Genomic DNA, 57,671 nt, shown 5'->3' with positions numbered 1-57,671 from the left:
CTTTCTCCCAGCCGCGCTGGAAAGAGAAAGTCAGAGAAAACTCAGGGAGAAATTGCTTACAGGTATCGGCCATATCAGCCGCGATACCGGCGCTATACTGGGCGCGCCAGGTGCTGATTTGCTCCGCCAGCGGGATCAGTTCTTTATCCCACGGACGTAGCTGTTCGTAACGTGTCACCTGGCGCAGCGCCGCATTACGCTGCTTGAGCAACCGCTTGAGATTGCTCCAGGCGGTGAAAAATCCAGGTTCGTTGTGAAAGCATCCCCAGTCGAGGAATGCTCTTCTGTATTTGGGGCCACCGTTGAGTAAAGTAAACCCTTCTGGCGTTATCAGCTGCATCGGCATCAGGTGCGCCAGCTCCGCGACTTTATGCCCGTCAGTACCATCAATGCGGACTTTGCTGTCGCCCTGTTTGTCTTTGGTTAAACCAATCGCCGTCTCGCGCTCTTCGCCCTGTAACCGCCCGTGGAGAACAAACGCCTCCTGCTCGTGGCGAATGACGCGACCAATCTGCAAACTGCGAAACGCCCGACCGTGGCCGAGCGTATAGATGGCTTCCAGTACGCTGGTTTTGCCACTGCCGTTGGCCCCCACCAGAAAGTTAAAGCCGGGAGATAAAGCGAGATCCGCGTTTTCAATGTTGCGGAAATCTTTAATAAGTAATCGGGAGAGCGACATCAGTGACTCAACGATTTCGCAAGAGGCAGCGCATTGTTACTGATACCGCAAAAATGGGCTTCTTTACCGACACGCCGGTCCTGCAAAAAAAGCGCCACGTCAGGATTAAGGCGGGAAGATTCATGCAAGCGTGTTGCCAGAGTCGCAAAGTCAAAATCAACGACATGGGTAAAGATCTCCCTGGCGGGCCAGAAACGTATCATGGTGCCTGTTTTCTCGCCACAGGCTGAAAGCATCAACGGCGTTTTTGGTTCACCGTTTTCATAACTCTGCCGATAAACCCTGCCTGCATAATGGATTTCGATATCCAGTTTTTGTGATAACACATTCACCACGAAAAGCGGCTGTTTCACACCGGCACAAAACTGGGTCAGGGTAGCTTCCACTGCGAGCGTACCCTCTTCCTGAAGGAACGAGTTGACAACAATATGTCCGTAATGACGTACTGCAACCGAGTTATCTTCATGAATGGTGATAAAAATATTTCTCTCACCGCCCGTGCGTGCTTCTTCTATAGCGCGATCAATGATCCAGAACGCCATATTATGTAAGCCAGCGCCGTTATTTGTCTCACCGATATACCGTGAGGCGCAGGCTCGCACCTCGCGTTGCGGTTTGACAACCTGGATATCGAACGAGTGCATTAACGCCCCTCGTGCCTTGTATTACGGGTGCTGCGCGACATTACAGTCTCATTGGCATGACAACGTAAGCCGCACTCTGGCTGGCCGCATCTTCAATCTGCACGCTGGAAACTGAATCGGTCAGCATCATGCGGACGTTTTCGCATTTCAACGCGTTCAGGACATCCAGCACATAGCTGACGTTGAAGCCGATTTCCATCTCCGCACCGCTGTAGGTGACGTCGAGGATCTCTTCCGCTTCTTCCTGTTCCGGGTTATTGGCAGTGATCTTCAGCTGATTCTCGCTGACATACAGACGCACGCCGCGGAATTTCTCGTTAGAGAGAATCGCTGCACGGGCAAACGCCTGCTTGAGCAGATCGCAGCCAGCTTCCAGATGTTTGTCCGGGTTCTTCGGCAGAACGCGACGGTAATCCGGGAAGCGACCGTCCACCAGTTTGGAAGTGAAGATAAAGTCACCGACGTGGGCGCGAATGTTGTTGCTGCCAATCTGCACGCGCAGCGGATTATCGCCGCCGTCGAGCATACGCATCAGTTCAATCACGCCTTTACGCGGAACGATCACCGAATGGCTTGGCAAAGACTGACCAATTGGCATGGAACAGACCGCCAGGCGGTGGCCGTCAGTCGCCACGGTGCGCAGCTCTTCACCTTCGGTTTCGAACAGCATACCGTTTAAATAATAGCGAACGTCCTGATGCGCCATTGAAAACTGGGTTGCTTCAATCAGACGCTTCATCGTCGCCTGCGGCAGGGTAAATTCAACTTCGCTCTGCCAGTCATCAAGGTTCGGGAAATCCGCCGCTGGCAGGGTAGAAAGCGAAAAACGGCTACGCCCGGAGCGCACCAGCATTCGCTCACCTTCCAGTTGCACGGCAATTTCCGCGCCTTCAGGCAGACCACGGCAGATATCAAAGAATTTGCGCGCCGGAACGGTCGTCGCCCCTGGTTCATGCGGCTGAATCAGCGCAACACGTGCCACCATTTCCATCTCGAGATCAGTACCGGTCAGCGACAACGTACCGTCAGCAACCTGTAACAGCAGATTACCGAGAATCGGTAGCGTAGGACGACCACCTAACGGACCGCTCACCTGTTGTAGCGGTTTTAATAAATGCTCACGTTCTACGGTAAATTTCATAGGTTTACGATGACAATGTTCTGATTAAATTAGAGAAATCTTCTTTGATATCGTGGCTCTCTTCACGCAACTGCTCGATCTTACGGCAGGCATGAAGTACCGTCGTGTGGTCACGACCACCAAACGCATCGCCAATCTCCGGCAGACTGTGGTTAGTCAGCTCTTTCGCCAGCGCCATCGCCATCTGGCGTGGACGCGCTACCGAGCGAGAACGACGCTTGGAAAGGAGATCCGCAACTTTGATCTTGTAGTACTCCGCCACCGTCTTTTGAATATTGTCGATGGTGACCAGTTTTTCCTGCAAAGCCAGTAAGTCGCGCAGCGCCTCACGTACGAAGTCGATGGTGATCGCCCGTCCGGTAAAGTTGGCGTTAGCAATGACGCGGTTCAGCGCCCCTTCCAGCTCACGTACGTTAGATCGTAGACGCTTGGCGATAAAGAACGCCACTTCGCCTGGCAAACGAATGTCGTTTTCGTCTGCCTTTTTCATCAGGATCGCCACGCGGGTTTCCAGCTCTGGCGGTTCGATCGCCACAGTCAGCCCCCAACCGAAGCGAGATTTCAAACGATCTTCAACACCGTTGATCTCTTTCGGATAACGATCCGATGTGAGGATGATCTGCTGATTACCTTCCAGCAGGGCGTTAAAGGTATGGAAAAACTCTTCCTGGGATCGTTCTTTATTGGCGAAAAACTGAATATCGTCGATCAGCAGCGCATCAACGGAACGGTAGTAGCGTTTAAACTCTTCGATCGCATTGTTTTGCAGGGCTTTTACCATGTCCTGAACAAAGCGTTCGGAGTGCATATAAACCACTTTGGCATTTGGCTTGCGCGCCATGATGCCATTACCCACCGCATGCAGCAGGTGAGTTTTACCCAGCCCCGTGCCGCCATAAAGGAACAGCGGGTTATAGGCGCCGCCCGGGTTGTCTGCCACCTGGCGAGCCGCCGCGCGCGCCAGTTGGTTAGATTTACCTTCGACGAAGTTATCAAACGTATGTTTGACGTTAACGTTGGAACGATAGGTCGGTTCTGCCGGAGCCGGAACGTTATCCCAACCTGAGCGCGTAGAAGGCGCAGCACGTTGCGGTTGCACCTGAGCAGCCTGAGCCGGTGCAACTGTGTTGCTGGCAGGGACTTTCAGCGTTTGTGTCACGGGCTTTGTACCCACTTCAAAACGCAGCTGTGGGGCATCCGCTCCGCAGAAACTGGTTAGCAGTCCATTGATATTATTGAGGTACTTGTCCCGTACCCAATCGAGGACAAAACGGTTTGGCGCGTACAAGGCCAGCGTGTTATCGCTCAGTTCCGCCTGCAACGGGCGTATCCACATACTGAATTCTGTGGCTGGTAACTCATCCTGCAATCGGGCAAGACATTGCTGCCAAAGCGAAAGTGACACGGCGGACTCCACTCGAACAAAAGTCGATTATGACTAAGGCTGAAACATTCATGATTGTTGACGCACGTCGAAAAGACCCTGCATGAGGGTGACGCACGAACCGCTGTCTGCGGTTATATGCCCGATCAAGATCCTGCAAAACGATCGGGACCGCGGATCATAGCCTAAACTGCGTAAGAGATCTTCTGTTTCTCACAGATTTTCCCGATTTATCCACAGGGCTTTCCAGAACTCGCTAAGTGTAAACGATCCTGCCGCAAGGCGGGCACGATTTACGCCGCATATTGGAAAATTTAATGACCTTAGACAAAATTAGGCTTAATCGATCTAATAAAGATCCTGGACGATCCTTGCGCTTTACCCGGTAGCCCGTATAATCCTCCCCCCGGCGCGCCATGCTGGTTTTAACTGGTGTGAGGCCGTACATTTTCCCAGCGAAAAGGTGCGGAAAAGCGCGGTAAATAAGGAAAGAGAATTGACTCCGGAGTGTACAATTATTACAATCCGGCCTCTTTAATCACCCATGGCTTCGGTGTCCATCGTTTCATTTTTCGGCGGATATCCAATAAAGCCATTGAATTTATTCAAGTTTAGGTAGAAATCGCCATGAAACGCACTTTTCAACCGTCTGTACTGAAGCGCAACCGTTCTCACGGCTTCCGTGCTCGTATGGCTACTAAAAATGGTCGTCAGGTTCTGGCACGTCGTCGTGCTAAAGGCCGCGCTCGTCTGACCGTTTCTAAGTAATATAGCTAACCCCTGCGTGGTTAAGCTCGCATTTCCCAGGGAGTTACGTTTGTTAACTCCCAGTCAATTCACATTCGTCTTCCAGCAGCCACAACGGGCTGGCACGCCGCAAATTACTATTCTCGGCCGCCTGAATTCGCTGGGGCATCCCCGTATCGGTCTTACAGTCGCCAAGAAAAACGTTCGACGCGCCCATGAACGCAATCGGATTAAACGTCTGACGCGTGAAAGCTTCCGTCTGCGCCAACATGAACTCCCGGCTATGGATTTCGTGGTGGTGGCGAAAAAAGGGGTTGCCGACCTCGATAACCGTGCTCTCTCGGAAGCGTTGGAAAAATTATGGCGCCGCCACTGTCGCCTGGCTCGCGGGTCCTGATAGCCCTCATTCGGGTCTATCAACGCCTGATTAGTCCGCTACTCGGGCCGCATTGTCGTTTCACTCCAACCTGTTCAAGCTACGGAATTGAGGCATTGCGCAGGTTTGGAGTGATAAAAGGCAGTTGGTTGACGGTGAAACGCGTATTAAAATGCCACCCTTTACACCCTGGTGGTGACGATCCCGTCCCGCCCGGACCATTTGATACCAGAGAACACTAACGATGGATTCGCAACGCAATCTTTTAGTCATCGCTTTGCTGTTCGTGTCTTTCATGATCTGGCAAGCCTGGGAGCAGGATAAAAATCCGCAACCTCAAGCTCAACAGACCACGCAGACAACGACCACCGCAGCGGGTAGCGCCGCCGACCAGGGCGTACCGGCCAGTGGCCAGGGGAAACTGATTTCTGTTAAGACCGACGTGCTTGATCTGACCATCAACACCCGTGGTGGTGATGTTGAACAGGCTCTGCTGCCGGCTTACCCGAAAGAGCTGAACTCTACCCAGCCGTTCCAGCTGCTGGAAACTTCACCGCAGTTTATTTATCAGGCACAGAGCGGTCTGACCGGTCGTGATGGCCCGGATAACCCGGCTAACGGCCCGCGTCCGCTGTATAACGTTGAAAAAGATGCTTATGTGCTGGCTGAAGGCCAAAACGAACTGCAGGTGCCGATGACGTATACCGACGCGGCAGGCAACACGTTTACCAAAACGTTTGTCCTGAAACGTGGTGATTACGCTGTCAACGTCAACTACAACGTGCAGAACGCTGGCGAAAAACCGCTGGAAATCTCCACCTTTGGTCAGTTGAAGCAATCCATCAATTTGCCACCGCATCTCGACACCGGAAGCAGCAACTTTGCGCTGCATACTTTCCGTGGCGCGGCATATTCCACGCCTGACGAGAAGTACGAGAAATACAAGTTCGATACCATTGCCGATAACGAAAACCTGAACATCTCTTCGAAAGGTGGTTGGGTAGCGATGCTGCAACAGTATTTCGCGACTGCGTGGATCCCGCATAACGACGGTACCAACAACTTCTACACCGCTAATCTGGGTAACGGCATCGCCGCTATCGGCTATAAATCTCAGCCGGTACTGGTTCAGCCTGGTCAGACTGGCGCGATGAACAGCACCCTGTGGGTTGGCCCGGAAATCCAGGACAAAATGGCGGCCGTTGCTCCGCACCTGGATCTGACCGTTGATTACGGTTGGTTGTGGTTCATCTCTCAGCCGCTGTTCAAACTGCTGAAATGGATCCATAGCTTCGTGGGTAACTGGGGCTTCTCCATTATCATCATCACCTTTATCGTTCGTGGCATCATGTACCCGCTGACCAAAGCGCAGTACACCTCCATGGCGAAGATGCGTATGCTGCAGCCGAAGATTCAGGCCATGCGTGAGCGTCTGGGCGATGACAAACAGCGTATCAGCCAGGAAATGATGGCGCTGTACAAAGCTGAGAAGGTTAACCCGCTGGGCGGCTGCTTCCCGCTGATTATCCAGATGCCAATCTTCCTGGCGTTGTACTACATGCTGATGGGTTCCGTTGAACTGCGTCAGGCGCCGTTTGCACTGTGGATCCACGACCTGTCTGCACAGGACCCGTACTACATCCTGCCGATCCTGATGGGCGTAACGATGTTCTTCATTCAGAAGATGTCGCCGACCACTGTGACCGACCCGATGCAGCAGAAGATCATGACCTTTATGCCGGTCATCTTCACCGTGTTCTTCCTGTGGTTCCCGTCAGGTCTGGTGCTGTACTATATCGTCAGCAACCTGGTAACCATTATTCAGCAGCAGCTGATTTACCGTGGTCTGGAAAAACGTGGCCTGCATAGCCGCGAGAAGAAAAAATCCTGATTCGGTGAGTTTTCGCTAAAATAAGGGCGGTCAGTTGACCGCCTTTTTTCTTTTCGTAGGGCGGATAAGCACAGTGCATCCGCCAAACAAAGCAACAGGAACATCATGAGCGATAATGACACTATCGTAGCCCAGGCCACGCCTCCAGGACGTGGCGGCGTTGGCATCCTGCGCATCTCCGGCCTCAAAGCACGCGAAGTTGCCGAAATCGTGCTGGGTAAACTGCCTAAGCCACGCTACGCCGACTATTTGCCATTTAAAGACGCAGACGGCAGCGTGCTCGATCAGGGGATTGCGCTATGGTTCCCTGGCCCGAACTCGTTCACTGGCGAAGATGTGCTGGAACTGCAAGGTCATGGCGGTCCGGTGATCCTCGACCTGCTGTTAAAACGTATTCTGACCATTCCCGGCCTGCGGATTGCCCGCCCTGGTGAGTTTTCAGAACGCGCGTTTCTTAACGATAAACTCGATTTAGCCCAGGCCGAAGCGATTGCCGATCTGATCGATGCCAGCTCGGAACAGGCGGCCCGTTCGGCGCTTAATTCGCTGCAAGGCGCGTTCTCCGCACGGGTTAATCATCTGGTAGAAGCCCTCACCCACTTGCGTATTTACGTCGAAGCGGCGATTGATTTCCCCGATGAAGAGATCGATTTCCTCTCTGACGGCAAAATTGAAGCCCAGCTCAATGACGTGATTGCCGATCTCGATGCGGTACGCGCCGAAGCTCGTCAGGGCAGCCTGTTGCGCGAAGGGATGAAAGTGGTGATTGCCGGGCGTCCAAACGCCGGTAAATCGAGCCTGTTAAACGCGCTGGCGGGGCGTGAAGCGGCAATCGTGACGGATATCGCCGGAACCACGCGTGACGTGCTGCGTGAGCATATCCACATTGACGGGATGCCTCTGCATATCATCGACACCGCCGGGCTACGTGAAGCCAGCGACGAAGTTGAACGTATTGGTATCGAACGCGCGTGGCAGGAAATTGAGCAGGCCGATCGCGTGCTGTTTATGGTCGATGGCACCACGACAGATGCCGTTGATCCGGCAGAGATCTGGCCGGAATTTATCGCCCGTCTGCCTGCAAAACTGCCAATCACCGTGGTGCGCAATAAAGCCGATATCACCGGCGAAACGTTGGGGATGAGCGAAGTGAACGGTCACGCGTTAATTCGTCTCTCGGCAAGGACTGGCGAAGGCGTGGATGTGCTGCGTAACCATCTCAAACAGAGCATGGGCTTTGACACCAATATGGAAGGCGGCTTCCTGGCGCGCCGTCGTCACCTACAGGCGCTGGAACAGGCGGCGGAGCACCTGCAACAGGGTAAAGCACAACTGTTAGGCGCATGGGCGGGCGAATTGCTGGCGGAAGAGCTGCGCCTGGCGCAGCAGAACTTAAGCGAGATCACCGGGGAGTTTACCTCTGACGACCTACTGGGGCGGATTTTCTCCAGCTTCTGTATCGGTAAGTAACCGCACTTACGAAGCCGCATCTGGTAATCAGGATGCGGCTTTGTTTTCCTGTTTGCATACTTTTTATTAATCAATTCATCTTATAAACATTAAAATTTTAATGCGGCGTATTTTTCTGAAAAAAGCATTAAATAATGCCTCTCGAACGATTGTGATTCGATTCACATTTAATAAACTTAGGAATAGATATAAAAATCTTAATGTAATAGTGTAGCAACATGTCTTTCGAGGATAAGTGCATTATGAATATCTTACATATATGTGTGACCTCAAAGTGGTTCAATATTGACAATAAGATTGTCGATCACCGCCCTTAATTTGCCCTTCTGTAGTCATCACCAGAGCCAAACCAATTAGATTCAATGTGCTCTATTAGTTTGCCATGCCTTAATTTTGCCTTTTAGACAAGCCATTATTGCTTTATCTATTTGCTCGTCTAAATAAATGTACTCGCATACATAAACATGGTGAATTAATGGTTATTGCAGACGCAATATTCACAGGGATCACTGTAATTAAAATAAATGAAGGATTATGCAATGGAAAACTTTAAACATCTCCCTGAACCGTTCCGCATTCGTGTTATTGAGCCAGTAAAACGTACGACCCGCGCTTACCGTGAAGAAGCGATTATTAAATCTGGTATGAACCCGTTCCTGCTGGATAGCGAAGATGTGTTTATCGATTTACTGACTGACAGCGGCACCGGGGCGGTAACTCAAAGTATGCAGGCAGCGATGATGCGCGGCGACGAAGCCTACAGTGGCAGCCGCAGCTACTACGCGTTAGCCGAGTCAGTAAAAAATATCTTTGGTTATCAATACACCATTCCAACTCACCAGGGCCGTGGCGCAGAGCAAATCTATATTCCGGTACTGATTAAAAAACGCGAGCAGGAAAAAGGTCTGGATCGCAGCAAAATGGTGGCGTTCTCTAACTATTTCTTCGATACCACTCAGGGCCATAGCCAGATTAACGGCTGTACCGTGCGTAACGTCTATATTAAAGAAGCCTTCGATACTGGCGTACGTTACGACTTTAAAGGCAACTTTGACCTCGAGGGATTAGAACGCGGTATTGAAGAAGTTGGCCCGAATAACGTGCCGTATATCGTTGCGACCATTACCAGCAACTCCGCAGGCGGTCAGCCGGTTTCACTGGCAAATATGAAAGCGATGTACAGCATTGCGAAGAAATACGATATTCCGGTAGTGATGGACTCCGCGCGCTTTGCCGAAAACGCCTATTTCATCAAACAGCGTGAAGCGGAATATAAAGACTGGACTATCGAGCAAATCACTCGCGAAACCTATAAATATGCCGATATGCTGGCAATGTCCGCCAAGAAAGATGCGATGGTACCAATGGGCGGCTTGCTGTGTGTAAAAGACGACAGCTTCTTCGATGTGTACACCGAATGCAGAACGCTGTGCGTAGTGCAGGAAGGCTTCCCGACTTATGGTGGTCTGGAAGGCGGTGCGATGGAACGTCTGGCGGTGGGTCTGTATGACGGCATGAACCATGATTGGCTGGCTTATCGTATTGCGCAGGTGCAGTATCTGGTCGATGGTCTGGAGGAAATTGGCGTAGTATGCCAGCAGGCGGGCGGCCACGCGGCGTTCGTTGATGCAGGTAAACTGTTGCCGCATATCCCGGCAGATCAATTCCCGGCACAGGCGCTGGCGTGCGAATTGTATAAAGTTGCCGGTATCCGTGCGGTAGAAATTGGTTCCTTCCTGTTAGGTCGCGATCCGAAAACCGGTAAACAACTGCCTTGTCCGGCAGAACTGCTGCGTTTAACCATTCCACGCGCAACTTACACGCAAACGCATATGGACTTCATTATTGAAGCCTTCAAGCATGTAAAAGAGAACGCGGCGAATATTAAAGGATTAACCTTTACCTACGAACCAAAAGTATTGCGTCATTTCACCGCAAAACTGAAAGAAGTTTAATTAATACTACAGAGTGGCTAGAGGGAAAATAGCCACTCTATTTCCCCTACATCCTCAATAACAAAAATAGCCTTCCTCTAAAGGTGGCATCATGACTGATCAATCAGAAAAAAAGCACTCTGCATTTTGGGGTGTTATGGTTATAGCGGGTACAGTAATTGGCGGTGGGATGTTTGCTTTACCTGTTGACCTTGCCGGTGCCTGGTTTTTTTGGGGCGCTTTTATTCTTATTATCGCCTGGTTTTCAATGTTGCATTCAGGGCTATTATTATTAGAAGCAAACTTAAATTATCCCGTCGGCTCCAGTTTTAACACCATCACCAAAGATTTAATTGGTAACACCTGGAACATTATTAGCGGCATTACCGTTGCCTTCGTTCTCTATATTCTCACTTATGCCTATATCTCTGCTAACGGCGCAATCATTAGCGAAACGATATCGATGAATTTGGGCTATCACGCTAATCCACGCATTGTCGGGATCTGTACGGCCATTTTCGTTGCCAGCGTATTGTGGATAAGCTCTTTAGCCGCCAGTCGTATTACCTCTTTGTTCCTCGGGCTGAAGATTATCTCCTTTGTGATCGTATTTGGTTCTTTCTTCTTCCAGGTCGATTATTCCATTCTACGCGATTCCACCAGCACGACTGCGGGAACGTCTTACTTCCCGTATATCTTTATGGCTTTGCCGGTGTGTCTGGCGTCATTTGGTTTCCACGGCAATATTCCCAGTCTGATTATTTGCTATGGAAAAAAGAAAGATAAACTAATCAAAAGCGTGGTCTTCGGTTCGCTGCTGGCACTGGTGATTTATCTCTTCTGGCTCTATTGCACGATGGGGAATATCTCGCGAGAAAGTTTCAAAGCGATAATCTCCTCGGGCGGCAACGTTGATTCACTGGTAAAAACGTTCCTCGGCACCAAACAGCATGGCATTATCGAGTTTTGCCTACTGGTATTCTCCAACTTAGCTGTCGCCAGTTCGTTCTTTGGCGTCACGCTTGGGCTGTTCGATTACCTGGCGGATCTGTTTAAGATTGATAACTCCCACGGCGGGCGCTTCAAAACCGTGCTGTTAACCTTCCTGCCACCCGCGTTGTTGTATCTCGTCTTCCCTAATGGCTTTATTTACGGGATTGGCGGTGCAGGACTGTGCGCCACCATCTGGGCGGTCATTATCCCCGCGGTGCTGGCAATCAAAGCCCGTAATAAGTTTCCCAATCAGATGTTCACGGTTTGGGGCGGTAATATTATTCCGGCGATTGTTATTCTCTTTGGCATAACCGTAATTTTGTGCTGGTTCGGCAACGTCTTTAACGTGTTACCTAAATTTGGCTAAGTCCTTAAAGAAGCCAGCGGTCATTCGCTGGCTTCTTTCCTGACAGGAAATCTCTTTTGTCCAAATGGCAACTCGCCTGATTCTCCTTCACCACGTATGCTTTGCGTCACCTTCCCGTCAGGACGCTTTATCCCATGTCCCGCTTTTTAATTTGTAGTTTTGCCCTGGTTTTACTTTATCCCGCAGGTATTGATATGTACCTGGTTGGCTTACCGCGCATCGCCGCTGATCTCAATGCCAGCGAGGCGCAATTGCATATTGCGTTCTCCGTTTACCTTGCGGGGATGGCGGCAGCAATGTTATTTGCCGGTAAAGTGGCCGATCATTCAGGAAGAAAACCGGTCGCCATACCCGGCGCGGCGCTATTTATTATCGCCTCTGTGCTCTGCTTACTGGCTGAAACCAGCACGTTATTTCTTGCAGGACGCTTTCTGCAGGGACTCGGCGCGGGCTGTTGTTACGTGGTGGCGTTCGCGATTTTACGCGACACGCTGGACGATCGACGTCGGGCAAAAGTGCTGTCGTTACTCAACGGCATTACCTGCATCATTCCGGTGTTAGCGCCAGTGCTCGGCCACCTGATTATGCTTAAGTTCCCGTGGCAGAGCCTGTTCTGGGTAATGGCGCTGATGGGTGTCGCAGTACTCATGTTGTCATTGTTTATTTTAAAAGAAACCCGCCCTGTGACACCTGCTGCTTCGGGCAACCCACGAGAGAATACCGAGTCGCTGCTTAACCGCTTTTTCCTCAGCCGAGTGCTTATCACCACTCTCAGCGTCTCCGTCATCCTTACCTTCGTGAATACGTCGCCAGTATTGCTGATGGAAATCATGGGCTTTGCGCGCGGAGAATACGCCACCATTATGGCGTTGACCGCGGGTGTCAGCATGACCGTATCGTTCTCCACGCCATTTGCGTTGGGGATTTTTAAGCCACGTACATTGATGATAGCCTCGCAAGTGTTATTTCTGGCGGCGGGAATCATCCTTGCGGTTTCACCTTCCCATGCTGTCTCGCTGTTTGGCATCACATTGATTTGCGCTGGTTTTTCGGTGGGATTCGGCGTGGCAATGAGTCAGGCATTAGGGCCGTTTTCATTGCGCGCTGGCGTGGCCAGTTCGACCCTGGGCATTGCACAGGTTTGCGGTTCATCACTGTGGATTTGGCTGGCGGCGGTAGTCGGCGTAGGCGCATGGAATATGCTGATCGGGATTCTGATTGCCTGTAGCATAGTGAGCCTGTTGCTGATTATGCTCGTCGCGCCTGGACGCCCCGTTGCCGCTCATGAAGAAATCCATCACCACACTTGATCTGAATTTGCTGCTCTGCCTGCAACTGCTGATGCAGGAGCGCAGCGTGACCAAAGCGGCGAAGCGGATGAACGTGACACCTTCGGCGGTGAGTAAATCTCTGGCAAAGCTTCGGATATGGTTTGATGACCAGCTCTTTGTGAACTCACCGCTGGGCCTGATGCCAACGCCGCTAATGGTCAGCATGGAGCAAAATCTGGCGGAGTGGATGCAAATGAGCAATCTGCTGCTGGATAAACCGCACCACCAAACGCCGCGCGGCCTGAAGTTTGAGCTGGCAGCAGAATCGCCGCTGATGATGATCATGTTTAATGCGCTGTCGACACATATTTACCAGCGTTACCCACAGGCGACGATTAAACTGCGCAACTGGGATTACGACTCGTTGGATGCAATTATTCGTGGCGAAGTGGATATCGGTTTTACCGGACGAGAAAGCCACCCACGCTCGCGAGAACAGCTTAGTCTTCTGCCGTTGTCTATTGATTATGAAGTCTTATTTACAGACTTACCGTGCGTCTGGTTGCGCAAAGATCATCCGGCGCTGCGTGAAGCATGGGATCTGGAGACTTTTTTACGTTATCCGCATATCAGCATTTGCTGGGAACAGAGCGATACCTGGGCGCTGGACAATGTGTTGCAGGAATCAGGACGCGAACGCACGATTGCCATGAGTCTGCCGGAATTCGAGCAGTCGCTGTTTATGGCGGCACAACCTGACAATCTGCTACTGGCGACCGCACCGCGCTACTGTCAGTACTACAACCAACTCCACCAGCTTCCGCTGGTTGCACTCCCTCTCCCGTTTGACGAAATCCAGCAAAAAAAGCTGGAAGTGCCGTTTACTCTGCTGTGGCACAAACGGAACAGCCATAACCCGAAGATCGTCTGGTTACGGGAAACCATTAAAAATCTTTACGCCTCGATGGCATAATTAATTCGTATGAAACATGACCACATTTCGCGATTAAATGTAAAAAGCATGTAATAATCTTGTCTGAATCGAACTTTTCGCTGCTTTAGTCTGTCCATAAATTCAGTAAATGATTACTCTGTATTCATAATGGACCATTAAGCATGGAGCGAAAAATGGCGACTCACTTTGCCCGAGGGATTTTAACGGAAGGACACCTGATATCTGTTCGTCTACCCTCCCAGTGTCATCAAGAAGCCCTAAATCTTCCCCCTCATCGTCAAAGTCGTTTCCTGGCGTCCAGAGGTTTACTCGCAGAACTGATGTTCTTGCTGTACGGCATTAGCGAATTGCCGGAAATCGTCACCCAGGCTAAAGGAAAGCCGGTTTTCCACGATAAAAATTTACCATCATTTTCAATATCTTATGCCGGAAACATGGTCGGAATAGCATTAACAACCGAAGGTGAATGTGGCCTCGATATGGAACTACAGCGCGCGACTCGCGGGTTTCATAGCCCTCACGCGCCCGATAACCATGCTTTTTCCAGCAATGAATCACTATGGATCAGTAAGCAAAATGATCCCAACGAAGCGCGAGCGCAGCTCATCACGCTGCGCCGAAGCGTGCTAAAACTTACCGGTGATGTTTTGAATGACGACCCGCGTAATCTGCAGTTGATGCCCATTGCGGGACGCCTGAAATGTGCCCATGTAAATCATGTAGAAGCGATATGCGACGCAGAGGAGGTGCTGGTATGGTCCGTGGCGGTCAGCCCAGCGATTGAAAAGCTCAATGTCTGGGCGTTTGATGGCAAACAAGGCTGGAAAAGCCTGCCGGATATTCACAGCCGCGCCAATAATCCTACCAGTCGGATGATGCGTTTTGCCCAGCTCTCTACCGTGAAGTCATTTTTGCCAAATTGATAGACAACCACAGGAGTCATCATGTCTGAAAAATTGAAGGTGGTTACGTTATTGGGAAGCCTGCGCAAAGGTTCATTTAATGGCATGGTTGCACGTACGCTGCCGAAAATAGCCCCGGCGGGTATGGAAGTTAACGCGTTGCCATCCATTGCTGACATTCCCTTATATGACGCAGACGTACAGCAGGAAGACGGTTTTCCAGCAACGGTTGAAGCTCTGGCGGAACAGATTCGTCAGGCGGATGGTGTGGTGATCGTGACGCCGGAATATAACTACTCGGTGCCGGGTGGACTGAAAAATGCCATCGACTGGCTTTCCCGTCTGCCGGATCAACCGCTGGCCGGTAAACCGGTGTTGATTCAGACCAGCTCAATGGGCGTGATTGGCGGCGCGCGCTGTCAGTATCACCTGCGCCAGATTCTGGTTTTCCTCGATGCCATGGTAATGAACAAACCAGAGTTTATGGGCGGCGTGATTCAGAACAAAGTCGATCCACAAATCGGAGAAGTGATTGATCAGGGAACGCTGGACCACCTGACCGGGCAGTTGACCGCATTTGGCGAGTTTATTCAGCGGGTGAAAATCTAAATAAAAAACCCGCCAGCAATAACGCATGGCGGGTTTTTTAGCGTGCTATCGATTTTAATGGGCGTCGATAAAGACAATTTTCAACACAAACAGCAACGCCACGATAATCACGCACGGGCTAAGGTCGCGCAGACGGCCTGTACCGATTTTCATCACGCAGTAAGAGATAAAGCCCAGCGCAATACCTTCAGTAATCGAGAAGCTGAACGGCATCATCACCGCGGTTATAAACGCCGGAACAGATTCAGTAAGATCCTGCCATTTCACGCGCGCAAGACTTGAGGTCATCAATACGCCAACGTAAATCAGCGCGCCAGCCGCGGCATAGCCAGGCACCATCCCCGCCAGCGGCGACAGGAAGATAACCAGCAGGAACAGCAGGCCAACAACCACTGCCGTCAAACCGGTACGACCGCCAACAGAAACGCCGGAAGAAGATTCAATATACGCAGTAACGGAAGATGTACCGATAAACGAACCGGTTACAGAAGAGATACTGTCGACATACAGCGCCTGCTTCATGCGCGGGAATTTACCTTTTTCATCCGCCAGACCCGCTTTATCGGTCACGCCGATCAGTGTACCGGAGGAGTCAAACAGGTTGACCAGCATGAAAGAGAAAATCACGCCTGCCAGTCCGAGGTTAAACGACCCGGCTAAATCTACATGCCCCACCACGGTCATCACGCTCGGCGGTGCGGAGACGATGCCGTTGTAGTGCACATCACCCAGCATCCAGCCCAGAAGCGTAGTCACCACAATGGAAACCAGCACTGCGGCGTGAATGTTGCGTGAGGCCAGAATGGCGATGATGAAGAAGCCGAGGATACCCAGCAGCACACTGTGAGACGTCAGATTACCGATGCTCACCAGCGTTTCCGGATTAGCGACAATGACACCTGCGTTTTTCAACCCCATCATACCAATGAACAGGCCGATACCGCTGGTAATGCCCACTCGCAGACTCACCGGAATGTTGGCAATCATCCAGTAGCGAACGCGGAAAATAGTCAGCAGCAGCAAACCAATCGCGCCCCAGAAAATGGCGCCCATCCCGACCTGCCATGGCAAGCCCATCGCCTGCACAACGACAAAAGCGAAGAACGCATTCAGACCCATTGCGGGAGCCAGCGCGACTGGCAGGTTAGCAAACAGCCCCATCAGAATACTGCCGAACGCAGCAATCAGACAGGTGGTGACGAAGACGGCGCTGGTGTCCATGCCAGCAACGCCGAGAATTTGCGGGTTAACAAAAACGATGTAAACCATCGTCAGGAAGGTGGTAAAACCGGCGATCACTTCGGTCCGTGCCGTCGTGCCATGTTCGCGCAGTTTAAACACGCGTTCCAGCATCCCCTGGCCAGAAGCCTGGGTTGTGTGTTGTTGACTCATTATCTATTTCCGAACAAGGAGGGAAAATACGTCGCTATCGTATACCAAAATGAGACAATATGGACGGCTGAAGATAACTTTTTTTCATTGTATTTGCTTATACGGCAACGATTGCGTCATGCGAATATGCCTGACGAAAACGTTAAACTAACGATAAAGGAAAGACATGTCCCAGATAGAAGCGGTATTTTTCGACTGCGACGGTACGCTTGTCGACAGTGAGGTCATTTGCTCTCGTGCCTATGTCACGATGTTCAGGGAATTTGGCATTAACGTTGACCTTGAAGAAATTTTTACCCGCTTTAAAGGCGTAAAACTCTACGAAATCATCGACATCATTAGCAAAGAACAGGGCGTAGAAATAGTCCGTGCCGATGCCGAGCACGTTTACCGTGCGGAAGTGGTGCGCTTGTTTGATAGCGAACTTGAGGTGATTGCAGGCGCAAATGCTTTGCTGGAAAGCGTAAAAGTGCCGATGTGCGTCGTCTCTAACGGTCCGGTCAGCAAGATGCAGCATTCGCTTGGTAAACTCAATATGCTGCACTATTTCCCGGAAAAGTTGTTCAGCGGCTATGACATCCAACGCTGGAAGCCCGATCCGGCGTTAATGTTCCATGCGGCAAAAGCGATGAATGTGAACGTTGAAAACTGCATTCTGGTCGATGATTCCAGCGCCGGTGCGCAGTCAGGAATCGATGCGGGCATGGAAGTGTTCTACTTCTGCGCTGATCCGCACAATAAGCCGATCGTTCATCCGAAAGTCACTACTTTTACCCATCTTTCACAGTTACCGGAACTGTGGAAGGCGCGAGGTTGGGATATTACGCGATAAATAAAGAAACCCGGTGACGTATTTCACCGGGCTGATTTCGTACTCGCAGGTTGCCGGATGCGGCGTAAACGCCTTATCCGGCCAACGGTTAGCGTTACGCTTTCGGATCTTTTTCTGCCAGCAGTTTATCCAGCTCATCACCGCCAACGTGACGGAAATCCTGCCCCTTCACGTAGTAGAAGATGTATTCGCAGATATTCTGGCAACGGTCACCGATACGTTCGATTGAACGCGCACAGAACAGCGCGGTGAGAACGCTCGGAATCGTGCGTGAATCTTCCATCATGTATGTCATCAACTGGCGCACGATACCTTCGTACTCCTGATCGACTTTTTTATCTTCACGATAAATTCGCACCGCTTCGTCAATATCCATGCGCGCAAACGCGTCCAGCACGTCGTGCAGCATCTGAATGGTGTGACGGCCCAGCGATTCCAGACTCACCAGCAGCGGCTGATGCTGCTGGGAGAATTTCTCAAGCGCAGTGCGGCAGATTTTGTCCGCCACATCGCCAATACGTTCCAGTTCAGCAATGGTTTTACTGATAACCATAACCAGACGCAGATCGCTCGCCGTCGGCTGACGTTTGGCAATAATGCGCACGCAGGCTTCATCGATCGCCACTTCCATCATGTTGACGTTTCTGTCGCCTTCGATCACGCGCTTCGCCAGATCGCTGTCCTGGTTGTGCATGGCGGTGATGGCATCAGTTAGCTGCTGCTCCACCATGCCGCCCATGGTCATCACCTGCGTGCGGATGCTTTCCAGTTCGGCATTGAACTGGCCGGAAATATGTTTATTAAGATTGAGACTGTCCATAACGCACTCCTGAATCAACCGTAACGACCGGTGATGTAGTCTTCTGTTTGTTTCTTCGCTGGCTTGGTGAACAGATCGTCCGTGTTGCTGAACTCAATCAATTCGCCCAGATACATAAACGCCGTGTGGTCGGAACAACGCGCAGCCTGCTGCATGTTGTGGGTAACGATCACCACGGTGTAATCCTGCTTCAGTTCGGTGATCAGCTCTTCAATACGCCCAGTGGAGATGGGGTCGAGCGCCGAACACGGTTCGTCGAGCAGCAGCACTTCCGGGCGAATGGCGATACCACGCGCGATGCACAGACGCTGTTGCTGACCACCAGAGAGAGAGTAACCGCTCTGGTGCAATTTATCTTTGGTTTCGTTCCACAATGCGGCCTTGGTCAATGCCCACTGTACGCGCTCGTCCATGTCAGCACGGGAGAGCTTCTCAAACAGACGCACACCAAAGGCAATGTTGTCGTAAATGGACATCGGGAACGGCGTAGGCTTCTGGAACACCATGCCCACTTTTGCACGCAGCAGGGCGATATCCTGGGTGTTGGTCAGGATGTTGTCGCCATCGAGCAGAATCTCACCTTCCGCGCGCTGCTCCGGATACAGTTCAAACATTTTGTTGAAGGTACGCAGCAGCGTCGATTTACCGCAGCCGGACGGCCCGATAAACGCCGTAACCTGGTTTTTGGCGATATCCAGGTTGATGTTTTTCAGGGCATGGAATTTGCCGTAGTAGAAGTTCAAATTACGAACCTGAATTTTACTCGGGGCAGTTTCAACCATACTCATTGCAATCTTTTCCTCATCGTGCCTGATGCACTTCGCTAATCAGGCTTACCGTAGGCCGGATAAGGCGCTCACGCCACATCCGGCAAAGTGTTAACCGTGTTTATTCTTCGCAAAAACAACGCGCGCCAGAATGTTCAGCAGCAGGACGCACAGGGTAATGATCAACACCCCGGCCCAGGCCAGCTGCTGCCATTCTGCAAACGGGCTCATCGCAAATTTAAAGATAGTCACCGGCAGGTTGGCGATCGGCTGCATCATGTCCGTGCTCCAGAACTGGTTGGAGAGCGCGGTAAACAGCAGCGGTGCGGTTTCACCGGCAATACGAGCAATCGCCAGCAGGATACCGGTCATGATCCCGGACACCGACGCTTTCAGCGTAATCGCGGAGATCATCTTCCACTTCGGCGTACCCAGCGCATAAGCCGCTTCACGCAGGCTGTCCGGCACCAGTTTCAGCATGTTCTCGGTGGTGCGGATAACAATCGGTACCTGCAACAGCGCCAGGGCAATCACGCCAGCCCAACCGGAGAAGTGCTCCATCTGCGCCACCACGATGGTGTAAACAAACAGACCAACCACAATCGACGGTGCGGAGAGCAGAATGTCGTTAATGAAGCGAATAACTTCTGCCAACCAGGATTTACGGCCATATTCCGCCAGATAAATCCCCGCCATAATGCCCAGCGGCGTACCGAATACCGTAGCCCACAAAATTAACAGGCCGCTGCCCGCCAGGGCGTTCGCCAGACCACCGCCTTCGGTATTTGGCGGCGGCGTCATTTCGGTGAAAAGCGCCAGCGACATACCGTCGATACCGCGAGTGATGGTGGACATTAAAATCCAGATCAACCAGAACAGACCGAAGGCCATCGTCGCCATTGAGAGCGTCAGCGCAATACGGTTTTTGAGGCGACGACGCGCCTGCATTTTGCGGCGAGATTCTGCCAGCGCCGCAGTGGTTTGCATTTCAACCATAGCCATTAGCGTGCCCCCTCATTCTTAGCCAGGCGCATAATCATAAACTTCGATGCGGCGAGGACGATGAAGGTAATCACAAACAGGATCAGGCCGAGTTCCATCAGTGCAGCAACGTGCAGACCAGATTCCGCCTCAGCAAATTCATTGGCCAGCGCAGAGGTGATACTGTTGCCCGGCATGTACAGCGAGGCGCTGTCGAGCTGGTAGGTGTTACCGATGATAAAGGTCACCGCCATGGTTTCACCGAGCGCGCGCCCCAGACCCAGCATAATGCCGCCAATAACACCATTTTTGGTGAACGGAAGAACGATACGCCAGATAACTTCCCATGTGGTGCAGCCGATACCGTAGGCCGACTCTTTCATCATCACCGGAGTTTGTTCGAATACATCGCGCATTACCGCCGCAATGTACGGAATAATCATGATGGCGAGGATCACGCCTGCCGCGAGGATACCGATACCAAATGCCGGGCCGGAGAACAGCGCGCCAACAATAGGGATATTCGACATGATATTGCCGACCGGTTCCTGGAAATAGACGGCAAACAGCGGTGCGAAGATAAACAAGCCCCACATGCCGTAAACGATACTTGGAATAGCCGCCAGCAGCTCAATAGCGATACCCAGCGGGCGTTTCAGCCAACCAGGAGCAAGCTCGGTCAGGAACAGGGCGATACCGAAACTCACCGGAACGGCAATCAGCAGCGCGATAAACGAGGTCACCAGCGTACCGTAGATTGGCACCAGTGCCCCGTAGATATCGTTCGGCGCATCCCACTCTTTGGTCCACAGGAATGCCAGACCAAATTTCTGAATGCTCGGCCAGGAGGAGATGATCAGAGAGACAATAATGCCACCCAACATCAATAGCACAATCAGCGCCGCCAGTTTTACCAGCACGCTGAAAATTATGTCGCCCTTTTTACCCGGTGGGTTAAAAGCAGGCTTGGTTGCAGCCATAAGTTACTCTTCAGTTAAACGCGTTTACAAAGTCATTTTGTAATGCCGGATAAGGGGTTAACGCCTTATCCGGCCTGGAGTTTTATTAGTACAGCGGCTTACCGCTACTGTCTTTAATATTGGTCTTCCACGCAGCGCGAACTTGTTCAACTACGCTATCCGGCAGGCTGGCATAATCCAGGTCATTCGCCTGTTTAGCCCCGGTTTTGTACGCCCAGTCGAAGAACTTCAGCACTTCTGCGCCCTGCTCTGGCTTCTTCTGTTCTTTGTGGACCAGAATGAACGTGGTAGAGGTGATAGGCCACGCATCTTCGCCTTTTTGGTTAGTCAGATCCTGAGCGAATGTTTTGCTCCAGTCTGCGCCTTTTGCCGCATTGGCGAAGTTTTCTTCGGTCGGACTAACCGGTTTGCCATCAGCGGAGATCAGTTTGGTGTACGCCAGGTTGTTCTGCTTCGCGTAAGCATATTCAACGTAACCAATTGCACCCGGTAGACGCTGAACGAACGCGGCGATACCGTCGTTACCTTTACCGCCCAGACCGATCGGCCATTTTACGGTAGAGCCAGTACCAACGTTGTTTTTCCACTCTTCGTTCACTTTCGCCAGGTAGCTGGTGAAGACGAAGGAAGTCCCGGAGCCATCTGCGCGGCGCACTACGGCGATGTTCTGTGAAGGCAGTTTCAGACCCGGGTTCAGTTTGGTGATGGCTTCATCATCCCACTTTTTAATTTTGCCCAGGTAGATGTCGCCGAGGGTTTTACCATCCAGCACCAGTTCGCCAGACTTCAGCCCTGGAATGTTAACCGCCAGCACCACGCCGCCAATTACGGTCGGGAACTGGAACAGACCTTCCTGAGCCAGTTTTTCGTCAGACAGCGGCGCGTCAGAAGCACCGAAATCAACGGTATTGGCGATGATCTGTTTTACGCCACCGGAAGAACCGATACCCTGGTAGTTAACTTTATTACCGGTTTCTTTCTGGTAAGTGTCAGCCCATTTGGCATACACCGGCGCAGGGAAGGTTGCACCTGCGCCTGTCAGGCTTGCTTCTGCAAATACAGAGAAAGCGCTCATCGATAAGGTCGCGGCGACAACAGTTGCGACGGTGGTACGCATAACTTTCATAATGTCTCCTGGGAGGATTCATAAAGCATTGTTTGTTGGCTACGAGAAGCAAAATAGGACAAACAGGTGACAGTTATATGTAAGGAATATGACAGTTTTATGACAAATCAGAGTTATTATTTAACTATTTGATTTATTTGAAGAAGAAAAAGAAAAGCGATGTCATCGTTTTGTCATGTCGAATGAAAATATGCAAGCAAAAATGCGTAAAATGACAACGGTGTGAGGAGCACCGCTGTCAGTTCGGTTAGCGAACAATCTCAATTGTTATGGTTGCAGTCGCGGTAAATGTTCCTGGCGCAGGGCGAGCTCCAGTGAGGCTTGCAGGTGCGGCAGAAAAAGTGACGTTGCCAGCTTTCTCGCCATAGACGGTTGTTTTGCCCATATCTGTCGACAATTCGCCTCCGTTTACTTTGATTTCCTTATTATTTTTATCGTAGATTTTTACCCCCACGTTGGGGTTTGACGTTACAACCATTGAGTTATCGGTACTGGATTCTGTAGCATAAAATGATGTGGTGATATCGTCTGTATTCAGTAATCCTAAGTTTTCACACTCAATAGTGACGGTTTTAGTGATTTTATGCGTTGTTACCGCACTCCCGGCAACAGATGAAAAATCTGCGGCTGGTATGTCTTCAAAATCAAAATAAATCGGCTGCAAACTATTAATCTCACAGCTTTGCGGCGCCGTGATATCACCACGAATGTAAACATCGGCCATCGGTTGAGAATAGTCAACAGGTGTATCACGACTTATAGTACCATACAAGGACACAATTCGTGTTTCAGGTATAACTATTTTTCCTGCAAATGTTTTTTTGATATAAAAATATATTTGTGCTGTAGCACCACTGGAAACATTTAAAGGGGAAGTACGACTGCAATCATAGCTGGTAGAAGGCCGATTAGCCTGATATTCAAAAGGCGCATTAACCATTCCAACTCCGAGAATATCTATTGCAATGCCCACATCGAGATTAGGATTAAGATTATAATAATTCAAACTTGAATGAACACCAGCGTAGCTTAAGGCATCATTTATTCTGGCCGTATAGTAAATATAGGGATATCGACCTATGTTCCCTGTATCACAATGGCAGTGACCAGGATAAGAGGCACCATTGGTCACTCTGGTATTAAATATCGATCCAACCTTATTCTGGTTCGCTGTAATAAGATAGCCTGAAAAATTAAGCGTACTATGGAAAACCCCATTATCTGAAGTACAAATACCTTTAGGCGCAGCTAGTATTGTGCTACTAAAAGAGATAATAAGAACCGCCAGCCACCATCGTATAATATTCTTGTTCATAAAAATCCTTTTAATGACATGTCACACCTTGCTCAATTAATCCACTTTCACTTGCAGGTGATGAGAGGGTGTAATCGAAGGTACATTTTGTGGTCGCGTTTTCGCCCCAGGATAATGTCACCAGTCCCTTTTCAGGAAGACCGGAGAGATAAAGCTCGCCATGTTCTCCCACAATCCCTGAATCTGCAGAGGACGCATTTTGTACTGATGCAATCGCGCCAAATGGCACTGGCTTACCTTTTACATTAATGACTCTGAATAAAACGCGGTAACCCACATGCGTAACAAACTCGGCTTTAACCACTGCGCCACGCGTAGGAATCATCGTGACGACGGTATTATCGAGTTCGATATTTGACTTCGAGAAATAGTTATCACTGATTGCCACACGGTTTTCATCATATGGGTTTAGTTGTGTCTTGACCGTATAGCCACGCCAGTCAGTTGTGGCACCTCGCATATTATCGATTTCCAGCCCTGCAGCACCGGGGGCTTTAACGAGCGCGATGGTTTCACCTAACTCCTGGCTTAATGTGACCCCTTCGCTGTGTGCCAGAATGCCGCCCTTAATACCGTAATTGAGTCGCTGAGAATTTTGGCTGTAGTTATAACTGCCATTCACCGTGCCATAGGTGCCGTCATAGGTCAGCGACATATTACCGCCAACCTCATCATCACGGCTGTTATAAGACTGCATTAAATTCCAGGACAGATTATTTCTTTCCAGGGCCGTTCCGCTTAGCCCAACTTGATGTGAACTGCCGGAGTTATCATTTTGCGACAGGGAATAAGTGGCATAGCTATTCCCCCACCAGCCCGATAAAGGAACAGATAAAGAGAGCATGTAGATCTGTTCGCTGGTGTTATCACTGGCATGATTATTACTCGTCCCCTGACGAGCGGTATTGGAATAACTCCAGGAGACATTCCAAGAGAGACGCTTCAAGCTACTGCTGTAGCCAAATTGCATTAATCGCTCGACATCATCGGTATGCCAGTACTGCTGGCGGCTTAATGTCAGGTATAAATTGCCATAATCTCTGCCCAGAGACTGTGTTAGCGTTCCTTCCACGCGACTGCGGCGGTTACCTGTTTCCCAGAAATCATCAGGGCTATTGCGTCGTGATGCCCATTCGTTGAGGGTATAGTAGCCTTCCGTGGAATAACGATAGCCAACAAGGCGCAAGCTGGTGTCGGTATCGTCAAAACGTTTCGAATAAAGAAAGCGATAGGACTGACCGGTTTCAGAATCATCATCACTAAATTTCGCTCGAGCATGAGTCACATCGAACGAAATAGCGCCCAGAGAACCGAGATCTTTACCCATCCCTAAAGCTGCTGAACCATAATTTTCGGCAGCCTGTAAGCCGCCATACAATGTAAACCCGTGCGGTAGGCCATGAAGGATCTGCGCCTGAAGGACGTCCGGCGTAAATCCTTCTTCATCGCGTAATTCACCCACACTGATATCTACATCAGTTTGACCTTCACGTTTGAGGATTGCCAAAGTGGCGTAAGGTTGGGTAAATCTCTGCTCGCTACCATCCTCCTCCTTGATGGTTACGTCCAGATCACCACCTGTGCTGGCGGTATTCAGATCGGTAATTTCAAAAGCACCTTGTGGAACAGCAGATTGGTAAATAACATAGCCGTTTTGACGAATGATGACGGTAGCATTGGACTTCGCAATACCACGCACAACGGGCGCAAATCCGTTTTGGCTGGCAGGCAACATATCGTTATCGGTATACAAGCGAACACCGCGGATTTGCGTACTATCGAAAATATCGCTCGCCGTCCAGGTATCGCCGATCATAATCTGGCTTCTTAATGCCGCAATATCCCGCTGTATCCAGGTACTGATGGAATTGTATTCCGCACGACCATCGGTGGTGTTTAAAGTGCTGTAATTGCGTAATCGCCACGGTCCAATATTCAACCCATTTCGCAGATTGAGATAGCTTGTATTTGTCTCTTGTGAACCATAATCCGAGCGGAGAGTATGCGAACCAGAAAAATCGTAGTTGATGGTGAGCGCATTAATCCCCTCATCCCAACGGGTTGGGCTTATGTAATCGTAAGCCATCGCATCCATGTAGATTTGGGGAATAGAGATATTCAGCTGAAGTTTATCGCTGTCCAGTTGCCAGGATGAACCTTCAATACGTGGCGCAGGATCCAGGCAGGCCGTTTCATCCACCCCATTGAGCGATTTCAGCGCGTCAACTTTTACTCCAAAGGAAGTCAGTGTTTTTTTAATGGCAACAAAACAGGCGTGCAGATCAGAATCCGGATTATCCTGAACAAAAGTAACATCCTGACGTTCAAACATTTTCCCATTGATAAAAATATCAACGCTATAAACGCCGGGAGGCATCATATTTGCCCGGTTAAACTGACGAATGTCGACCCCGGATTGATGGTCTATTTCCAGTAGCGCCGGATTAAATACGCTGACCTGAGCCATCAGACCAGGTGAGAATATCAGACTCATCCCCGCCGTCAGGCCAACCGCTATTCTGGTCGTAACCATAATATGCCTATCCTTATACAATGCTTACAGCGCGTTTTTTATCGGTTCGCTTATCGCACCGTAATCATTTATGAATCGCCAGGTCATTTGGTTACCCGCAGAATTGGCAGGCAGCGGTAAAGAGAGCGTTTCGAAAGGACGGATCATATTGAGAGGCACATCATGGCCATCAACAATGACATCCATCACACTGATATGAATCGGGTTTGGATTTTCAGCAATCAGATTTTTCCCTTCACGACGCCACTTAACCTTTGGCGCGGCATCTTCAGGAATAAGGCGAATAGTTGCTGGTCGCCAGAACAGCTTGATACGAGTTTTAACAGCAATTTCCAAAGAGTTAGCCGCTTTATTGGTTGCTGCAGGCGGAATATTTTTGATATTCAGCCAGAAGACGGATTCACGGTCGTCGGGTAATGACATTCCCTTGGTGTGAATAATACGTAATACTTTTTCTTGTCCGGGTTCAAGTCGGGATACAGGAGGTATAACAGTAAAGGGCGCTTTACTTTTATCATCTTTATTAAACGGGTCTACCCATGACTGGATGAGATAAGGGATCTTCTCTTCCTTGCTGAATACAGAAATGGATTTATCTGCATTATTACTCAAGTAAACAACCCGTGTACCGCCAATGACAACGCCTGCATAGGTTAGTGTTGACTGGCCTAAAAAAAGGCTTAACATAATCGCGATAAATAATTTGTACAAAATGGTTGTTTTAAAGAGCCTAATTAAACAACTTTTTCTGGACATAAAAACTCCCTGGCCAAAGCCAACTGAATAAAAAGGCTCTGATAAATTATTTCTTATATTCGATAGTAAATTGTGAATCAGCGTTCGCTGTACCCGCTGTTACGACCGCATTTGTTGCAACATAGCGTGCAATAAACTTCATTTCTGCGGTGCCGTCAGCTGCGATAGAGGTATAAGCTGAGTCGTTATAAAGTTTGACCTGAGAGTTGTCAGTCTGGTTAAAGATACGGATACCGACACCTGTTGCCACAATCGCTGCCCCTGTGCCTGTATAATCACCCGGATCGGCAGCTGTTATCGGGGTACCCACTTTCAGGTCACCGTCGCCGCCAGGCGCTTCAGTACCGTCAAAACGAACCGCAGCCTGCGTGTAAGTTGCCGGACATTTTTCCAGTTTAATACTGAACTGCTGTGGCGATGCCATACTGCCTACGCCTGAAAATGCATTTTTACTGACTTTCCCAAGAGGAACGGTTTGATCCGCTGTATCGGAGGTAACTTCACAAGTACTGTCGACAATTTCACCGACGAAGTGAACAACACCATCTTCTGCCAGTGCATGTCCAGCTAGCATTAAAGATGCCAGAGTGAATGCACCGCCTATAATATTACGCTTCATAGAAACTCCATTGATATGATATATCCTTTATCCTGAATCATCACTTATATTAATAAGTGTACTTATGATTCGCGGATATAATACATCAACGAAATATAATTATCTAAAAATAAAATTAAAAACTAAAATTTAAATATATTTTTATTATTTAAATATTATTAAATCGATAATTTTTCAAGTGTGTAATCAGACATTAATAAAAAATCAGAATAAATTCATATCCCTGAGTTTATAGATAAAACAATTATTGACGTTATTGATAAAAAGGGCCGCCAAAAGGCAGCCCTTCGTTCAGCGAATGAATATTATTACTCAACCGTAACCGATTTCGCCAGGTTACGCGGCTGGTCAACGTCGGTGCCTTTGATCAGCGCGACATGATAAGCCAGTAACTGCAGCGGAACGGTGTAGAAGATCGGTGCAATAACCTCTTCCACATGCGGCATCTCGATGATGTGCATGTTATCGCTACCGACAAAACCAGCATCCTGATCGGCGAATACGTACAGTTGACCGCCACGCGCACGAACTTCTTCAATGTTGGATTTTAGTTTTTCCAGCAGTTCGTTGTTCGGCGCAACGACGATAACCGGCATATTCGCATCAATCAGCGCCAGCGGGCCGTGTTTCAGCTCGCCCGCAGCGTAGGCTTCAGCGTGAATGTAAGAGATCTCTTTCAGCTTCAATGCGCCTTCCAGCGCGATTGGATACTGATCGCCACGACCCAGGAACAGCGCGTGATGTTTGTCAGAGAAATCTTCTGCCAGAGCTTCAATACGTTTGTCCTGAGACAGCATCTGCTCAATACGGTTCGGCAGCGTCTGCAGACCATGGACGATGTCATGCTCAATGGAGGCATCCAGACCTTTCAGGCGAGACAGTTTCGCCACCAGCATCAACAGCACAGTTAACTGAGTGGTGAAGGCTTTGGTAGACGCCACGCCAATTTCAGTACCTGCGTTGGTCATCAGCGCCAGATCGGATTCACGAACCAGAGAAGAACCCGGAACGTTACAGATTGCCAGCGAGCCGAGATATCCCAGCTCTTTCGACAGACGCAGACCCGCCAGGGTATCCGCCGTTTCACCAGACTGCGACAAGGTGATCATCAGGCTATTGCGGCGTACAGCAGATTTGCGATAGCGGAATTCAGAGGCGATTTCAACGTCGCACGGAATACCTGCCAGCGATTCAAACCAGTAACGGGAAACCATACCGGAGTTGTAAGAAGTACCGCAGGCGAGGATCTGAATATGCTCAACCTTCGACAACAGTTCGTCGGCGTTCGGTCCCAGCTCGCTTAAATCTACCTGGCCGTGGCTGATACGTCCGGTAAGGGTGTTTTTGATCGCGTTAGGCTGTTCGTAGATCTCTTTCTGCATGTAGTGACGGTAAATACCTTTATCGCCCGCGTCATACTGCAGATTGGATTCGATATCCTGACGTTTCACTTCCGCGCCAGATTTATCGAAGATGGTTACCGAACGGCGAGTCACTTCAGCAATATCGCCCTCTTCGAGGAAGATAAAGCGACGGGTCACCGGCAACAGCGCCAGCTGGTCAGAAGCGATAAAGTTTTCGCCCATACCGAGGCCAATCACCAGTGGACTACCAGAACGTGCCGCCAGCAGGGTATCCGGGTGACGGGTATCCATAATTACTGTGCCATACGCGCCACGCAGCTGCGGAATAGCGCGCAGCACGGCTTCACGCAGGGTGCCGCCCTGTTTCAGTTCCCAGTTCACCAGGTGGGCAATAACTTCGGTGTCGGTTTCAGAAACGAAGGTATAGCCACGCGCTTTTAACTCTTCGCGCAGCGGTTCATGGTTTTCGATGATGCCGTTATGCACCACCACAATGTGTTCAGAAACATGCGGATGCGCATTCACTTCTGAAGGTTCGCCGTGCGTCGCCCAGCGAGTATGAGCAATCCCCGTACCGCCATGCAGAGGATGTTCTTCCACAGCCTGAGCCAGCATCTGTACTTTACCGAGACGACGCAGACGGGTCATATGACCTTCTGCGTCAACAACCGCCAGACCAGCAGAGTCATAACCGCGGTATTCCAGACGACGTAAACCTTCAAGAAGGATTTCTGCTACATCACGTTGCGCGATCGCGCCAACAATTCCACACATAGTTTTTGATTCCGGTTTATATCGTTGTCGGTCAACCTGTATGCCCGTTTTTTCGGGCGCCCCGAGCCTTGTAGAGAGTGGGGTTATTTTTATAGTTACTGCTGTGGGAGGGAGATTATGTTATCTCCTCATCCCAGGAGGCCGGATTTACCCAGCCAGAATTATTTTTTCTTTACCGGACGACGCCAGCCTTCTTTTTGTGCCTGCGGCACTCGACTGATGGCTAATGCGTTTTCGCCGACATTACGCGTCACAGTTGTACCCGCAGCAATGGTCGCGCCTTTGCCTACCGTTACCGGGGCGACCAGCTGAGTGTCAGAGCCAACAAAAACATCGTCACCAATAATGGTTTTAAATTTATTCGCACCGTCATAGTTGCAGGTAATGGTTCCCGCACCGATGTTAACGTTATCGCCGATTTCCGCATCGCCTAGGTAAGTCAGATGGCCAGCTTTCGAGCCTTTACCCAGACGCGCTTTTTTCATCTCAACGAAGTTACCGACATGTGCGCCTTCCAGCAACTCAGCACCGGGGCGCAGACGAGCAAACGGGCCGATGGTACAGGCCGCTGCCAGATTAGCATCTTCCACTACGGTATACGGACTAATTTCGCAATCATCGCCAATCACGCTGTTTTTAATCACGCAACCGGTGCCGATTTTCACGCGATTACCGAGAGTAACGTTGCCCTCGATGATAACGTTAGTATCAATTTCAACATCACGCCCGTGGTTAAGCGTACCGCGCAGATCAAAACGCGCCGGATCGCGCAACATAACGCCCGCCAGCAGCAGTTTTTCAGCCTGTTCGGACTGGTAAACGCGCTCCAGACGAGAGAGTTGCAGGCGGTTATTCACGCCTTCAACTTCGCTTAAACGTTGCGGATGAACGGCAACGATTTCACGTCCTTCCTGATACGCCAACGCAATAATGTCGGTGATGTAGTATTCGCCCTGAGCGTTATTGTTGGTCAGCTTCGCCAGCCAACGTTTCATATCTGCGCCGTTGGCGATCAGAATGCCGGTGTTGATTTCCTGGATTTGACGCTGTTCGTCGGTGGCATCTTTATGCTCAACAATACCAGTAACTTTGCCGTTTTCGCGGGTAATACGACCATAACCGGTCGGGTCATCCAGTTTCACTGTCAGCAAGCCAATGCCGCCCTGCGGTTTAGCATCACGCAGGCGCTGGAGTGTTTCAACAGAGATCAGCGGCACGTCGCCGTAGAGCATTAAAATGTCTTCGTCATCGGCGAAAAAAGGTGCGGCTTGCTGCATTGCATGGCCAGTACCCAGTTGCTCTGCCTGAAGCACCCAATTCAGGTTGTCATCTTTCAGCGCCTGTTTAAGCAGATCGCCGCCGTGGCCGTAAACCAGGTGAACGTGCGCAGCGCCTAATTCATTCGCAGCATCAATGACATGCTGAACCATCGCTTTCCCGGCAAGGGTGTGCAGCACTTTAGGAAGATCGGAATACATGCGAGTGCCTTTGCCTGCTGCAAGGATCACTACGCTCATAGCATTATTCAACATACGCGTCCTGACTGTAATTTGAGAACGAATTTAAACCGCTTCACATTGAAAAAACTACATTTTTTTCATCGTGAAATGGACAGGGGATAAATTGCTCAATAACGGATTATCCCCACTGGCGAAAGAGCCATTTTCGACCATCGTCACGCCTTTTGTCTTCATAAAAGTAAGACACCACCTTCATTTAAGCGTCAGGCTGATGTTTTTGCTCTTATTTCGATCAATGAATAAACAGGGAAACCAGCAAAGGATTTCGAGGAGTTATAAAAACGAGTTTAATTGCGGGATATAAAAATGCGCAGGATATAGCAGAACAAATCTCGCTGCGGCGCGCAAAAAAAAGCCAGCCTGTTTCCAGACTGGCTTTTGTGCTTTTCAAGCCGGTGTTACATCGCTTTTTTGGTCAACTCGATAACGCGCAGCTGCGCGATCGCTTTGGCCAGTTCCGCAGACGCCTGAGCGTAATCTACGTCGCCGTGAGAGCTATGAATGTGCTCTTCAGCCTTACGTTTCGCTTCCATGGCTCGCGCTTCGTCGAGATCCTGGCCGCGAATTGCGGTGTCGGCCAGAACGGTCACGTTGCCAGGCTGCACTTCAAGAATGCCGCCAGACAGATAGATAAACTCTTCGTGGCCGTGCTGTTTCACGATGCGAATCATACCAGGCTTAATGGCGGTGAGCAGCGGCGCGTGGCCCGGGTAAATTCCCAGTTCACCTTCGCTACCCGTTACCTGGATTTTCTCGACCAGATCAGAGAACATTTGTTGCTCTGCGCTGACGACGTCCAGGTGGTAAGTCATTGCCATATCACCCTCCGATTAAGGCGTTAAAGTTTTTTGGCTTTTTCCACAGCTTCTTCGATGGAACCGACCATGTAGAACGCCTGCTCCGGCAGGTGATCGTATTCGCCTTCCATGATGCCTTTAAAGCCACGGATGGTGTCTTTCAGGGAGACGTATTTACCCGGAGAACCGGTGAATACTTCTGCCACGAAGAACGGCTGGGACAGGAAGCGCTGGATCTTACGAGCGCGCGCTACCACCAGTTTGTCTTCTTCAGACAGTTCATCCATACCCAGAATGGCGATGATGTCTTTCAGTTCCTGATAACGTTGCAGGATGGACTGTACGCCACGCGCGGTGTCGTAGTGTTCCTGACCAACCACCAGCGGGTCCAGCTGACGGCTGGTGGAGTCCAGCGGGTCAACGGCCGGGTAGATACCCAGAGACGCGATCTGACGGCTCAGTACCACGGTTGCGTCAAGGTGCGCAAAGGTGGTTGCCGGAGACGGGTCAGTCAAGTCATCCGCAGGTACGTATACTGCCTGTACGGAGGTGATAGAACCGGTTTTGGTGGAAGTGATACGTTCCTGCAGAACGCCCATCTCTTCCGCCAGGGTCGGCTGGTAACCTACCGCTGAAGGCATACGGCCCAGCAGTGCGGATACTTCCGTACCGGCCAGGGTATAACGATAGATGTTGTCAACGAACAGCAGTACGTCACGACCTTCGTCACGGAATTTCTCAGCCATGGTCAGGCCGGTCAGAGCAACGCGCAGACGGTTTCCCGGCGGCTCGTTCATCTGGCCATATACCAGGGATACTTTGTCGATAACGTTGGAGTCGGTCATTTCGTGGTAGAAGTCGTTACCCTCACGAGTACGTTCACCTACGCCCGCAAACACAGAGTAACCGGAGTGCTCGATCGCGATGTTACGAATAAGCTCCATCATGTTTACGGTTTTACCTACGCCCGCACCACCGAACAGACCAACTTTACCGCCCTTAGCGAACGGACACATCAGGTCGATAACTTTGATACCGGTTTCCAGCAGTTCCTGAGAGTTTGACAGCTCTTCGTAGGAAGGTGCTGCGCGGTGAATCGCCCAACGCTCTTCTTCACCGATCTCGCCTTTCATGTCGACCGGTTCGCCCAGTACGTTCATGATACGGCCCAGAGTCGCTTTACCTACCGGGACTTCGATCGGGTGTTCGAGGTCTTTTACATCCAGACCGCGACGCAGACCGTCGGAGGAACCCATTGCGATGGTACGCACGATACCGCCGCCGAGCTGCTGCTGAACTTCCAGCACCAGACGCTCATTACCATTTTGCACCTCAAGAGCATCGTACACGCGCGGTACGGCATCCTGAGGGAATTCGACGTCAACTACGGCGCCGATTACCTGGACAATCTTTCCAGTAGCCATCTTAAATCCTCTACGAAATAACCTGTTTAAACCGCGGCGGCCCCCGAGACGATCTCGGTGAGTTCCTGAGTAATGCTGGCCTGACGAGCTTTGTTGTATACCAACTGCAGCTCTTTAATCAGGCTGCCGCCATTGTCGGTCGCGGCTTTCATCGCCACCATACGGGCGGCCTGCTCGCTGGCCAGGTTTTCAACCACGCCCTGATAAACCTGAGATTCGACATAACGACGCAGCAGGGTATCCAGCAACGCCTTCGGATCGGGTTCGTACAGGTAATCCCAGGATTTATGTTTCAGATCATCATCATCTGACGCCGGTAACGGCAGCAGCTGGCTGATGGTCGGAACCTGAGACATGGTGTTAATAAATTTGTTGCTGACAATGTAAAGCTTGTCCAGACGGCCTTCGTCGTAGGCCTGCAACATCACTTTTACCGGACCGATCAGTTCGGACAGGGAAGGGTTATCCCCCATGCCGGTGACCTGGGCAACAACATTGCCGCCCACGGAGTTGAAGAACGACACGCCTTTTGAGCCGATCATTGCGAGGTCGCATTGAACGCCTTTGTCGGTCCAGGTCTTCATTTCCGCCAGCAGTTTTTTGAACAAGTTAATGTTCAAACCACCGCACAAACCACGGTCGGTCGACACCACCAGGTAGCCCACGCGTTTAACGTCGCGGTCTTCCAGGTATGGGTGCTTATATTCCAGATTACCGTGTGCAAGGTGACCAATCACTTTGCGCATGGTTTCTGCATAAGGACGGCTGGCCGCCATGCGATCCTGCGATTTACGCATTTTGGAAGCGGCGACCATCTCCATCGCTTTAGTGATCTTTTGCGTGTTCTGGACGCTTGCGATCTTACTACGTATCTCTTTTGCGCCGGCCATGAGCTTCTCCTCAATGCCTTGCGGCCTGCCCTAAGGCAAGCCGCCAGACGTTACCAGGATTGGGTTGCTTTGAAGGAATCGAGGATGCCTTTCAGCTTGCCTTCGATTTCGTCGTTGTAGCCACCGGTCTGGTTGATCTCTTGCATCAACGGAGCGTGATCACGGTCGACGTAAGCCAGCAGAGCGGCTTCGAAGCTGCCGATTTTCGACAGTTCAACATCCGCCAGGTAACCACGTTCTGCTGCGAACAGAACCAGAGACTGCTGCGCAACGGACATCGGCGCATACTGTTTCTGTTTCAGCAGTTCGGTCACTTTCTGACCGTGGTCAAGCTGCTTACGCGTTGCATCGTCAAGGTCGGATGCAAACTGAGAGAACGCTGCCAGTTCACGATACTGTGCCAGAGCGGTACGGATACCACCGGACAGTTTTTTCATGATCTTGGTCTGTGCTGCACCACCAACACGGGATACGGAGATACCCGGGTTAACCGCAGGACGAATACCGGCGTTGAACAGGTTGGTTTCCAGGAAGATCTGACCATCGGTAATGGAGATTACGTTGGTCGGAACGAACGCAGAAACGTCACCTGCCTGAGTTTCGATAATCGGCAGCGCGGTCAGAGAACCGGTTTTCCCTTTCACTTCACCTTTGGTGAAGGCTTCAACGTATTCGGCGTTAACACGCGCAGCACGCTCCAGCAGACGAGAGTGGAGGTAGAATACGTCGCCCGGGAATGCTTCACGTCCAGGCGGACGACGGAGCAGCAGGGAGATCTGACGGTAAGCAACAGCCTGTTTAGACAGGTCATCGTAAATGATCAGCGCATCTTCACCGCGGTCACGGAAGTATTCGCCCATTGCGCAACCAGCATATGGTGCCAGGTATTGCAGTGCAGCGGATTCAGACGCGGTTGCTACCACAACGATAGTGTTAGCCAGAGCGCCGTGCTCTTCCAGTTTACGTACCACGTTAGAAATGGTGGACGCTTTCTGGCCGATAGCGACATAGATACATTTGATACCGGAATCGCGCTGGTTGATGATGGCATCGATAGCCAGTGCGGTTTTACCGGTCTGACGGTCACCGATGATCAATTCACGCTGACCACGACCGATTGGGATCATGGAGTCAACGGCTTTATAACCGGTCTGTACCGGCTGATCTACGGACTGACGTTCGATAACGCCCGGAGCGATTGCTTCTACAGCAGAGAAGCCGTCGTGATCCAGCGGACCTTTACCGTCGATTGGCGCACCCAGAGTGTTAACCACACGGCCCAGCAGGCCACGGCCAACCGGAACTTCCAGGATACGACCTGTACACTTAACTTTCATGCCTTCGGCAAGGTCAGCGTACGGACCCATAACTACCGCACCTACAGAGTCGCGCTCGAGGTTCAGTGCGATAGCGTAACGGTTACCCGGCAGGGAGATCATTTCACCCTGCATACAATCGGCCAGGCCGTGGATGCGGATAACACCGTCACTTACAGAAACAATAGTACCTTCGTTGTGAGCTTCACTCACAACATTGAACTGAGCAATGCGCTGCTTGATCAGTTCGCTGATTTCGGTGGAATTCAGTTGCATGCTCCAGTCCCCTTAAGACTGCAAGACGTCTGCAAGGCGCTCAAGACGACCGCGTACGCTGCCATCAATGACCATATCACCCGCTCGGATGATAACGCCTGCCATTACAGACTTATCGATTTTGCAATTCAGCTTAACTTTGCGTGACAGACGTTTTTCCATCGCAGCAGAAATTTTCGCGAGCTGTTGTTCACTCAATGCAGCAGCGGAAATGACGTCTACCTCAGCGGTAGCCTCACTCACGGCACGCAGGTGAATAAACTGCTCCAGAACATCCGGGAGCGCTTTAAGACGACCATTTTCAGCCATAACCCGAATCAGGTTCTGACCGTTTTCGTCCAGTTGCTCACCACAAACTGCGATAAACGACTCGGCGAGCGTTTCTGGCGCAAGCGCGCCAGAGAGAAGCTCTGCCATCTGTTCGTTTTTGGTTACCTCGGCGGCAAACGCCAGCATGTCCTGCCAGCGTTCTACACTTTGGTGTTCGACGGCAAAGTCAAAAGCTGCTTTGGCGTAGGGGCGAGCTACCGTAATAAATTCAGACATCAGCCCCTCCCTCCTTACAGTTCAGCGACAAGTTTATCCACGATGTCGCTGTTAGCAGCTTCATCCACGGAACGTTCGATGATCTTCTCGGCGCCAGCAACAGCCAGGATAGCAACTTGCTTACGCAGCTCTTCACGGGCACGTTTACGCTCGGCTTCAATTTCCGCCTGCGCCTGGGCCACGATTTTAGTACGTTCCTGCTCTGCTTCAGCTTTAGCTTCGTCCAGAATCTGCGAGCGGCGTTTGTTCGCCTGCTCGATGATTACCTGGGCTTCCGCTTTCGCTTTTTTCAGCTGGTCGGTCGCGCTGGCCTTTGCAAGGTCAAGGTCCTTATGTGCTCGTTCTGCGGAAGCAAGGCCGTCAGCAATTTCTTTTTGACGTTTTTCGATGGCTGCCATTAATGGCGGCCATACGTACTTCATGCAGAACAGAACGAACAGGACAAACGCGATGGCCTGGCCGAGGATTGTTGCGTTAAGATTCACAGCACAATGCCTCTATTTAGTTAACGTTCTGATATTGCTCTTTAAATAAAAGCAACGCTTACTACGCGACAGCGAACATCACGTACAGACCCAGACCTACAGCGATCATCGGGATAGCATCCACCAGACCCATAACGATAAAGAACTGAGTACGCAGCAGAGGAATCAGATCAGGTTGACGCGCTGCGCCTTCCAGGAATTTACCCCCGAGGATGCCGATACCGATCGCAGCACCGATTGCCGCCAGACCCATCATCACAGCGGCAGCCATGTACAGCAGATCCATATTCAGGTTTTCCATGACAGTCTCCAGTTTGTTTCAGTTAAAACGTAGTAGTGTTGGTAAATTAATGTTCTTCAGACGCCATCGACAGATAGACGATCGTCAGAACCATGAAGATGAAGGCTTGCAGCGTAATGATCAGGATGTGGAAAATGGCCCACGGCACATTCAGGATCCACTGTGACCACCACGGCAACAGACCAGCAATCAGAATGAAAATCAGCTCACCAGCGTACATGTTACCGAACAGTCGCAAACCGAGTGAAACTGGTTTGGACAGCAGGCTTACCCCTTCAAGGATTAAGTTGACAGGGATGAACGCCCAGTGATTGAACGGCTGCAGCGTCAACTCTTTCGTGAAGCCGCCGATGCCTTTCATTTTGATGCTGTAGAACAGAATCAGGATAAATACGCCCAGTGCCATAGACAGCGTTACGTTCACGTCCGCAGACGGAACCACACGCAGTGCCGGCAGACCCAGTACATGTTCAGCAATGTACGGCAGCAGATCGATAGGCAGTAAATCCATCAGGTTCATCAGGAACACCCAGACGAAAATCGTCAGGGCTAGCGGAGCAATCAGCTTGCTTTTGCCATGGTACATGTCTTTCACGCTACCATTAACAAAGCCGATTATCAGCTCAATCGCGGTCTGAAACTTACCTGGCACGCCGCTGGTGGCCTTTTTGGCTACGCTACGGAATAAAACCAGGAACAACAGACCCAGCACCACCGAGAAGAACATGGAGTCAATATTAATTGTCCAGAAGGTGGCTGGGGGGTTATGCGGATCCACCAGCGAGAATGTACGCAGGTCCAGCTGAAGGTTATTCAGGTGGTGTCCTATGTAATCCTGCGGCGTCATATTTTCTGAAGCCATGATGCCTTTTACCCTTTGTTGTTAATTACAGCCGGCGCCAGTATCTGAACCACCAGCACCAAAACCCACGTAACGATCAGCGGCAAGAATACCGCCTTTAAAACCGCCAACGCCACCACCAGTAACACCAACATCGCCAGAACTTTGAAAGCTTCGCCGAAAGCGAACGTCCAGGCCACCCGGCCTTTCGCTGGTGTATGCGCCTGGTGACGCCAGGCAAATATCATAAAAAAAACGTTAGGCAGAAAGACTGCCAGGCCTCCACTTAACGCAGAGATGCCCCAGAAGGGGTCTTTGAGGCTGAACAGCAATCCACTTGCTATCGCCGCCAGTAACTGAACGAGCAGAAGCTTCCGAGCAACGTTTCGACTCAAGAGCGACACAGACATCACGTTTTTCACTCCTGCTCCCTTCGAGGTATGCCGCGTGTCGTATAAAACTTTCTTTAAGGCTTAGAGTCAAGCATCAAAAAGCGGTCAAATTATACGGTGCGCCCCCGTGATTTCAAACAATAAGTAGCCAAAAGGTGAATAAATGTTTAAATATTTTTCCAGTGCATACAATTGCGACTTTTCTGCTAACCGTGGTGGATCATGAAAAACTGTAAATAACGCGTAAACACTAGTGGTAAAGCGTGCTTCAGATCACATATCGAGTATGTTCACTCGTAGCATATTTATTTACTTGGCAAATGATGCCATTGCAAGCTTCTGATATTTCAGTCTAAAAACAGATACTGTTTTCATAAATGACATTTACACAACAAAAACCAGCCATTGACATTCTTAATAAAATTTTAACAGCAAATTATGGTTATTAGCGCCGATTTTTAGCAGCCTGATATTTTCGCTAATGACTTATTTTCTGCTTACCAAAAAAAGCCACGTTAGCTTGTTGATGCAAAAAAGTGAACGTGGCGTTAAATGTAACCAGTTATATCAGTAGAAAACCTGGTTGTTGTTAACAGTCTAACCGGTCAATTTTTTATTATTTTTTTGATAAAAATTAAATTTTATTTGCTTTAATCACCACCAGATGACGTTCGCCATCCAGGGCTGGAACCTGAAGTTTAACCACTGATTCGACCTGATATTCTTCGGGCAACAAAGCGATTTCATCTTCTGGCATTTGGCCTTTCAGCGCATAGAAACGGCCCTGCTCACCAGGAAGGTGGTGGCACCAGCTCACCATATCGTTCAGAGAGGCAAAAGCACGACTAATTACGCCATCAAATGGCGGCTCTGACGGAAACTCTTCTACCCTGCTCTGTACCGGTTCAATGTTTTCCAGTTTCAGTTCATGTTGCACCTGACGGAGGAAACGCACACGTTTACCGAGGCTATCCAGCAGCGTGAAATGGGCTTCAGGACGCACGATGGAAAGCGGTATGCCAGGCAGTCCCGGTCCGGTTCCCACATCGATAAAACGCTCACCTTGCAGATATGGTGCAACGACAATGCTGTCGAGAATATGGCGTACCAGCATCTCGTTAGGATCGCGGACCGAAGTCAGGTTGTATGCCTTATTCCATTTATGCAGCATATTTACGTAGGCAATAAGCTGATTTTTCTGGTGATCGGTAAGCGAAATTCCTGCGTCTTTCAGCAGTGAAGAGAGTTTGTTGAGCACGGTGATTACCTGTTCTTGATGCGTTGCCCGGTAAGCGGGTGCTTACCAGGCATTTTTAATGCGTTATGCGCTACGACGCAGCATACCCTGTTTTTTCAGCCACACCAGTAGAATGGAGATGGCCGCAGGTGTGACGCCAGAAATACGCGAAGCCTGACCAATAGAGGCCGGTTTGTGATCGTTGAGTTTGGCGATCACTTCGTTGGACAGACCAGATACCTGGCAGTAATCCAGCGTCGCAGGCAGCAGCGTCTTCTCGTTACGCTGTTGCTTTTCGATCTCATCTTGCTGGCGCGCAATATAACCTTCGTATTTAACCTGAATCTCAACCTGTTCCGCCGCCTGTTCGTCTGTCAACGCAGGGGAAAACGGCGTCAGCATGGTTAATTTTTCATACGTCATTTCCGGACGACGCAGCAGATCTTCACCACTGGCCTCACGGGAAAGCGGCGCAGTCAGGTGAGCATTCACTTCGGCTGCAGCTTCCGCCGACGGGGTTACCCAGGTCGATTTCAGACGCTGACGCTCACGCTCGATGTTCTCAAGCTTTTCGTTAAAGCGCGCCCAGCGCTCGTCATCCACCAGACCCAGTTCACGACCGATTTCAGTCAAACGCAGATCCGCGTTATCTTCGCGCAGCATCAGACGATATTCTGCGCGCGAGGTAAACATACGATACGGTTCTTTGGTTCCTAAAGTGCACAGATCATCGACCAGTACGCCGAGATACGCCTGAGAACGAGCCGGAGCCCAACCTTCTTTGTCAGCAGACAGGCGAGCGGCGTTAAGACCGGCCAGCAAACCTTGCGCAGCGGCTTCTTCGTAACCAGTAGTGCCGTTAATCTGCCCGGCAAAGAACAGCCCCTGGATAAACTTGCTCTCCAGCGTTGGTTTCAGGTCACGCGGATCGAAGAAGTCATATTCGATGGCATAACCAGGACGCACGATCTTCGCATTTTCCATCCCCTGCATGGAGCGGACGATTTGCATCTGCACATCGAACGGCAGGCTGGTGGAGATACCGTTCGGATAAATTTCGTTAGACGTCAGCCCTTCCGGTTCAAGGAAGATCTGATGCTGATTTCTGTCGGCGAAGCGCATGACTTTGTCTTCGATCGACGGGCAGTAGCGTGGGCCAACACCTTCGATCACCCCTGCGTACATTGGACTGCGATCAAGGTTACTACGGATCACGTCATGGGTTTTCTCGTTGGTATGGGTGATATAACACGGTACCTGCTGGGGATGCTGGGCCGCATTGCCCATGAACGAGAACACCGGCATTGGGTTATCGCCATGCTGTTGCGCCAGCACGCTGAAGTCGATAGTGCGCGCATCGATACGCGGCGGCGTCCCGGTTTTCAGGCGACCAACACGCAGCGGAAGCTCACGCAAACGGCGTGAGAGCGGAATGGACGGCGGATCGCCAGCACGGCCACCGCTGTAATTATCCAGACCGATATGAATTTTACCGTCAAGGAAAGTTCCGACAGTGAGCACGACAGCTTTAGCACGGAACTTAAGACCCATCTGGGTGACAGCGCCGACTACGCGATCGTTTTCGACAATAAGATCCTCAACCGCCTGCTGGAAGATCATCAGATTTGGTTGATTCTCCAGCGCAGTACGTACTGCCTGACGATAGAGCACGCGATCCGCCTGAGCTCGGGTGGCGCGAACCGCCGGCCCTTTGCTGGCGTTTAGTATCCTAAACTGGATACCAGCCTGATCGATCGCTTTCGCCATCAGACCGCCGAGTGCATCCACTTCTTTTACCAGATGTCCCTTCCCAATACCGCCGATCGCCGGGTTGCAGCTCATCTGCCCCAGAGTGTCGATATTGTGTGTCAAAAGCAGAGTCTGTTGACCCATACGCGCCGCAGCCATCGCGGCCTCGGTGCCTGCATGACCCCCGCCAATGATGATGACGTCAAAAGGATCCGGATAAAACATGGTGATTGCCTCGCATAACGCGGTATGAAAATGGATTGAAGCCCGGGCCGTGGATTCTACTCAACTTTGTCGGCTTGAGAAAGCCCCGGGATCCTGGGTATTAAAAAGAAGATCTATTTATTTAGAGATCTGTTCTATTGTGATCTCTTATTAGGATCGCCCTGTCCTGTGGATAACAAGGATCCGGCTTTTAAGATCAACAACCTGGAAAGGATCATTAACTGTGAATGATCGGTGATCCTGGGCAGTATAAGCTGGGATCAGAATGAGGGGTTATACACAACTCAAAAACTAAACAACAGTTGTTCTTTGGATAACTACCGGTTGATCCAAGCTTCCTACCAGAGTTATCCACAGTAGATCGCACGATCTGTATACTTATTTGAGTAAATTAATCCACGATCCCAGCCATTCTTCTGCCGGATCTTCCGGAATGTCATGATCAAGGATGTTGATCTTCAGTGTTTCGCCAATCTGTTTTGCACCGGAATTTTTGAGTTCAGCCTCGAGTTTATCGATAGCCCCACAAAAAGTGTCGTATTCACGACTGCCAATACCGATTGTGCCAAAGCGTACCGCAGAAAGATCGGGCTTTTGTTTCTGCAATGCTTCATAGAAAGGAGAAAGGTTGTCTGGAATGTCTCCGGCACCGTGGGTTGAGCTGATAACCAGCCAGATCCCAGAGGCAGATAAATCTTCTAACAGCGGACCGTGCAGCGTTTCGGTGGTAAAACCTGCCTCTTCCAGCTTTTCAGCCAGGTGTTCTGCTACATATTCGGCACCGCCGAGAGTGCTGCCGCTGATAAGAGTGATATCTGCCATAAACCGCCACCTTTATTAAGAGTGGCGTATTGTACGCTGTGAACGCGCTGGGATCTACCTGTGGAAAAGTATGGGATTAAAAAAGCTGATCATGGCTTGATGGTACGAATGATCGGGTTCTGCAGAACGATCAATGTCTCAGTGGACTGAATTTCATCAATTGTTTGGATCTTGTTGATAAGTACATGCTGGAGAGCGTCGATCGAGCGGCACATTACTTTTATAAAGATGCTGTAGTGGCCGGTTGTGTAATAGGCTTCGGTGACTTCGTCGAGACTTTCCAGCTTTGCCAGCGCGGAAGGATAGTCTTTTGCGCTCTTCAGGATAATGCCGATAAAACAGCCTACGTCATAACCGAGCTGTTTCGGGCTGACGTCGATACGGGCGCCGGTAATGATCCCCGCCTGCTTCATTTTCTCTACACGAACGTGAATTGTTCCCGGACTGACGCCAAATTGTTTCGCCAGTTCAGCGTAAGCAGTGCGTGCATTACCCATTAACGCTTCCAGGATGCCGCGGTCCAGATTGTCGATCAGATAATTTTCCATAGGATTTTCTTATGTGTATTGATTATTCACTCTATTTTAGCTTTCTTTTTTAATGAATCAAAAGTGAGTGAGGCTTTTTATTGAATGAATATTGCATGCGTGCTGGTTTTTGTTGCTTAATCATAATCAACAGGACGCAGGAGTATAAAAAATGAAAACCGCTTACATTGCCAAACAACGTCAAATTAGCTTCGTGAAATCTCACTTTTCTCGTCAACTGGAAGAACGCTTAGGGCTGATTGAAGTCCAGGCGCCTATTCTTAGCCGTGTGGGGGATGGCACGCAGGATAACTTGTCGGGCTGTGAAAAAGCGGTACAGGTAAAAGTGAAAGCTCTGCCTGATGCCCAGTTCGAAGTGGTTCATTCACTGGCGAAGTGGAAACGTCAGACATTAGGGCAACACGACTTCAGCGTGGGCGAAGGGCTGTACACGCACATGAAAGCCCTTCGCCCCGATGAAGACCGTCTTTCCCCGCTTCACTCGGTCTATGTTGACCAGTGGGACTGGGAACGCGTAATGGGCGACGGTGAGCGTCAATTCTCCACTCTGAAAAGCACAGTAGAGGCGATCTGGGCGGGAATTAAAGCAACCGAAGCAGCTGTTAGCGAAGAGTTTGGTCTGGCACCGTTCCTGCCGGATCAGATCCACTTCGTACACAGCCAGGAATTACTGTCTCGTTATCCGGATCTCGACGCCAAAGGGCGTGAGCGGGCGATTGCGAAAGATCTTGGCGCGGTATTCCTCGTCGGGATTGGCGGCAAGTTGAGCGATGGTCATCGTCACGACGTGCGCGCACCGGATTATGATGACTGGAGCACTCCGTCAGAGCTGGGTCATGCAGGGCTGAACGGCGATATTCTGGTGTGGAACCCGGTGCTGGAAGATGCGTTTGAACTTTCTTCCATGGGGATCCGTGTGGATGCCGACACGCTGAAGCATCAACTGGCGCTGACCGGGGATGAAGATCGTCTGCAGCTGGAGTGGCATCAGGCGCTGCTGCGTGGTGAAATGCCGCAGACCATCGGCGGCGGTATCGGCCAGTCTCGTTTGACCATGCTGCTGCTGCAACTGCCACATATCGGCCAGGTTCAGTGCGGTGTATGGCCAGCAGCTGTTCGCGAGAGCGTCCCTTCCCTGCTGTAATTGTCTATCGCCGCCAGCGTCTGAGCAGGCGGCTTCGCATCCCGGTATCAAAGCGCCAGATATGATCGAAAATGCGCATGATGCCGGGTTTGCCGTGTGCCGACATCGCCACGGCATGAAAGCGATGCTGATGTACCCGCTGCAACTCTTTCACTTTACTTGTCACGTCGTCAGGCAACCGCTGGGCGATAAAATCAGAAATCACCACCGCATCGGCGTCAAACCATTCCCGACTTTGCAAGCGTTCCATAATGGCGCGAAAACAACTGGCAAGATCGGTGCCGCCACGAAACTGCTGACTTAAAAAGCGGATCGCTTGTTCAATACCTTGCGGGCCTGAAAGCTCGTAACGGACGATCTCGGTGGAAAATAACATAATATAGCAGCGTCGATTTTCAGCGAGGGCTATGCGCATTAATGCCAGGCAGAACGCTTTCGCACACTGTTCATTAAAACCGCCCATTGATCCGGAAGTATCCACGCAGACAATAAACGGCCCGCGCGGCTGTTCGTCGTAATCTTTATGCACCACCGGACGCTCGATCACTTTTTCACGCCACGCTTCACCGTGCAGACGATAGGTGAGCAACTGTTTTTCCACCAGCCGACGATAAAATTCATATTCCAGTTCAGTGATGCCCAGCGTCGCCAGTTCCGGCGGCAGAAGGCGTAAAATATCATCGCTTTGTTGCAGGCCATCAACCTGCTCAGGAACGGTTGCCGGTTCGCGCACCATGGTGCGGAAGGTTTCCATCTGTGCATCGTTGCGGGGTATTGATTTGGCCTCCCGCGAACGTCCCAGCTGTTCCGCCAGGCGTTTCAGTTCTGGCTGTTCGTTAAGAAATTCACCGTATTTTACAATCAACTGATAGTCGCCGCGTTTAAGCTGACCGGCGCTCATATCCCACAGACGACCGGCTGCGGTGTTGTTTTCTGCCAGAATCGGTTCTAGTTGCCCACTTAGCGTCATGCGTTCCTGAACTTCGCTCAACAGTTGTTCGCGTTCTTCTTCTAATAACTGTTGATTTAACGTCGTTGCTTGCACGATCAGACTTAAGCGCCAACGCTGGAGAAAAAGCGTGTGCAATGACGGAGTGATAGTGCTGTTAGCATCAACCAGCTGTCGGGCTTGTTCGCCCCACGGAGAATTTAGACGATGCAGTAAGTCCAGAATCTGCGGTAGCTGCACAATAAACTGCGGCGTGGAGAGAAGCTGGCTTTGCTGGTAGCACATGACCTCTTCAGTGAGTTCTGGCGGGACACGCGCATCTTTCAGACGGCTACGCAGCACCTCACGCCAGCGGGGAATATCATCCGTGATTGCAGTCTTGAGGCGCGGGAATTTTTCAAAGAAGATCGCCAGTTGCGGTGATGCCAACAGCGCGATGATCATTTCTTCGATCAACCCCTCTTCGCTGACGGCCAGCATTACATTAAGCGTATCCAGAGTTAGCATTGTTGCGCCTGGCGAATCTGGGCGCCGACATCCTGTAGGCTGGCTTCAATACGACCTAACCAGTCGCCAGGGATAAACAGACATTTTTGCTGTTCGCTAAATAAAACGTGTTGCTTACGCCAGTCGCTTTCAAGCTCTTCCAGTTGTTGTTTTATTTCGCCAGGCAGACCTTCCGTCGATGTGCCGGGCAGCGCCAGAGTTGCCCCCTGCAAACTCACATCGCGTACAACAAGATGTTGGGCGCTATCAACTTCTAAATTCAGCTTCTGGGCAAAACCGATACCGTTCAGTTTGCCGCGAATTTCACCGCCTTTGTTCAACCACTGTTCCAGTGCACTGCGCTCAAAGGAAATATGAACCACTTCTATGTCATGCAGTTTTAATGGTTTTTGCAGCAGCAACGTCAGCGTGGACGCGGTAACGTCGGCTGGAAGTTGGTATTGCGGACGACGGGTGAACATGCCGCCCTGACGAATCACCGTGAAGGCCGTTTTATCGCTTTGCTGTTGCTGGAGTTGCAGGCGAAGCTGCACAATCGCGCTCAGGCGCGTCAACATACTTTGCTGTTGCCAGGCGTGACCGGTCATCAATACGTCTATCTGTTGTTGAATCAAATTCAGGCTTTGTGCGTCATACCACAGGCAATCTTTCAGCAAGATAAGATCAACCGGGGCTACTGACTCACGACCACTAAAAAAGGCGCAGGCTTGTAATAAACGGATCGCTTTTTTCCAGCGACGATCGGAGACGTAAGGCGCATCCGGTAGTTTATCCAGTTGCTGGCGAAGCGTAAAAATCAGCTCAAATACATGATCGGGTAGCGTAATTTCACCAATCTCTTTCTGCCAGCGTTCATATTCTTCATCTGTGACCTGCAAGGCGGCAGGAACCGGATTGTTATTTTCATCTTGTTGATTGGTCAGCATGGAGCGGAAATTCGCTTTATCCTGCACTTTATCTAACCACAGACGAATCAGCATTCGGTCATATAATGCTTCCAGGCTGCTGTCTGCTTCTGGCAATTCGTTGGAGGCCGCCACCAGCAAGCGCATCGGGATTTTTTCGACATGGGCGCCGTTACGGAATTGACGTTCGTTAATGGCGGTTAGCAAGGTATTAAGAATCGCAGGGCCAGCTTTCCAGATTTCATCCAGAAAGACGATTTCTGCTTCCGGCAGGTAACCGCTGGTTAAGCGTTCATAGCGTCCCTCATCTTTTAACGCCTGAATGGAAAGGGGGCCAAAAACTTCTTCCGGGGTGGAGAAGCGGGTCATCAGATATTCAAAATCGCGCGCATTCTGAAAGGCGAATTTTAAGCGTCGGGCAATCAAACTTTTAGCAATACCTGGTGGGCCAAGCAGGAACACGCTTTCACCACTTAATGCCGCTAACAAACAAAGGCGGATGGCGTGACTACGCTCATAAAGCCCCTTTTCCAGCGAACTGCTTAGACGGGAAATTCTTTCCGCTAATAAGTGAGGGTGAGCCATAATGAAGTGGCATCCTTTCGTCAAAAGTTCTGCGTAAACTGCGAGTATAGACGTTTCTTGCTGGTGGCAAAAATAGTCTCAAAGGACGGCTATTTTTCTTTGAGCCAGGTTAATGTGGCCGCATTTAGGAGTACGATTTTGCCGTTAATCGTGCATACTGAACGCTTTTTTGTGGGCCAAGGGACTACGCACACATTTCATATTTCAACGAAAGACTAGTCTATGAGCACTGATAATAAGCAATCGTTGCCCGCGATTACCCTCGCGGCGATTGGAGTTGTCTACGGCGATATTGGTACCAGCCCGTTATATACGCTTCGTGAATGTTTGTCTGGCCAGTTTGGTTTTGGCGTTGAACGCGATGCCGTGTTTGGCTTTCTATCGCTGATTTTCTGGCTGTTAATCTTTGTGGTTTCCATCAAATATCTTACCTTCGTGATGCGCGCGGATAACGCCGGAGAAGGGGGGATTCTGACGTTGATGTCGCTTGCCGGGCGTAATACGTCGGCTCGAACGACCTCAATGTTAGTGATTATGGGGCTGATCGGCGGCAGCTTTTTCTATGGCGAAGTCGTCATAACACCCGCCATTTCGGTGATGTCTGCCATCGAAGGTTTGGAAATCGTCGCCCCGCAACTGGATACCTGGATAGTTCCCCTCTCAATAATTGTTCTCACGTTACTGTTTATGATTCAAAAACATGGCACTGCTATGGTTGGTAAGCTGTTTGCGCCAATCATGCTGACCTGGTTTTTGATTCTGGCAGGGCTGGGGTTACGTAGCATTATTGCTAACCCGGAAGTGCTGCATGCGCTGAATCCGATGTGGGCGGTGCATTTCTTCCTTGAATATAAAACCGTTTCCTTTATTGCATTAGGGGCGGTGGTGCTGTCGATTACCGGTGTCGAGGCGCTGTATGCCGATATGGGGCATTTTGGTAAGTTCCCGATTCGTCTGGCGTGGTTCACTGTCGTATTGCCGTCTTTGACCCTTAACTACTTTGGTCAGGGAGCATTGCTGCTAAAGAATCCGGAAGCGATTAAGAACCCGTTTTTCCTGTTGGCTCCGGACTGGGCGCTGATCCCGCTGCTGATAATCGCCGCACTGGCGACGGTAATAGCTTCGCAGGCGGTTATATCTGGCGTCTTCTCGTTGACGCGTCAGGCTGTACGTCTGGGATATCTGTCGCCGATGCGCATCATTCACACTTCTGAAATGGAGTCAGGGCAAATCTACATTCCGTTTGTGAACTGGATGCTCTATGTCGCAGTAGTGATTGTGATTGTTAGCTTTGAGCACTCCAGTAACCTGGCGGCGGCGTACGGGATTGCGGTGACCGGAACAATGGTACTGACGTCTATTCTTTCGACGACAGTGGCGCGTCAGAACTGGCACTGGAACAAGTATTTTGTTGCGCTGATCCTGATTGCTTTCCTTTGTGTCGATATTCCGCTATTCACCGCTAACCTCGATAAACTGCTTTCCGGCGGCTGGTTGCCATTGAGCCTCGGTACGGTGATGTTTATCGTGATGACCACCTGGAAGAGCGAGCGTTTCCGCCTGCTGCGGCGGATGCACGAACATGGTAATTCTCTGGAAGCGATGATTGCTTCGCTGGAGAAATCACCGCCTGTTCGCGTTCCCGGAACAGCGGTGTATATGTCGCGTGCAATCAATGTCATTCCCTTTGCGCTGATGCATAACTTGAAACATAACAAGGTATTGCATGAGCGGGTGATTCTGTTAACTCTGCGTACCGAAGACGCGCCATATGTCCATAATGTCCGTCGGGTACAGATTGAACAACTGTCGCCCACTTTCTGGCGCGTGGTGGCAAGCTACGGCTGGCGGGAAACACCAAACGTGGAAGAAGTCTTCCACCGCTGTGGCCTGGAAGGGTTAAGTTGCCGGATGATGGAAACCTCATTCTTTATGTCCCATGAGTCGCTGATCCTCGGCAAACGCCCGTGGTACTTACGTTTGCGTGGCAAACTGTACTTGCTGTTGCAGCGTAATGCACTGCGCGCACCGGATCAGTTTGAAATCCCACCAAACCGGGTTATCGAGCTGGGTACTCAGGTCGAAATCTAACGCCAGACGCCTCCTTTCTCCATAAAGGAGGCGTTTTTGTTTTTCATGCTTAATCACGATGTAAAACGTTTCGATGTTGATCACATTTCAGTAACGTTGCGATGGTTTTCTCTGTTCAGTCAGGATTAAACTGCTGGTCAGCGAAACGTTTCGCTGATGGAGAAAAAAATGAAAAAAGGCGCCGTTCTTAATTCTGATATTTCATCGGTGATCTCCCGTCTGGGGCATACCGATACGCTGGTGGTGTGTGATGCTGGTTTACCCATCCCTAAAACGACAACGCGTATCGATATGGCATTAACCCAGGGTGTACCTTCTTTTATGCAGGTGCTGGAAGTTGTTACGAGTGAAATGCAGGTTGAGGCAGCCATTATTGCGGAAGAGATCAAACAACATAATCCGCAACTCCACGAAACGTTGCTCACTCACCTTGAGCAGCTGCAACAACACCAGGGAAACACCATTGAAATTCGTTACACCACGCATGAAAAATTCAAACAACTAACTGCCGAAAGTCAGGCGGTAATTCGCAGCGGAGAATGTTCTCCGTATGCGAATATCATTCTCTGTGCTGGCGTGACGTTCTGAGGCCGTCATGGAAGCATTACTACAGCTTAAAGGTATTGATAAAGCCTTCCCGGGCGTAAAAGCCCTCTCGGGCGCCGCGTTAAATGTCTATCCGGGCCGCGTGATGGCGCTGGTAGGCGAAAACGGCGCGGGTAAATCCACCATGATGAAAGTGCTTACCGGTATCTATACTCGCGATGCCGGTACGCTTTTATGGTTGGGTAAAGAAACGACGTTTACCGGGCCGAAATCTTCCCAGGAAGCCGGAATTGGTATTATCCATCAGGAACTGAACCTGATCCCGCAGTTGACCATTGCGGAAAACATTTTCCTCGGTCGTGAGTTTGTGAATCGCTTTGGCAAAATTGACTGGAAAACCATGTATGCCGAAGCGGATAAATTGCTGGCAAAACTTAACCTGCGTTTTAAAAGCGACAAGCTGGTGGGTGATCTTTCGATCGGTGACCAGCAAATGGTTGAAATCGCGAAGGTATTAAGCTTTGAGTCGAAAGTCATCATTATGGATGAACCGACAGATGCGCTGACTGATACCGAAACCGAATCCCTGTTCCGGGTCATTCGCGAGCTGAAATCGCAAGGGCGCGGCATTGTCTATATTTCCCACCGCATGAAAGAAATCTTCGAGATTTGCGATGACGTTACCGTTTTTCGTGACGGGCAATTTATTGCCGAGCGTGAAGTGGCATCACTGACCGAAGATTCGCTGATTGAGATGATGGTGGGCCGCAAACTGGAAGAGCAGTATCCACACCTGGACAAAGTGCCGGGAGATATCCGCCTGAAAGTCGATAATCTCTGCGGACCTGGTGTTAACAATGTCTCTTTTACCCTACGCAATGGCGAAATCCTTGGCGTCTCTGGTTTGATGGGCGCGGGGCGTACCGAATTGATGAAAGTGCTCTACGGCGCCCTCCCGCGCACCAGCGGCTATGTCACGCTGGATGGGCATGAAGTTATTACCCGTTCACCGCAGGATGGCCTGGCGAACGGCATTGTGTATATCTCTGAAGACCGTAAACGCGACGGTTTAGTGCTGGGCATGTCAGTAAAAGAAAATATGTCGCTGACTGCGCTGCGCTACTTCAGCCGTACTGGCGGCAGTTTGAAGCATGCCGATGAACAGCAGGCCGTGAGTGATTTTATTCGCCTGTTCAATGTGAAAACGCCGTCAATGGAACAGGCGATTGGCCTGCTCTCCGGTGGCAATCAGCAAAAGGTGGCGATTGCCCGTGGCCTGATGACGCGCCCAAAAGTGCTTATCCTTGATGAACCTACCCGTGGCGTAGATGTCGGCGCGAAAAAAGAGATCTATCAGCTGATTAACCAGTTCAAAGCCGATGGCCTGAGTATCATTCTGGTGTCATCGGAAATGCCAGAAGTATTAGGCATGAGCGATCGCATCATCGTCATGCATGAAGGGCATCTCAGCGGGGAATTTACTCGTGAGCAGGCCACCCAGGAAGTGTTAATGGCTGCCGCTGTGGGCAAGCTTAATCGCGTGAATCAGGAGTAAAAAAATGACAACCCAGACTGTCTCTGGTCGCCGTTATTTCACGAAAGCGTGGCTGATGGAGCAGAAATCGCTTATCGCTCTGCTGGTGCTGATCGCGATTGTCTCGACGTTAAGCCCGAACTTTTTCACCATCAATAACTTATTCAATATTCTCCAGCAAACCTCGGTGAACGCCATAATGGCGGTCGGGATGACGCTGGTGATCCTGACGTCGGGCATCGACCTGTCTGTAGGTTCTCTGTTGGCGCTGACCGGCGCTGTCGCTGCATCTATCGTCGGTATTGAAGTTAACGCACTGGTGGCTGTCGCAGCCGCTCTCGCGTTAGGTGCCGCAATTGGCGCGGTAACCGGGGTGATAGTGGCGAAAGGTCGCGTCCAGGCGTTTATCGCCACGCTGGTTATGATGCTTTTACTGCGTGGTGTGACCATGGTTTACACCAACGGTAGCCCGGTGAATACAGGCTTTACCGAGAACGCCGATCTGTTTGGCTGGTTTGGTATTGGTCGTCCGCTGGGTGTACCTACGCCTGTATGGATCATGGGGATTGTCTTCCTCGCGGCCTGGTACATGCTGCACCACACGCGTTTGGGACGTTACATCTACGCGCTGGGCGGCAATGAAGCGGCAACGCGTCTTTCTGGTATCAACGTCAATAAAATCAAAATCATCGTCTATTCTCTTTGTGGTCTGTTGGCGTCGCTGGCTGGGATTATTGAAGTGGCACGCCTCTCCTCCGCGCAACCGACGGCGGGGACGGGCTATGAACTGGATGCCATTGCGGCAGTGGTTCTGGGTGGTACGAGTCTGGCGGGCGGTAAAGGTCGCATTGTTGGGACGTTGATCGGCGCATTAATTCTTGGCTTCCTAAATAATGGATTGAATTTGTTAGGTGTTTCCTCCTATTACCAGATGATCGTCAAAGCTGTGGTGATTTTGCTGGCGGTGCTGGTAGACAACAAAAAGCAGTAATAACGACTACAGGACATCTTGAATATGAACATGAAAAAACTGGCTACCCTGGTTTCTGCTGTTGCGTTAAGCGCCACCGTTAGTGCGAATGCAATGGCAAAAGACACCATTGCGCTGGTGGTTTCCACGCTCAATAACCCGTTCTTTGTATCGCTGAAAGATGGCGCGCAGAAAGAGGCAGATAAACTCGGCTATAACCTGGTGGTGTTGGATTCCCAGAACAACCCCGCAAAAGAGCTGGCGAACGTGCAGGACTTAACCGTTCGCGGCACCAAAATTCTGCTGATTAACCCGACCGACTCCGACGCGGTGGGTAACGCCGTGAAGATGGCAAACCAGGCGAACATCCCGGTTATCACCCTTGACCGTCAGGCAACGAAAGGCGAAGTGGTGAGCCATATTGCTTCTGACAACGTACTGGGCGGTAAAATCGCAGGTGATTACATCGCGAAGAAAGCAGGTGAAGGTGCGAAAGTTATCGAACTGCAAGGCATTGCCGGTACATCCGCAGCTCGTGAACGTGGCGAAGGTTTCCAGCAGGCTGTTGCTGCTCACAAATTTAACGTCCTTGCCAGCCAGCCCGCAGACTTCGACCGCACCAAAGGTTTGAACGTAATGCAGAACCTGCTGACCGCTCATCCGGATGTACAGGCAGTGTTCGCGCAGAACGATGAAATGGCGCTGGGCGCACTGCGTGCGCTGCAAACTGCAGGTAAATCAGATGTGATGGTCGTCGGATTTGACGGTACACCTGATGGCGAAAAAGCAGTAAATGATGGCAAACTGGCAGCGACTATCGCTCAGTTACCCGATCAGATTGGCGCAAAAGGTGTCGAAACCGCTGATAAAGTTCTGAAAGGCGAAAAAGTTCAGGCGAAATATCCGGTTGATCTGAAACTGGTTGTTAAGCAGTAGTCTTAGTCAGGTTTTATAACCTGATAGTGGCATTAATACGTCATCGACAGATGAACGTGTAATATAAAGAAAAGCAGGGCACGCGCCACCCTAACCCGGTGGCGCATTTTATGGACATCCCGAATATGCAAAACGCAGGCAGCCTCGTTGTTCTTGGCAGCATTAATGCTGACCATATCCTTAATCTTCAATCTTTTCCTACTCCAGGCGAAACCGTAACCGGTAACCACTATCAAGTCGCATTTGGCGGCAAAGGTGCGAATCAGGCTGTGGCAGCAGGGCGTAGCGGCGCGAATATCTCGTTTATAGCCTGTACTGGTGATGACAGCATTGGCGAGAGCGTACGCCAGCAGCTCGCTACTGATAACATTGATATTTCACCTGTAAGCGTGATCAACGGTGAATCAACAGGTGTAGCGCTGATTTTTGTTAATAGTGAAGGCGAGAACGTCATCGGTATTCATTCTGGAGCTAACGCTGCCCTTTCCCCTGTGCTGGTAGAAGCACAACGCGAGCGTATTGCGAATGCCTCAGCATTATTAATGCAGCTGGAATCACCACTCGAAAGTGTGATGGCAGCAGCGAAAATTGCCCATCAAAATAAGACTATCGTTGCTCTTAACCCGGCTCCGGCTCGCGAATTACCCGATGAATTGTTGGCGCTGGTGGACATCATTACGCCAAACGAAACGGAAGCAGAAAAACTTACCGGTATTCGTGTTGAAAATGATGAAGATGCGGCGAAAGCTGCGCAGGTACTGCATGAGAAAGGTATCCGTACCGTCCTGATTACCTTAGGGAGTCGTGGCGTGTGGGCTAGCGTGAATGGCGAAGGTCAGCGTGTTCCTGGTTTTCGTGTTCAGGCTGTCGATACCATTGCTGCCGGAGATACTTTTAACGGCGCGTTAATCACGGCGTTGCTGGAAGAAAAACCGTTGCCAGAGGCGATTCGTTTTGCTCATGCCGCCGCTGCTATTGCCGTAACGCGTAAAGGCGCACAACCGTCAGTACCGTGGCGTGAAGAGATCGACGCGTTTTTAGATAGGCAGAGGTGACGCTTGGCTACAATGAAAGATGTTGCCCGCCTGGCGGGCGTTTCTACCTCAACAGTTTCTCACGTCATCAATAAAGATCGCTTCGTTAGTGAAGCCATTACCGCCAAAGTTGAAGCGGCGATTAAAGAACTCAATTACGCGCCATCGGCCCTGGCGCGTAGCCTCAAGCTTAATCAAACACATACCATTGGCATGTTGATCACCGCCAGTACCAATCCTTTCTATTCTGAACTGGTGCGTGGTGTTGAGCGCAGTTGCTTCGAACGTGGCTATAGTCTTGTCCTTTGTAATACTGAAGGCGATGAGCAGCGAATGAATCGTAATCTGGAAACGCTGATGCAAAAACGCGTCGATGGCTTGCTGTTACTCTGCACCGAAACGCATCAGCCTTCGCGTGAAATCATGCAACGTTATCCTACAGTGCCTACCGTGATGATGGACTGGGCGCCGTTCGATGGTGACAGCGATCTCATTCAGGATAACTCATTGCTGGGGGGCGATTTAGCAACGCAGTATCTGATCGACAAAGGTCATACTCGTATCGCCTGTATTACCGGACCTCTGGATAAAACGCCTGCACGTTTGCGGCTGGAAGGTTATCGGACGGCGATGAAACGTGCTGGCCTCGACATTCCCGATGGCTATGAAGTGACTGGTGATTTTGAATTTAACGGCGGGTTTGACGCCATGCGTCAACTGTTATCACATCCGCTGCGTCCTCAGGCGGTCTTTACCGGAAATGACGCAATGGCAGTGGGTGTTTACCAGGCGTTGTACCAGGCTGGATTGCATGTCCCGCAAGATATTGCGGTGATTGGGTATGACGATATTGAATTGGCAAGCTTTATGACGCCACCGCTCACCACTATCCATCAGCCAAAAGATGAACTGGGGGAGCTGGCGGTTGATGTACTCATCCACCGAATGGCGCAGCCAACCTTACAACAACAACGATTACAACTTACTCCGATACTGATGGCGCGCGGCTCGGCTTAGATTTTTGCTGGCGTTTAATCAAGTTATTACCATCAGTAACCTTCAGGAGCATGAACATCGCTGCTGAAGCAACCGTGATAATCCCCATCGTAATAAACGTATAGTGGAATTGTTCGATAATCGTCGAGCCTTCCATCCCTTCATAAATGCGAAGAACGGCTGCACTAACGGCAACGCCTAGACTGATCGACAACTGTTGCGTAACCGCCAGGACGCTGTTACCACTACTGGCGTTGTTATCTGTCAGATCGGCAAGTGTTATGGTATTCATCGCGGTAAATTGCGTCGACATCGCCATCCCTAAAATAAACAACGGCAAAATTAGCATCCATATCGCCATTGCCTGTGATTGCAATGAGAACTGGGCGATCATCAGACCAATAATCACCGTAATTCCCACTAACGTATGGCGATAGCCCAGACGCCGTAAAATCTGCGTAACCATCGATTTTGCAATAATGGAGCCTAACGCTATCGGTGCCATCATGCAGCCGGCAATAAACGCCTGATAACCAAATCCTACCTGTAACATCAATGGCATAAGAAATGGTACACAGCCGGTCCCCAGACGGGTTGCGATATTACCAACGATACCGATCGAGAAGGTGCGTGTTTTAAATAAATCTAATGAGATTAATGGGTTTTGTGTGCGTCGGGCATGGAGGATATAGACAAGCAGTAACACTATGCTGGTTACTATGACTGTCAAGGCAATCCAGGTTTCAACAATTTTCTCACCAAACAGCTCGATTCCACTTGAGAAGAGCACAAGGCTAAGACCAAACAGTAAGAAACCAGTGATATCAAATTTTCGACGTGCTGTGGTGAAGTTGGGCATATGTTTGCGAGCGTAGAGAAGGCCCGCAATACCAATGGGGATATTGATTAAAAAGATCCAGTGCCATGTTGCCCAGGTGACCAACATGCCCCCAAGAACTGGCCCTAAAATCGGCCCTACCAGACCCGGCATGGCGACAAAATTCAGTACGGGGAGAAGTTCATTGCGTGGGTATGCGCGCAGTAACGCCAGGCGAGCGACCGGCATCATCATTGCGCCGCCTATCCCCTGAATAACACGGAAGACAACCAGTTGTGGCAGCGAGTTTGAGAGTGCGCAGGCCAGAGAGCCCAACGTGAACAAGCTAACGGCAATGGTAAAAATGCGGCGCGTGCCGAAGCGATCGGCCAGCCATCCGCTGACCGGAATAAGCATCGCCACCGTCAGCGTGTAACTGATGATGGCTGATTGCATAGCGAGAGGGGAGCGATTAAGACTATGAGCGATATCGGGTAGGGCGGTATTCAGGATAGTGGCATCAAGTGCCTGCATGAAGAAAGCCATTGCCGCAATCCATGGCAAACCCGCCATACTGAGTTTCTTTTTCTCGCTCATTCAATGTCCCTTTGTCTGGTTATCACTTATCCGGAGTGTGTAGCAGCGCCTTACAAGCTTTAAATGCCGCGTCGCCATCGCTTTGGATAATCGCATCGACGATCGCCTGGTGCAGATCCAGCTTTATCACGGTGTCGCTGGTTATTGACGTGAAGTAAGTGTGATAAACCGAATGGAATAGTGAGGCGAAAGAGGTCAAAAACGGATTGGCGCTCATTTCATAGATGTGCTCATGCCAGGCCATATCGACCTCAACCCAACGTTCTCGGCGAAAATTATCTTTTAATGCGACCATTTCGGCCATTAGCGTGTTGAGACGCGCCTTTTGTTCTGCTGTTCCCACCGTTGCAGCCAGTAAACAGGCTTGCGGCTCCAGACAGATACGCATAACCAGAAAGTGATCAATGACCTGATGAAAGTTCTCTTCTGTCATCCACCAGGTGAGCAATTCCTGATCAAGAAAGTTCCAGTTGGATTGTGGCATGACCCGGGTACCAATTCGTGGACGCGGTAAAACCATCCCTTTTGCCGTTAACGTCTTGACCGCTTCGCGTACCGCAGTACGACTCACACCAAATTGCTCACCCAGTTCAATTTCACCTGGCAAAATGGCGCCAGGTGCGTATTCACCTTTTAAGATTCGTTGTGCCAGCTTCTCAGCCAGAACATATGAAAGGTTTTTCTGTGCAGCTAACTGTTGTGCGCTTAAAGGCATTACTTATCTTCCTTTTTCTTTTTATTCCTCTTTAGTATGCCACCTGGATGTGTGATTGCGGTTGCAAAAACGGCAAATTGCTTGTTTTATGGCACACTTACAGGTGTTTTGCTGAAAAAACGCGCATTCGGAAAATTATTTTAAATTTCCTCTTGTCAGCTCAGAATAACTCCCTATAATGCGCCACCACTGACACGGAACAACGGCAAACAAGCCGCCGGGTCAGCGGGGTTCTCCTGAGAATCCCGGCAGAGAAAAGCGAAAAAATGCTTGACTCTGTGGCGGGAAAGTGTAATATGCACACCCCGCGCCGCTGAGAAAAAGCGAAGCGGCACTGCTCTTTAACAATTTATC

At 50.4% G+C, this 57,671-nt stretch carries 55 protein-coding genes (1 of these 55 running past the window's edge); 22 read left to right on the top strand and 33 right to left on the bottom strand.

The genetic code is table 11. The features are described from left to right. The 4 genes in view from recF to dnaA are tightly spaced (at most 40 nt apart) and all read right to left on the bottom strand, a layout consistent with a single transcriptional unit that may run on beyond the window. A protein-coding gene (recF, locus tag A9180_RS02730) for a DNA replication/repair protein RecF (protein WP_064525957.1) crosses the window boundary here: on the bottom strand, positions 1-679 show its 5' portion. The gene continues 395 nt to the left of window position 1, outside the view; the window shows 679 of its 1,074 coding nt (coding positions 1-679); it begins with the start codon at positions 677-679; its stop codon lies off the left edge, out of view. Beyond that, positions 679-1,323 (bottom strand): hypothetical protein, encoded by a 645-nt coding sequence (locus A9180_RS02725; RefSeq protein WP_064525950.1) that lies wholly within the window; start codon positions 1,321-1,323, stop codon positions 679-681. The genes recF and A9180_RS02725 overlap by 1 nt, the downstream gene beginning before the upstream one ends. 40 nt (positions 1,324-1,363) lie before the next feature. Next, positions 1,364-2,464: a DNA polymerase III subunit beta gene (dnaN, locus tag A9180_RS02720; protein ID WP_000673456.1), complete on the bottom strand. Its 1,101-nt coding sequence runs from the start codon at positions 2,462-2,464 to the stop codon at positions 1,364-1,366. A gap of 4 nt (positions 2,465-2,468) precedes the next feature. Continuing rightward, on the bottom strand, positions 2,469-3,869 hold the full coding sequence (dnaA, locus tag A9180_RS02715; protein WP_000059100.1) for a chromosomal replication initiator protein DnaA: 1,401 nt from the start codon (positions 3,867-3,869) through the stop codon (positions 2,469-2,471). A 296-nt stretch (positions 3,870-4,165) separates the two neighbouring features. Between dnaA and A9180_RS24125 the strand changes: the two genes are divergently transcribed. From A9180_RS24125 to yieF, 13 genes are all read left to right on the top strand, one after another. Then, the gene (locus A9180_RS24125) at positions 4,166-4,237 is read left to right on the top strand and encodes a hypothetical protein (protein WP_123057980.1); all 72 of its coding nucleotides are present in this window, start codon (positions 4,166-4,168) and stop codon (positions 4,235-4,237) included. A gap of 238 nt (positions 4,238-4,475) precedes the next feature. Continuing rightward, positions 4,476-4,616: a 50S ribosomal protein L34 gene (gene rpmH / locus A9180_RS02710; RefSeq protein WP_000831330.1), complete on the top strand. Its 141-nt coding sequence runs from the start codon at positions 4,476-4,478 to the stop codon at positions 4,614-4,616. A gap of 16 nt (positions 4,617-4,632) precedes the next feature. After that, positions 4,633-4,992 (top strand): ribonuclease P protein component, encoded by a 360-nt coding sequence (gene rnpA / locus A9180_RS02705; protein ID WP_000239730.1) that lies wholly within the window; start codon positions 4,633-4,635, stop codon positions 4,990-4,992. After that, entirely contained in the window at positions 4,956-5,213 is a 258-nt protein-coding gene (gene yidD / locus A9180_RS02700; RefSeq protein ID WP_001307474.1) for a membrane protein insertion efficiency factor YidD, read from the top strand. Before rnpA ends, yidD begins: the two co-directional genes overlap by 37 nt. A gap of 2 nt (positions 5,214-5,215) precedes the next feature. Beyond that, entirely contained in the window at positions 5,216-6,862 is a 1,647-nt protein-coding gene (gene yidC, locus A9180_RS02695) for a membrane protein insertase YidC (RefSeq protein ID WP_064525945.1), read from the top strand. Positions 6,863-6,967: 105 nt separating this feature from the next. Next, positions 6,968-8,332 (top strand): tRNA uridine-5-carboxymethylaminomethyl(34) synthesis GTPase MnmE, encoded by a 1,365-nt coding sequence (gene mnmE, locus A9180_RS02690; protein ID WP_064525944.1) that lies wholly within the window; start codon positions 6,968-6,970, stop codon positions 8,330-8,332. Between the two features lie 242 nt (positions 8,333-8,574). Continuing rightward, positions 8,575-8,649, top strand: a complete 75-nt coding sequence (gene tnaC / locus A9180_RS02685) for a tryptophanase leader peptide (protein ID WP_001364348.1) — start codon at positions 8,575-8,577, stop codon at positions 8,647-8,649. A 222-nt stretch (positions 8,650-8,871) separates the two neighbouring features. Next, positions 8,872-10,287 carry a tryptophanase gene (gene tnaA / locus A9180_RS02680; protein WP_010347274.1) on the top strand — a complete coding sequence of 472 codons (1,416 nt, stop codon included), beginning with the start codon at positions 8,872-8,874 and terminating at the stop codon, positions 10,285-10,287. 91 nt (positions 10,288-10,378) lie between these two features. Continuing rightward, positions 10,379-11,626, top strand: coding sequence for a low affinity tryptophan permease TnaB (tnaB, locus tag A9180_RS02675; RefSeq protein ID WP_064525942.1), 1,248 nt, complete (start codon positions 10,379-10,381; stop codon positions 11,624-11,626). A gap of 134 nt (positions 11,627-11,760) precedes the next feature. Continuing rightward, positions 11,761-12,936, top strand: a complete 1,176-nt coding sequence (mdtL, locus tag A9180_RS02670) for a multidrug efflux MFS transporter MdtL (RefSeq protein WP_064525940.1) — start codon at positions 11,761-11,763, stop codon at positions 12,934-12,936. Continuing rightward, on the top strand, positions 12,911-13,870 hold the full coding sequence (yidZ, locus tag A9180_RS02665; protein WP_064525938.1) for an HTH-type transcriptional regulator YidZ: 960 nt from the start codon (positions 12,911-12,913) through the stop codon (positions 13,868-13,870). Before mdtL ends, yidZ begins: the two co-directional genes overlap by 26 nt. Positions 13,871-14,025: 155 nt before the next feature. Then, positions 14,026-14,775, top strand: coding sequence for a 4'-phosphopantetheinyl transferase family protein (locus tag A9180_RS02660; protein ID WP_064525936.1), 750 nt, complete (start codon positions 14,026-14,028; stop codon positions 14,773-14,775). 21 nt (positions 14,776-14,796) lie between these two features. Further along, positions 14,797-15,363: a class I chromate reductase YieF gene (yieF, locus tag A9180_RS02655; RefSeq protein ID WP_064525934.1), complete on the top strand. Its 567-nt coding sequence runs from the start codon at positions 14,797-14,799 to the stop codon at positions 15,361-15,363. 54 nt (positions 15,364-15,417) lie between these two features. Here yieF and adeP read toward each other — a convergent pair whose 3' ends face one another. Then, positions 15,418-16,755 (bottom strand): adenine permease AdeP, encoded by a 1,338-nt coding sequence (adeP, locus tag A9180_RS02650; RefSeq protein ID WP_064525932.1) that lies wholly within the window; start codon positions 16,753-16,755, stop codon positions 15,418-15,420. Between the two features lie 166 nt (positions 16,756-16,921). On the opposite strand from adeP, the gene yieH reads away from it, so the two are divergent. Further along, positions 16,922-17,587, top strand: coding sequence for a 6-phosphogluconate phosphatase (yieH, locus tag A9180_RS02645; protein ID WP_064525930.1), 666 nt, complete (start codon positions 16,922-16,924; stop codon positions 17,585-17,587). Positions 17,588-17,681: 94 nt separating this feature from the next. Here yieH and phoU read toward each other — a convergent pair whose 3' ends face one another. The 24 genes from phoU to asnC all read right to left on the bottom strand — a co-directional run bounded on the left by phoU (position 17,682) and on the right by asnC (position 42,991). Beyond that, a complete protein-coding gene (gene phoU, locus A9180_RS02635) occupies positions 17,682-18,407 on the bottom strand; it encodes a phosphate signaling complex protein PhoU (RefSeq protein WP_064525926.1) in 726 nt (241 codons plus the stop codon). 14 nt (positions 18,408-18,421) lie between these two features. Beyond that, the gene (pstB, locus tag A9180_RS02630; protein WP_000063126.1) at positions 18,422-19,195 is read right to left on the bottom strand and encodes a phosphate ABC transporter ATP-binding protein PstB; all 774 of its coding nucleotides are present in this window, start codon (positions 19,193-19,195) and stop codon (positions 18,422-18,424) included. Between the two features lie 90 nt (positions 19,196-19,285). After that, positions 19,286-20,176, bottom strand: a complete 891-nt coding sequence (gene pstA / locus A9180_RS02625) for a phosphate ABC transporter permease PstA (protein WP_001251991.1) — start codon at positions 20,174-20,176, stop codon at positions 19,286-19,288. After that, the gene (gene pstC / locus A9180_RS02620; RefSeq protein WP_000741620.1) at positions 20,176-21,135 is read right to left on the bottom strand and encodes a phosphate ABC transporter permease PstC; all 960 of its coding nucleotides are present in this window, start codon (positions 21,133-21,135) and stop codon (positions 20,176-20,178) included. The genes pstA and pstC overlap by 1 nt, the downstream gene beginning before the upstream one ends. An 85-nt stretch (positions 21,136-21,220) precedes the next feature. Next, positions 21,221-22,261 (bottom strand): phosphate ABC transporter substrate-binding protein PstS, encoded by a 1,041-nt coding sequence (gene pstS, locus A9180_RS02615; protein ID WP_064525924.1) that lies wholly within the window; start codon positions 22,259-22,261, stop codon positions 21,221-21,223. Positions 22,262-22,508: 247 nt separating this feature from the next. Next, positions 22,509-23,576, bottom strand: coding sequence for a fimbrial protein (locus tag A9180_RS02610; RefSeq protein ID WP_064525923.1), 1,068 nt, complete (start codon positions 23,574-23,576; stop codon positions 22,509-22,511). A 10-nt stretch (positions 23,577-23,586) separates the two neighbouring features. Continuing rightward, positions 23,587-26,109 (bottom strand): long polar fimbrial usher protein LpfC-O113, encoded by a 2,523-nt coding sequence (lpfC-O113, locus tag A9180_RS02605; RefSeq protein ID WP_064525921.1) that lies wholly within the window; start codon positions 26,107-26,109, stop codon positions 23,587-23,589. 24 nt (positions 26,110-26,133) lie between these two features. After that, positions 26,134-26,865, bottom strand: coding sequence for a long polar fimbrial chaperone LpfB-O113 (gene lpfB-O113 / locus A9180_RS02600; RefSeq protein WP_064525919.1), 732 nt, complete (start codon positions 26,863-26,865; stop codon positions 26,134-26,136). A 46-nt stretch (positions 26,866-26,911) separates the two neighbouring features. Continuing rightward, positions 26,912-27,484 carry a long polar fimbria major subunit LpfA-O113 gene (gene lpfA-O113, locus A9180_RS02595; protein WP_064525917.1) on the bottom strand — a complete coding sequence of 191 codons (573 nt, stop codon included), beginning with the start codon at positions 27,482-27,484 and terminating at the stop codon, positions 26,912-26,914. A gap of 308 nt (positions 27,485-27,792) precedes the next feature. Next, complete coding sequence (glmS, locus tag A9180_RS02590; protein WP_064525915.1) at positions 27,793-29,622, bottom strand: glutamine--fructose-6-phosphate transaminase (isomerizing); 1,830 nt, start codon at positions 29,620-29,622, stop codon at positions 27,793-27,795. A gap of 161 nt (positions 29,623-29,783) precedes the next feature. Beyond that, positions 29,784-31,154, bottom strand: coding sequence for a bifunctional UDP-N-acetylglucosamine diphosphorylase/glucosamine-1-phosphate N-acetyltransferase GlmU (glmU, locus tag A9180_RS02585; protein WP_064525914.1), 1,371 nt, complete (start codon positions 31,152-31,154; stop codon positions 29,784-29,786). A 386-nt stretch (positions 31,155-31,540) separates the two neighbouring features. Then, complete coding sequence (locus A9180_RS02580) at positions 31,541-31,960, bottom strand: F0F1 ATP synthase subunit epsilon (protein ID WP_064525911.1); 420 nt, start codon at positions 31,958-31,960, stop codon at positions 31,541-31,543. 20 nt (positions 31,961-31,980) lie between these two features. After that, positions 31,981-33,363, bottom strand: a complete 1,383-nt coding sequence (gene atpD, locus A9180_RS02575; RefSeq protein WP_000190506.1) for a F0F1 ATP synthase subunit beta — start codon at positions 33,361-33,363, stop codon at positions 31,981-31,983. 26 nt (positions 33,364-33,389) lie between these two features. After that, a complete protein-coding gene (atpG, locus tag A9180_RS02570) occupies positions 33,390-34,253 on the bottom strand; it encodes a F0F1 ATP synthase subunit gamma (protein WP_000896498.1) in 864 nt (287 codons plus the stop codon). A 50-nt stretch (positions 34,254-34,303) separates the two neighbouring features. Further along, positions 34,304-35,845 (bottom strand): F0F1 ATP synthase subunit alpha, encoded by a 1,542-nt coding sequence (gene atpA, locus A9180_RS02565; protein WP_001176745.1) that lies wholly within the window; start codon positions 35,843-35,845, stop codon positions 34,304-34,306. Between the two features lie 12 nt (positions 35,846-35,857). After that, positions 35,858-36,391 carry a F0F1 ATP synthase subunit delta gene (gene atpH / locus A9180_RS02560; protein ID WP_001288583.1) on the bottom strand — a complete coding sequence of 178 codons (534 nt, stop codon included), beginning with the start codon at positions 36,389-36,391 and terminating at the stop codon, positions 35,858-35,860. 14 nt (positions 36,392-36,405) lie between these two features. Next, complete coding sequence (atpF, locus tag A9180_RS02555) at positions 36,406-36,876, bottom strand: F0F1 ATP synthase subunit B (protein WP_001052219.1); 471 nt, start codon at positions 36,874-36,876, stop codon at positions 36,406-36,408. A 61-nt stretch (positions 36,877-36,937) separates the two neighbouring features. Then, positions 36,938-37,177, bottom strand: a complete 240-nt coding sequence (gene atpE, locus A9180_RS02550; RefSeq protein WP_000429386.1) for a F0F1 ATP synthase subunit C — start codon at positions 37,175-37,177, stop codon at positions 36,938-36,940. A gap of 46 nt (positions 37,178-37,223) precedes the next feature. Continuing rightward, on the bottom strand, positions 37,224-38,039 hold the full coding sequence (gene atpB / locus A9180_RS02545) for a F0F1 ATP synthase subunit A (RefSeq protein ID WP_064525908.1): 816 nt from the start codon (positions 38,037-38,039) through the stop codon (positions 37,224-37,226). A gap of 8 nt (positions 38,040-38,047) precedes the next feature. After that, positions 38,048-38,428 (bottom strand): F0F1 ATP synthase subunit I, encoded by a 381-nt coding sequence (gene atpI / locus A9180_RS02540; RefSeq protein ID WP_064525906.1) that lies wholly within the window; start codon positions 38,426-38,428, stop codon positions 38,048-38,050. Positions 38,429-39,044: 616 nt separating this feature from the next. After that, positions 39,045-39,668 carry a 16S rRNA (guanine(527)-N(7))-methyltransferase RsmG gene (rsmG, locus tag A9180_RS02535; protein ID WP_033804388.1) on the bottom strand — a complete coding sequence of 208 codons (624 nt, stop codon included), beginning with the start codon at positions 39,666-39,668 and terminating at the stop codon, positions 39,045-39,047. Between the two features lie 63 nt (positions 39,669-39,731). After that, positions 39,732-41,621, bottom strand: coding sequence for a tRNA uridine-5-carboxymethylaminomethyl(34) synthesis enzyme MnmG (gene mnmG, locus A9180_RS02530; RefSeq protein WP_064525904.1), 1,890 nt, complete (start codon positions 41,619-41,621; stop codon positions 39,732-39,734). 378 nt (positions 41,622-41,999) lie between these two features. After that, positions 42,000-42,443: an FMN-binding protein MioC gene (gene mioC / locus A9180_RS02525; RefSeq protein WP_064525903.1), complete on the bottom strand. Its 444-nt coding sequence runs from the start codon at positions 42,441-42,443 to the stop codon at positions 42,000-42,002. Positions 42,444-42,532: 89 nt separating this feature from the next. Next, a complete protein-coding gene (gene asnC, locus A9180_RS02520; protein WP_064525901.1) occupies positions 42,533-42,991 on the bottom strand; it encodes a transcriptional regulator AsnC in 459 nt (152 codons plus the stop codon). Between the two features lie 151 nt (positions 42,992-43,142). On the opposite strand from asnC, the gene asnA reads away from it, so the two are divergent. Further along, complete coding sequence (asnA, locus tag A9180_RS02515; RefSeq protein WP_000845136.1) at positions 43,143-44,135, top strand: aspartate--ammonia ligase; 993 nt, start codon at positions 43,143-43,145, stop codon at positions 44,133-44,135. A 4-nt stretch (positions 44,136-44,139) separates the two neighbouring features. On the opposite strand, the gene viaA is transcribed toward asnA, so the two are convergent. Further along, the gene (gene viaA, locus A9180_RS02510; RefSeq protein WP_064525899.1) at positions 44,140-45,591 is read right to left on the bottom strand and encodes an ATPase RavA stimulator ViaA; all 1,452 of its coding nucleotides are present in this window, start codon (positions 45,589-45,591) and stop codon (positions 44,140-44,142) included. Next, complete coding sequence (gene ravA / locus A9180_RS02505) at positions 45,585-47,081, bottom strand: ATPase RavA (RefSeq protein WP_064525897.1); 1,497 nt, start codon at positions 47,079-47,081, stop codon at positions 45,585-45,587. The genes viaA and ravA overlap by 7 nt, the downstream gene beginning before the upstream one ends. 222 nt (positions 47,082-47,303) lie before the next feature. Here ravA and kup point away from each other — a divergent pair, with 222 nt between their 5' ends. The 7 genes from kup to rbsR all read left to right on the top strand — a co-directional run bounded on the left by kup (position 47,304) and on the right by rbsR (position 55,209). Continuing rightward, positions 47,304-49,172 carry a low affinity potassium transporter Kup gene (gene kup, locus A9180_RS02500; protein WP_000102319.1) on the top strand — a complete coding sequence of 623 codons (1,869 nt, stop codon included), beginning with the start codon at positions 47,304-47,306 and terminating at the stop codon, positions 49,170-49,172. Positions 49,173-49,340: 168 nt separating this feature from the next. Continuing rightward, on the top strand, positions 49,341-49,760 hold the full coding sequence (rbsD, locus tag A9180_RS02495) for a D-ribose pyranase (RefSeq protein WP_064526099.1): 420 nt from the start codon (positions 49,341-49,343) through the stop codon (positions 49,758-49,760). Between the two features lie 7 nt (positions 49,761-49,767). Beyond that, positions 49,768-51,273 carry a ribose ABC transporter ATP-binding protein RbsA gene (rbsA, locus tag A9180_RS02490; RefSeq protein ID WP_064525894.1) on the top strand — a complete coding sequence of 502 codons (1,506 nt, stop codon included), beginning with the start codon at positions 49,768-49,770 and terminating at the stop codon, positions 51,271-51,273. Positions 51,274-51,277: 4 nt separating this feature from the next. Next, positions 51,278-52,243, top strand: a complete 966-nt coding sequence (rbsC, locus tag A9180_RS02485) for a ribose ABC transporter permease (protein ID WP_000211858.1) — start codon at positions 51,278-51,280, stop codon at positions 52,241-52,243. Between the two features lie 24 nt (positions 52,244-52,267). Continuing rightward, a complete protein-coding gene (rbsB, locus tag A9180_RS02480; protein WP_001056273.1) occupies positions 52,268-53,158 on the top strand; it encodes a ribose ABC transporter substrate-binding protein RbsB in 891 nt (296 codons plus the stop codon). 125 nt (positions 53,159-53,283) lie between these two features. Then, positions 53,284-54,213, top strand: a complete 930-nt coding sequence (gene rbsK / locus A9180_RS02475) for a ribokinase (protein ID WP_064526096.1) — start codon at positions 53,284-53,286, stop codon at positions 54,211-54,213. 3 nt (positions 54,214-54,216) lie between these two features. Next, complete coding sequence (gene rbsR, locus A9180_RS02470; protein WP_074399415.1) at positions 54,217-55,209, top strand: ribose operon transcriptional repressor RbsR; 993 nt, start codon at positions 54,217-54,219, stop codon at positions 55,207-55,209. On the opposite strand, the gene mdtD is transcribed toward rbsR, so the two are convergent. Beyond that, on the bottom strand, positions 55,175-56,602 hold the full coding sequence (gene mdtD / locus A9180_RS02465) for a multidrug transporter subunit MdtD (protein ID WP_064525888.1): 1,428 nt from the start codon (positions 56,600-56,602) through the stop codon (positions 55,175-55,177). The two genes, rbsR and mdtD, sit on opposite strands and share 35 nt — an antisense overlap. A 22-nt stretch (positions 56,603-56,624) precedes the next feature. Further along, positions 56,625-57,317: a FadR/GntR family transcriptional regulator gene (locus A9180_RS02460; protein ID WP_064525886.1), complete on the bottom strand. Its 693-nt coding sequence runs from the start codon at positions 57,315-57,317 to the stop codon at positions 56,625-56,627. Between the last annotated feature and the right edge of the window lie 354 nt (positions 57,318-57,671).

It is taken from the genome of Escherichia sp. B1147, assembly GCF_001660175.1.
Lineage (GTDB): Bacteria > Pseudomonadota > Gammaproteobacteria > Enterobacterales > Enterobacteriaceae > Escherichia > Escherichia whittamii.
The sequence above is the reverse complement of the archived record's forward strand: the minus strand, read 5'-3'. Positions and strand labels throughout refer to the sequence as shown.

What these genes read in the sequence shown, in the direction of transcription:
- viaA (WP_064525899.1), bottom strand. Translation starts at nt 45,591, where the DNA reads ATGCTAACTCTGGATACGCTTAATGTAATGCTGGCCGTCAGCGAAGAG.
- glmU (WP_064525914.1), bottom strand. Translation starts at nt 31,154, where the DNA reads ATGTTGAATAATGCTATGAGCGTAGTGATCCTTGCAGCAGGCAAAGGC.
- lpfC-O113 (WP_064525921.1), bottom strand. Translation starts at nt 26,109, where the DNA reads ATGGTTACGACCAGAATAGCGGTTGGCCTGACGGCGGGGATGAGTCTG.
- atpH (WP_001288583.1), bottom strand. Translation starts at nt 36,391, where the DNA reads ATGTCTGAATTTATTACGGTAGCTCGCCCCTACGCCAAAGCAGCTTTT.
- asnA (WP_000845136.1), top strand. Translation starts at nt 43,143, where the DNA reads ATGAAAACCGCTTACATTGCCAAACAACGTCAAATTAGCTTCGTGAAA.
- rbsB (WP_001056273.1), top strand. Translation starts at nt 52,268, where the DNA reads ATGAACATGAAAAAACTGGCTACCCTGGTTTCTGCTGTTGCGTTAAGC.
- tnaA (WP_010347274.1), top strand. Translation starts at nt 8,872, where the DNA reads ATGGAAAACTTTAAACATCTCCCTGAACCGTTCCGCATTCGTGTTATT.
- adeP (WP_064525932.1), bottom strand. Translation starts at nt 16,755, where the DNA reads ATGAGTCAACAACACACAACCCAGGCTTCTGGCCAGGGGATGCTGGAA.
- yieF (WP_064525934.1), top strand. Translation starts at nt 14,797, where the DNA reads ATGTCTGAAAAATTGAAGGTGGTTACGTTATTGGGAAGCCTGCGCAAA.
- A9180_RS02460 (WP_064525886.1), bottom strand. Translation starts at nt 57,317, where the DNA reads ATGCCTTTAAGCGCACAACAGTTAGCTGCACAGAAAAACCTTTCATAT.
- atpE (WP_000429386.1), bottom strand. Translation starts at nt 37,177, where the DNA reads ATGGAAAACCTGAATATGGATCTGCTGTACATGGCTGCCGCTGTGATG.
- ravA (WP_064525897.1), bottom strand. Translation starts at nt 47,081, where the DNA reads ATGGCTCACCCTCACTTATTAGCGGAAAGAATTTCCCGTCTAAGCAGT.
- lpfB-O113 (WP_064525919.1), bottom strand. Translation starts at nt 26,865, where the DNA reads ATGTCCAGAAAAAGTTGTTTAATTAGGCTCTTTAAAACAACCATTTTG.
- asnC (WP_064525901.1), bottom strand. Translation starts at nt 42,991, where the DNA reads ATGGAAAATTATCTGATCGACAATCTGGACCGCGGCATCCTGGAAGCG.
- A9180_RS02725 (WP_064525950.1), bottom strand. Translation starts at nt 1,323, where the DNA reads ATGCACTCGTTCGATATCCAGGTTGTCAAACCGCAACGCGAGGTGCGA.
- atpD (WP_000190506.1), bottom strand. Translation starts at nt 33,363, where the DNA reads ATGGCTACTGGAAAGATTGTCCAGGTAATCGGCGCCGTAGTTGACGTC.
- rbsA (WP_064525894.1), top strand. Translation starts at nt 49,768, where the DNA reads ATGGAAGCATTACTACAGCTTAAAGGTATTGATAAAGCCTTCCCGGGC.
- A9180_RS02580 (WP_064525911.1), bottom strand. Translation starts at nt 31,960, where the DNA reads ATGGCAATGACTTACCACCTGGACGTCGTCAGCGCAGAGCAACAAATG.
- mdtD (WP_064525888.1), bottom strand. Translation starts at nt 56,602, where the DNA reads ATGAGCGAGAAAAAGAAACTCAGTATGGCGGGTTTGCCATGGATTGCG.
- mnmE (WP_064525944.1), top strand. Translation starts at nt 6,968, where the DNA reads ATGAGCGATAATGACACTATCGTAGCCCAGGCCACGCCTCCAGGACGT.
- yidC (WP_064525945.1), top strand. Translation starts at nt 5,216, where the DNA reads ATGGATTCGCAACGCAATCTTTTAGTCATCGCTTTGCTGTTCGTGTCT.
- pstS (WP_064525924.1), bottom strand. Translation starts at nt 22,261, where the DNA reads ATGAAAGTTATGCGTACCACCGTCGCAACTGTTGTCGCCGCGACCTTA.
- mioC (WP_064525903.1), bottom strand. Translation starts at nt 42,443, where the DNA reads ATGGCAGATATCACTCTTATCAGCGGCAGCACTCTCGGCGGTGCCGAA.
- tnaB (WP_064525942.1), top strand. Translation starts at nt 10,379, where the DNA reads ATGACTGATCAATCAGAAAAAAAGCACTCTGCATTTTGGGGTGTTATG.
- mdtL (WP_064525940.1), top strand. Translation starts at nt 11,761, where the DNA reads ATGTCCCGCTTTTTAATTTGTAGTTTTGCCCTGGTTTTACTTTATCCC.
- A9180_RS02610 (WP_064525923.1), bottom strand. Translation starts at nt 23,576, where the DNA reads ATGAACAAGAATATTATACGATGGTGGCTGGCGGTTCTTATTATCTCT.
- atpG (WP_000896498.1), bottom strand. Translation starts at nt 34,253, where the DNA reads ATGGCCGGCGCAAAAGAGATACGTAGTAAGATCGCAAGCGTCCAGAAC.
- phoU (WP_064525926.1), bottom strand. Translation starts at nt 18,407, where the DNA reads ATGGACAGTCTCAATCTTAATAAACATATTTCCGGCCAGTTCAATGCC.
- kup (WP_000102319.1), top strand. Translation starts at nt 47,304, where the DNA reads ATGAGCACTGATAATAAGCAATCGTTGCCCGCGATTACCCTCGCGGCG.
- rbsD (WP_064526099.1), top strand. Translation starts at nt 49,341, where the DNA reads ATGAAAAAAGGCGCCGTTCTTAATTCTGATATTTCATCGGTGATCTCC.
- rpmH (WP_000831330.1), top strand. Translation starts at nt 4,476, where the DNA reads ATGAAACGCACTTTTCAACCGTCTGTACTGAAGCGCAACCGTTCTCAC.
- rbsC (WP_000211858.1), top strand. Translation starts at nt 51,278, where the DNA reads ATGACAACCCAGACTGTCTCTGGTCGCCGTTATTTCACGAAAGCGTGG.
- glmS (WP_064525915.1), bottom strand. Translation starts at nt 29,622, where the DNA reads ATGTGTGGAATTGTTGGCGCGATCGCGCAACGTGATGTAGCAGAAATC.
- mnmG (WP_064525904.1), bottom strand. Translation starts at nt 41,621, where the DNA reads ATGTTTTATCCGGATCCTTTTGACGTCATCATCATTGGCGGGGGTCAT.
- yieH (WP_064525930.1), top strand. Translation starts at nt 16,922, where the DNA reads ATGTCCCAGATAGAAGCGGTATTTTTCGACTGCGACGGTACGCTTGTC.
- lpfA-O113 (WP_064525917.1), bottom strand. Translation starts at nt 27,484, where the DNA reads ATGAAGCGTAATATTATAGGCGGTGCATTCACTCTGGCATCTTTAATG.
- atpI (WP_064525906.1), bottom strand. Translation starts at nt 38,428, where the DNA reads ATGTCTGTGTCGCTCTTGAGTCGAAACGTTGCTCGGAAGCTTCTGCTC.
- pstB (WP_000063126.1), bottom strand. Translation starts at nt 19,195, where the DNA reads ATGAGTATGGTTGAAACTGCCCCGAGTAAAATTCAGGTTCGTAATTTG.
- yidD (WP_001307474.1), top strand. Translation starts at nt 4,956, where the DNA reads ATGGCGCCGCCACTGTCGCCTGGCTCGCGGGTCCTGATAGCCCTCATT.
- yidZ (WP_064525938.1), top strand. Translation starts at nt 12,911, where the DNA reads ATGAAGAAATCCATCACCACACTTGATCTGAATTTGCTGCTCTGCCTG.
- atpA (WP_001176745.1), bottom strand. Translation starts at nt 35,845, where the DNA reads ATGCAACTGAATTCCACCGAAATCAGCGAACTGATCAAGCAGCGCATT.
- atpB (WP_064525908.1), bottom strand. Translation starts at nt 38,039, where the DNA reads ATGGCTTCAGAAAATATGACGCCGCAGGATTACATAGGACACCACCTG.
- dnaN (WP_000673456.1), bottom strand. Translation starts at nt 2,464, where the DNA reads ATGAAATTTACCGTAGAACGTGAGCATTTATTAAAACCGCTACAACAG.
- pstC (WP_000741620.1), bottom strand. Translation starts at nt 21,135, where the DNA reads ATGGCTGCAACCAAGCCTGCTTTTAACCCACCGGGTAAAAAGGGCGAC.
- A9180_RS02660 (WP_064525936.1), top strand. Translation starts at nt 14,026, where the DNA reads ATGGCGACTCACTTTGCCCGAGGGATTTTAACGGAAGGACACCTGATA.
- pstA (WP_001251991.1), bottom strand. Translation starts at nt 20,176, where the DNA reads ATGGCTATGGTTGAAATGCAAACCACTGCGGCGCTGGCAGAATCTCGC.
- rbsK (WP_064526096.1), top strand. Translation starts at nt 53,284, where the DNA reads ATGCAAAACGCAGGCAGCCTCGTTGTTCTTGGCAGCATTAATGCTGAC.